Genomic DNA, 56702 nt, shown 5'->3' on the forward strand with positions numbered 1-56702 from the left:
TGCACCCGGCTGGGCACGCCCCGGCCGTCGCCGAAGATGCCGTTGCGGCCGTGCACGTTCTTGAAGTAGTCGTACGTCCTGGCGGCACCGAAGTGGGCGTCCACGGCGGCCGACTGCCGGTTGGAGTTGGCGCCGGTGCCCCAGGTGTTGTCGGCGTCGGTGAGCGTGGTGCACGTCGACGTGCCGTTGTTCATGTCGCAGGTGGAGCCGTTGCCGCGCGCCGGGTCGATCATCTGGTACGTGCTGCCGGAGAGCGTGGTGTCCACGGTGACCGTGCCGGAGTAGACGCTGTTGCCCGTGCCGGCGACGGCCTCGATCTCGTCGTACGAGCCGATGACCTTGCCGGTGGTGGCGTCGGTGATGACGTGGAACCGGGACGGGGTCTGCCCGTCCGGGTGCCAGCCGCTGACGACGGTCTCCCAGGCCAGCCGGCCCTTGCCGGAGCTGGCGTCGACGAAGAGCTCCGGGGCGCCCACGGCGGTGAGCGTGCCGGAGAACTCGGCGCGGGCGGCCTTCTTGGCGGCGGCGGCGGGGACCTTCGCCGCGGTGGGCAGGGTCAGCGGGGCGTCCAGGCCGACGGAGGAGCCGGCGTAGCCGCCGTTCGGCGCGGTGTGGATGACGAAGTCACCGCCGTACACCCGCAGGCCGTGGTAGGTCCGGGTGTAGCGGGTGTGCGCGGCGCCGTTCGCGTCCACCTTGGTGCTGTGCACCTGGTAGGACTCGGCGCCGGTGCCCTGGACGGCGCCGGCGTTGGTCCGCAGGATGCTCGCCGCGGCGGCGGGCCCGCCCGGGGCGGGGGCGGCGGGAGGTGCCGCGAGCGCCGGGGTGGCGACGCCAGCCAGCAGGCCGCTGGTGAGCAGGGCCGTACCGGCGGCGGCAAGGGGTCTTTTCACGTGCCCTCCTGAAAGGGGGTATGCGTGACAGGGATAGTCACGCATGTAGATATAACGATGTGACGACCCAAAAGAGAAGAGGTGATCCGGATTCCGCCCCGGACACTGACCGTTCGGTGGAACCGGGCCGGCGGGAACCGCGCCGCCGCGCCGCACGTCCGAGCGGAATGAGATCAGCTTCGATGACCGGCGTCAAGATCGCACTGGTGGCGACGGTCCTTTCCGGCTGCGCGGCGACCGAGCCGCCGGAGCGGGCCACCCCTTCCGGGACCGGCCGCCCGACGGCCCCCGCGCCGCCCCCGGAGCCGACCGCGCCGCCCTCCCCCGGACCGACGGCCACGGCGGCGCGCGTCGTACTGACCCGGTCGGGCGGGATCGCCGGGCGCGGCGACACCGTGACGGTGGAGCCCGACGGGCGGTGGACCGCCGTCGACCGCGCCGGGTCGCGGCGCACCGGCCGGCTCTCCGTCGCGGACCTGGACCGGCTGCGCCGGCTCGTCGCCGACCCCGCTCTCACCGCCGAAGCCGGTCACCCGTCGGCCCCCACCAACTGCCGGGACGCATTCACCTACCGGCTGAGCGTCGGGGGTTTCGAGACCGGCTACGTGGACTGCCCGACGGACGGCAGCGCGCCGAGGAGGACCCGCGAGGTGGTGGAGCTGCTGGTCGGGGCCACCGGCTGAGCGGGCTGGCTTGCGCCCGACGCAGCCCTGCCGATGGGCGTCCCGGCGAGCCGCAGGCCCTCTTCCCGGGAAAGGCGGGCGATGCGCGGGCCCGGCCGACACCGCAATTGCAACGCAACGTCGCGTTGCGTTAACGTCGAGGCATGACCACCACTGCCCGCCCCTCGCACGCCGACCCGGCGGGCGGCCCGGCCACCGGCAACCCCGCCGCCGCCGGACGCCCCCCGGCGCTGCCCGCCGGCGCCGCCGCGCTCGTCGAGCAGGTGCGCGGCACCGGGCCCACGTTCACCGCCACCTCGCCGCTGACCGGCGAGCGGACGGTGGACGTGACATCGAGCACTCCGGCCGACGTCGACAGTGCCTTCGCCGACGCGCGTGCCGCCCAGCGCCCCTGGGCCGGGCTGCCGGTCGCCCGCCGGGCCGCCGTCCTGCTCCGGCTGCACGACCTGGTGCTCGACCGGCAGGCCGAAGGGCTCGACCTGGTCCAGTTGGAGGCCGGCAAGGCCCGCCGGCACGCGGTCGAGGAGATCCTCGACGTCGCCATCAACGCGCGCCACTACGCCCGCGCCGCCGCCCGGCTCCTGCGGCCCCGCCGCCGGGCCGGGGCGCTGCCGGTGCTCACCCGCACCCGCGAGCTGCGCTTCCCGGTGGGCGTGGTCGGCGTCGTCTCGCCCTGGAACTATCCGCTCTCGCTGGCCGCGTCCGAGGTGCTGCCCGCCCTGGCCGCCGGCAACGCGGCGGTGCACCGGCCCGACCCGGCCACCATGCTCAGCGCGCTGTGGCTGCGCGCCCTCGCCGTCGAGGCGGGCCTGCCCCCGGCGCTCTGGCAGATCGTCGCCGGCGAGGGCTCCGACGTCGGTCCGCTGGTCACCGGCCGGGCCGACCTGGTCTGCTTCACCGGCTCCACCCGGGTCGGCCGGGAGGTCGCCGCCCAGGCAGCCCGCCGGCTGGTCCCGTCATCGCTGGAACTGGGCGGCAAGAACCCGCTGCTCGTCCTCGACGACGCCGACCTGGACCGGGCGGTGGAAGGCGCGATCCGGGCCTGCTTCGCCAGCGCCGGCCAACTCTGCGTCTCCGCCGAACGGGTCTACGTCGCCGACCGCCTGCACGACGAGTTCCTGCGCCGGTTCGTCGCGCGCACCGGGACGCTACGGCTGGGCGTGGGCGGCGACTTCGACGCCGACCTGGGCTCGCTGGCCTCCGCGCGGCAACTCGACACGGTCACCGCGCACGTCACCGACGCCGTCGCGCGGGGCGCCACCCTGCACACCGGCGGCCGGCACCGACCCGACATCGGCCCGTACGTCTTCGAGCCGGCCGTCCTCACCGGCGTCGTCCCCGGCATGCGGATGCACGCCGAAGAGACCTTCGGGCCCGTCGTCGCGGTCCACCGCTTCGACACCGACGACGAGGCGGTGGCCCTCGCCAACGACACCGCGTACGGGCTGAACGCCAGCGTCTTCAGCGGCTCCGGGGCACGCGGCGAGGCGGTCGCGGCGCGGATCGACGCGGGCGCCGTCAACGTCAACGACGGCTACAGCGCCGTCTGGGGCAGCGTCGACGCCCCGATGGGCGGCTGGAAGGACTCCGGGCTGGGCGGCCGGCACGGCGCCGACGGGCTGCTCCGGTTCACCCGGGTCAAGACCGTCGCCCGGCAGCGCGGGCTGGACCTGGCCCCCGCGTACCACGGGCCGGGTGCGCACACCGCCGCCTGGACCCGGCGGATGACCGCGGCGCTGCGCCTGCTGCGCCGCACCGGGCGATGAGCCAGGTGCGCGGCCCGCGCGGCGCCGAGGCCATCCACGCGGCCGTGCTGGACCTGCTGGCCACCGAGGGGTACGCCGCGCTGACCGTCGAGGGGGTGGCCCGGCGCTCCGGGGTCAACAAGACCACCCTCTACCGGTGGTGGCCGTCGAAGCCCGCCCTGGTCGCCGCGACGTTCCGGCACGCCATCGCCCGGGACCTGCCGGTGCCGGACACCGGCACCCTGCGCGGCGACCTGGCCGACCTGCTCCGGTCGAAGGCCGCGTTCTTCGCCGACGGGCCGGGACGGCTCGCCGCCGACGTGCTCGCCCACACCGGTGCCGACGCGGAGCTGGCCCGGCTCGCCGACGAACTGCTCGGCCAGCACTGCGCACACGTCGCGGAGGTGACCGGGCGGGCCCGCACCCGGGGTGAACTGACCGGGCCGGTGGACGACGTGCTCCTGGCCGACCTGCTGCTCGGGCCGGTCTGGCTGCGGGCCGTGGTCACCCACCGCCCGCTGCCACCCGCCGACGCCGACGCCCTGGTCGACACCCTGCTCGCCGGCCTGCCGGCCCACCGGGCACACTCCCCTGGCAGGCCGGCACCAGGTCGATCATGATCAACCGCCGCCAGGTCAGCCCCGGGGGAACATCTGGCCGATGCGGATCTTGTTGCCGAACGGGTCGCGGATGCCGAAGTCGATCCCGTACGGGCGCTCCATCGGCTCGTCGGTGATCTCGACGCCCTTGGCGACCAGGTCCTCGTACGTCTTGTGCGCGTCGTCGGTGGTCATGAAGAGGTACCCGCCCAGCGCCCCCTTGGTGAGCATCTCGCGGACCTGCTCGGCGGTGGCCGGGTCGAGGGCCGGCGGACCGGGCCTCTCCAGCAGGATCTCGCGCTCCGGGTCACCGGGAAGGTTCACCGTGAGCCAGCGCATGAAGCCGAGATCCTGGTCGGTGTTGACCTCCATGCCGAGCTTGCCGACATAGAAGTCGAGGGCCTCGTCCTGGTCGAGGACGTAGATCTGGGAGCGGCTGATCGCGTTCATCGTCATGCCCGGAACGCTACGGGGCGGCCACGACCTGCTGCTTATCCAAAACTGACCTCTGCTCACCCGAAGCTGCTGGGCCGGGTCCATGCCTTGGTGAAGCAGCCCGGCACGGCGGCGGTCGGCGCCTTGCGCCGGCGGTACTCCGACGGCGGCTCCCCGACGATCTGCCGGAACGTGCGGCTGAACGTGCCCAGGCTGGAGAAGCCGACCGCGTAACAGACGTCGGTGACGTCCCGGTCGGTGTGCAGCAGCAGGTACATGGCCCGCTCCACCCTGCGCCGCTGGAGGTAGCGGTGCGGGGTCTCGCCGAAGGTGGCCCGGAAGGTGCGGATGAAGTGCGCCTCGGACACGTACGCGATCCGGGCCAGGGCGGGGATGTCCAGCGGCTGGTCGTACGCGCGGTCCATGGCGTCCCGGGCGCGCAGCATGGCCCGGTTCGACTCCTCGGTCGCCCTGCTCACAGCGCCAGCATAGGCAAGCGCCCCTTAACCTGCCGCATCCTGCCGTCAGCTCCAGCGCCGGTGATCAGGATGCCATGGACCCAAAGACGGCCGGGTAACGTCCATGTCGTCCTGATCACCGGGGCGGCGCCGAGCGGGCGCCGGAACTGCCTGATGGAATTGGAGCCCCCGGCCGGGATCGAACCGGCGACATCTCGCTTACAAGTTCTGGGCGCTGCGTCCGGCGAGGTCCATCCGCGTATGCAGCCTCGGGCAATTGTCCGCTCCGGGCCGCCGGCGGCTGTCTTTGTTCTGGCTCGTTGCTGTCACCGTTGCTGTCGACAGTCCGCCTCGGCCGAAGGTAACAAAATCCCGATCCGCCTGGACGTTCGGGCAGGCGGGCCAACGTCAGCGCTACCGGGGTGATTTGATTCGATCATGATGCAGCCCGTACGCCGTGCCGCCTACCGGCTCTACGCCCTCCGCCTCCGCACGCAGTTGGCCGGTGCGTCGCTGCCACGGCATGTGGCAATGGTGATTGACGGGAACCGCCGGTGGGCCAGGCAGGCGGGCTTCGCTGACCCTCGGGTGGGCCACCGATACGGCGCGGAACACATCCACGAGGTATTGGGCTGGTGCGCCGACATGGGCATCCATCACGTCACGCTGTTCGTCGCCTCCCTCGACAACATGCGTAAGCGGGAATCCGAAGAGGTGGAGAACCTGATGCGGATGATCGAGGAGGTCGTCACGGAGCCGCTCCTCCTTCCCACCAACCGCTGGCAGCTTCACCTGGCCGGCCGTGCGGACGTCCTGCCCGACTCGACGCGTCACGCCCTGAAACTCGCGGAGGACGTAACCCGTGAACGCGGTACCAACTTCCACCTCACGGTCGCCATCGGCTACGACGGCCGCGAGGAGATCGTCAGCGCAGTTCGTTCCCTACTGGAGCAGGAGGCACAAGCGGGCGCCACACTCGATGACGTCGCAGAGCGGCTAAGCGTGGACGCTCTCACGGCGCACCTGTACACCGGCGGACAGCCCGAGCCTGACCTGGTCATCCGTACGAGCGGAGAACGCCGCATGTCGGGGTTCCTGCTCTGGCAAGCCGCTTACTCCGAACTGTACTTCTGCGACGTGTACTGGCCAGGCTTCCGGAAGATCGATTTCCTCCGCGCGCTGCGCTCCTATTCGGCCCGCAGCCGACGATTTGGAGCGTGACAACAACGTTCCGGGCCCTCGCCTCCATGCATAACCAGACAGACCGATGACCGTCAGACGTTGAAGCGGAACTTAGACCGTCTCGTCCGTGACCTGCGGCGGCCTGGTCGGCGCGCTGCTCAGGCTCGCTCCTGGACTCACTCGTTGATGGCTGGTTGCCGACGTTTTACGCTGTCTTGTGTCCCGTGTGTGCCCCGGCAGGCTGCTTGACCCCCAGGCAACCAACACACCTGCCTGACCTGCTCCTCGCTGGCAGGCTAGCCGCGAGAGGAGTCCTCCGGTGTCCACGGTTGTCCACCGCTGTCGGTCCCGGTCGTCACTCAGTTAGTCACCCAGCCAGACAGGTAGCCGGCGTCAGAACGATGCAAGCGCCACTCGCCGCCCCTGGCCATACTCGTCTGCTTCAACATCTGTGACGACAGCGAAGGCCCCAGGTGGAACCCCGTGCAGCTTCGCGACTCGGGAGGCGACAGCCAACAGGGCTGCCTCGTCCGCACCGCTGATGAAGAAGATGTAAACGTCCTCCCACTCTTCGCCGTCGTCGTAAACCTCCACTTCCCCGCGCTCCTCCAGGTCAACGAGGAAGTCTCCGATGTCCTCGATCCAGGGGAACTGGTAGTCGCCATCGGAGAGACCGCTCGATGCCACAAGCGGAACGTGAATCTCGACGAGAGTTTCAGCCACCGCGCGATGATGACCCGGCTCAGGGCGCAAGTCCAGCGGGTCGCGTGACGGTGCCTGGGGCAGCGTGCCGCCGCCCGGTCCGCCACGTCAAGACGGCCTTGACGCACGTACGGACGCTGCCGGAACAGCCTGAGTCGGTGTCGGCTCTCGTGTCACGGACCGTGCCCCCGGCGGACACCGCCACAGTGGCGCAGTTGACCTAACCTTGCCCGGCACGGGCCCGGCTCCCGGGGTCGGAGCCGGCCACCGGCGGCCACCCCTCCCCCTCCCAGGTGAGCGGTTGATCTGACCCGGAGCGGCTGCGGAGCCGGCTCCTGGACGACCGGCATGCCCTCGGCGGGCACCGCCCCCATGCTTGGGGCTTGCCGCGCGGACCCCGGCGCGCCCTTCCTGCGCCGCGCTGCTCGGGCGCGGCGCGGCCGGCTGCCGGCGACGAACCTCCACCACTCTCACACCTGATCCGTCTGCGGCGGCCCCTCCGGGCTTTCCGCTCTCCGCGCCAGCCGCCGGGCGTGTTGCGTGGCCGGAGTCGGAGCGCCAGCGGAGCGACGGACGCGCGCCCAGGCGGCGGCGCGTGCGGCCCGTTGCGGGCCGCCTTGAAGACGTACAGAAATTTTGAACGGGGATTCTGAGGAGGTGTCCCCGCGGCCGGGCCTGACCCGAGTTTGAACCGGCTCCGTGCCCTGAAGTTGACCCGTCGACCCGGCAGGCGGGGACACCGTTCTCGGCGTGTGCACGGGCCGGCGTGGTGACCTGATTAGGAGCTTGGGTTCGTCCCTCATCCCCGTTCTGTCCAGCGTTCCCCTCGTGCTCAGTGGCCGAGCCTTGACCTATCAAACAGGAGGCGGGATGAACGAGGACCTGGGCGTGACCGTCGGGGTCGACACCCACAAAGACGTGCACGTCGCGGCAGTGCTGGATCAGACCGGCAGGCTGTTGGAGACGAGAAGCTTCCCGACGACCATCCGCGGCTACGCGCAGTTGGCGACCTGGGCGGAGTCCTTCGGCACCGTCGTGGCGGTCGGCATGGAAGGCACCGGCAGTCACGGCGCCGGGTTGCTGCGGTTCCTGACCGAGTACGGACTCGCCGTCGTCGAGGTCGACCGCCCCGACCGCTCCACCCGCCGCCGCATCGGCAAAACCGACATCATCGATGCCGAGTCCGCTGCCCGAGCCGTGCTCTCCGGCCGCGCCACCGGCACCCCGAAAAGCCGCGACGCCCAGGTCGAGATGATCCGAACCCTGCGGGTGGCCCGACGCGGGGCGATGAAGGCTCGCATCCAGGCCGGGGGTCAGATCGAGGCTCTCCTCATCTCGGCGCCTGACTCCGTCAGGCAGCTCCTGCGGGGGCTGTCCGGCAAGCGTCGTGTTCGCGCCTGTGCCGCTCTGCGGCCCGACTCGGTGACCAATCCGGCCACCGCCGCCAAGACCGCCCTGCGCAGCCTCGCCCGCCGTTGGCTCGCCCTGCAAGCGGAGATCGACGACCTCGACAGCCACCTGACCACCCTGGTCACCGCCGTGGCTCCAGACCTGGTCGCCCTGCCCGGCGTCGGCATTGACACCGCCGGGCAGCTCCTCGTCACCGTCGGCGACAACCCCCACCGGCTGCGGTCCGAAGCCGCCTTCGCCCGGCTCTGCGGCGTGGCACCCGTTCCGGCGAGCTCAGGACGCACCGACCGCCACCGACTGCACCGTGGCGGCGATCGCGACGCCAACAGCGCCCTGTGGCGCATCACCCTGGTCCGGATGCGCTGCCACCAGCCCACCAAGGACTACGTCGCCCGCCGGGTCAGCGAGGGTAAGACCAAGACCGAGATCATGCGCTGCCTGAAGCGCTACATCGCCCGGGATGCCTTCCGCCTGCTCACAGCTGACCATCCGAATTAAGCGTGCCTGAAGCCATCACAGGGACGATCATGTCCGGGTGCACGACCTGACCTGGAACGATGTCGCCGACTGGTTCGCGCCTGACGGCTCGTTGCTCGACGCCTACGTCCTCGATGCCGACGAGAACGACTGGCAGCGGGTGATCGACCTGGTCCGATCGCAGGGATGGCGGTTCGACTACACGGTCGAAGGCCGGTCCCAGCCACTACCGCAGCAGGCCGCCGACATCTTCGCCCTCCGCCGCTCCGAGGCGGCTGTCACCATGCACATCTGGCCGACGCCCAACATGCTGGTCAACACGCACTTCTTCAGCGATGACGAGGTCGAGTTCGACTTCGACCGCACCGAGCTACAGGGCCAGCACCAGCTGGACCTCCTGTGCCGCTTCATGCGCAGCCTTGGACGCCAGCTCGGAAAGCCAGTGCGCCTGACACCGGAGAACAGCCCGCAACACCCCTTGATCATCTACTCACCGATAGACGATCAGTTCACCACGACCACTTGACGGAAATAGGAGCGTCCACTTCGCCGGCGGCCGGCTGTCGTACTCCGGATGATGGGTTACATGCTGGCTCCACTTGATGGGTTACAGGCGTGCCAGCTTGAGGGCTACGGAGCGCGAACGTCACCTAGTCGAAGCGTCCCTCGTAGATTGGTGCCCGGATCTCGTAGCGGTAAAGCCGTCCCCACTTCCCTGCGAGTGTCTGCTCCGCCGCGCCAAGCCAGTCCAGGTAGAAGTCGGTGAAGCTCGCGTGGGTGCCGTCCGGGTTGCGTAAGGGCACGATGTCATCACACGTGGCGCGTCGGTCGAACCACACGTTGCCGCGTTCGGCGCCGGAGCAGACGAGCAGCGCGTGAAAGCCGCATCCGTCGTCGCTGATGTATAACGCCCCCGCCGTCTGGGCTCGATGGAGAACGTCACCGCGGAGGTCCCAGGCCGTCCACGCTGCCTCGTCTGAACGTGGCGGCTCCACAGCTTCGAGCCCATCCCACAGGTCCTCGTACGAGTCCTGGTCTGGAAACGGCGTCGCCAAGGATGCAAGGTCCGTCTCCCGGTCGTTCTCCCATCCCCAGCCGCCGGGGCCACGCACTAGCCGGCGCAGGGTCGCCGGCCCGACGCCGCCGGAGTCGACATGCCGTAGGAACTGTCGGTATCCGTCGGGCATGACGACGCCAAACTGCTGCTCCGCCTCGCCAAGTTCATATTCGGTCAAGGGAGCCAGTGGGCTTGGAGCACGCAACAAGCCGAAGCGGAAGCGGCCGGCCAACGCGGTACGCACCCGAAGTGTTCGCCTGCGTACCGCATCCCAATCAGTCTCCACGCCGGCAGCCTAAGCCGCACGGCTTGGCACATCAGCCGGCGACTGCGGCCTGACGGCCACCGGCAAGCAGCCGTCACGGAATGTAACCGACAACGCTCAACGGCTGCTCAACTGTCAACCATCAAGCGAACCTGACGTGTAACGCATCAAGTGGAGCTCGACATCCCCCTGGACGCCAAGACCGAGGACTCGGAGGCGGTGCTGCCGCTGCCCGAGGTCACCTGGCTCGCCCTGCTCGAACATCAGGAGCGGCAGCAGACCGAGCGGGCCGCGCTCGCCGAGGTGTGGGAAGACCACGACCTCGTCTTTCCCTCGGAACGGGGCACCCCGATCGAGCCCACCAACCTCAGTCGCTCGTTCGCCCGGCTTCGGGAAGCCGCCGGCCTGCCCGGTGTCCGCCTGCACGACCTGCGGCACACCGTCGTGTCACTGCTGATGGAGCTGGGCGTCCCGCCGCACGTCGTACAGGCCATCGCCCGGCACGCCGACGTCAAGATCACCCTCAAGATCTACGCCCATGCCAACCTCGACGCCATGCGTCAGGCGCTGGGCAAACTCGACGGGCGGCTGTCGTGACCTCGGTTGCTGTCAGCGTTGCTGTCAACCGGCCGACGCGCGACAGTGCCCGGCGAAAAATGCCTGATGGAATTGGAGCCCCCGGCCGGGATCGAACCGGCGACATCTCGCTTACAAGGCGAGTGCTCTGGCCAGCTGAGCTACAGGGGCGTGTGGTGCCGACGTCAGCATAGCGACTGACGTCCGGATTTCCCCCTCGGCAGGCCCCCCGACCACCGGAAACGTCGCTGTCCCCTTGCGGACCACCCCCGGTCGCGGTCGATTGATGCTCGCCCGTGCCCGACTGACCGGAATGTCTATGCCGCCCGTCCCATCCCGTGCTCCCCGCCTTGGCATGTGACGAAAAGCCGTTTACCGTGCAGTGACACGGACGACATCTCGATCATCGAGAGGTCGCCCGTGGGTCGGCGCGTCCCTGTGCCGACCGCTCCTTCCACTCGGATCGTCCGGCACGTTCCTGCCGGTGAAAGGAAGCACCCCACCATGGCTACGGTCACCTACTCCAAGGCGTCCCGGATCTACCCGGGCACGGAGCGTCCCGCCGTCAACCAGCTCGACCTGGAGATCGGCGACGGCGAGTTCCTCGTCCTGGTCGGCCCCTCCGGTTGCGGCAAGTCCACCAGCCTGCGCATGCTCGCCGGCCTGGAAGACGTCGACCAGGGCTCGATCCACATCGACGACCGGGACGTCACCCACCTGCCGCCGAAGGCCCGCGACATCGCGATGGTCTTCCAGAACTACGCCCTCTACCCGCACATGACGGTGTACGAGAACATGGCGTTCGCGCTCAAGCTGCGCAAGACCTCGAAGGCCGAGATCGACCGGCGGGTCAAGGAGGCGGCGGCGCTGCTCCAGCTGGAGGAGTACCTGGGCCGCAAGCCGAAGGCCCTCTCCGGCGGTCAGCGCCAGCGGGTGGCCATGGGCCGGGCGATCGTCCGCGAGCCGCAGGTCTTCCTCATGGACGAGCCGCTGTCGAACCTCGACGCGAAGCTGCGTGTGCAGACCCGTACCCAGATCGCGTCGCTGCAGGCGAAGCTGGGCGTCACCACCGTCTACGTCACCCACGACCAGGTCGAGGCCATGACCATGGGCCACCGGGTGGCGGTCATGCTCGACGGCGAGCTCCAGCAGGTGGACACCCCGCGGGCGCTCTACGACACCCCGGCCAACGTCTTCGTCGCCGGTTTCATGGGCTCCCCCGCCATGAACATCAAGACCGTGCCGCTGGGCGAGCGGGGTGCCACGTTCGCCGACCTGACCATCCCGCTCACCCGTGAGCAGGTCGAGGCGGCCCGCGCCGACGGCGGCAACGACAAGGTGACCGTCGGCTTCCGCCCCGAGGACTGCGACCTGGTCAGCCCGACCGAGGGCGGCATGCCGGTCGTCGTCGAGCTGGTCGAGGACCTCGGCTCGGACGCCAACATCTACGGCCACGCCGCGCTGGAGGGCAACAACGAGCGCTTCGTGGTCCGTACCGACCGGCGCAACATGCCGAACATGGGCGACACCGTGTTCGTCAAGCCGCGTGAGGGCCGCAGCCACGTGTTCAACGCGGGCAGCGGTAACCGGATCTGACGTACGGCCCGAGCTGACGTACAGCGAAAGGGGCGGCCCGCCATCGGCGGACCGCCCCTTTCCGGTTCCGCGGAATCAGCCCTCGGCGGCCCGGCGACGCGCCACCTCGGCGAGGGTGACGGCGGCGGCGACGCTGGCGTTGAGCGACTCGACGTCGGAGATCATCGGGATGCTCACCGTGAGGTCGCAGGTCTCGCCGACCAGCCGGGAGAGCCCCCGCCCCTCCGAGCCGACCACCACGACCAGCGGGCCGACGGCGGCTTCCAGGTCGTAGAGCTCGGTCTCGCCGTCGGCGTCCAGGCCGACCACGAGGAAGCCGGCGTCCTGGCAGGCCTTCAGCGACCGGGTCAGGTTGGTCACCTGGGCGACCGGCACCCGCGCCGCCGCGCCGGCGCTGGTCCGCCAGGCGGTCGCGGTGATCCCGGCCGCCCGCCGCTCCGGTACGAAGACACCCTGCGCGCCGAAGGCGGCGGCGGACCGGATCACCGCGCCGAGGTTGCGCGGGTCGGTCACCCCGTCCAGAGCTACCAGCAGCGGGGCGGTCTGCTCCAGCGCCGCCGCGACGAGGTCCTCGAAGGGCTCGTACGCGAACGGCGGCACCTGGAGACCGACGCCCTGGTGCAGCACGCCACCGGTCATCCGGTCCAGCTCGGCCCGGCTGATCTCCAGGATCGCGATGCCCCGGTCGGCGGCCGTCCGGACGATCTCGTTGACCCGGTCGTCGGCGTCGATGCCCTGGGCGGTGTAGAGCGCGGTCGCCGGCACCTGGGCGCGCAGCGACTCCAGCACCGGGTTGCGCCCGACCAGGAGTTCCGGGGAGTCCTTCGACGGGTTGGACTTGCGGCCCGGAGCGACCCGGGGACCGCCGCGACCGGCGGGTGCACCGCCCCGACCGCCCGTGCCGCGCCCACCGCCGGTGCCGCGGCCACCTGCCGGCGTGCCCCGGCCACCGCCCTTGCCCCAGGTGGTGTCCTTGCTGCCCGGCTGGCCGATCTTGGGGGCGCGTCCTTCCTCGGCCGCCGCCCGACGCTCCTTGTCCTGCTTCCAGGCGGTGCGCTGGGGCAGTTTCTCGGTGCCCGAGTAGGCCTTGTGCCAGGGCCGCTCGTCGGCGGGCAGGGTCCTGCCACGCCCGGCGAGGGCGTCTCTGTTCTTGCCACCGGAGCCCTTCGGGGCTCCCGCCTTCGGCGTCAGTCGCCGGCCACGGCGCTGCGAGTTGCCGGCCATCAGTCCTGCTCTCCAATAGTCCAACGGGGGCCCTGGGGGGTGTCCTCGACCACTACGCCGGCCTGCTTGAGCTGGTCGCGTACGGCGTCGGCGGCGGCCCAGTCCTTGCGACCTCGGGCCTGTGCGCGCTGCTCCAGGGCCAGCGCGACCAGCGAGTCCACCACGCCGCGCAGGTCGTCCGTGCGGCCACCACCGGTCCACGCAGGGTCGAGGGGGTCGACCCCGAGGATATCCAGCATGGCGCGGGCCGCGGCCAGCGCCGTGCGGACGGTCACATCGTCGCCGGCGGTCAGCGCGGTGTTGCCGTCGCGAACCACCTCGTGCAGGACGGCGAACGCGGCGGAGGTGTTCAGGTCGTCGTCCATCGCCGCCGCGAACGCGCCCGGCAGCTCACCGAACTGGCCGGCGCCGACGCGCTCGACGGCCCGCTGCACGAACCCCTCGATCCGGCGGTACGCGACGGCGGCTTCGCGCAGCGCGTCCTCCGAGTAGTCGATCCGGGAGCGGTAGTGCGCGGCGGCGTAGTAGTAGCGCAGCTCCACGGGGCGTACGCCGAGCGAGTCGACGTACGTCAGGTCGAGGGCGTTGCCGAGCGACTTGCCCATCTTGGCGCCGCCGATGCTGAGCAGCCCGTGGTGCACCCAGTAGCGGGCGAACGGCAGCCCGGCGGCGTGCGACTGGGCGATCTCGTTCTCGTGGTGCGGGAAGGTGAGATCCAGCCCTCCGCCGTGGATGTCGAACTCGGCGCCGAGGTAGCGCCAGCACATCGCCGAGCACTCGATGTGCCAGCCCGGCCGGCCCCGCCCCCACGGCGACGGCCAGTAGGCGTCCGCCGGCTCGTCGGGCTTGGCGCCCTTCCAGAGCGCGAAGTCGCGCGGGTCGCGCTTGCCCCGGTCAGGGGCGTCCCCGGCTGACTGCATCGCGTCCGGCGACTGCCCCGACAGCGAGCCGTACGCCGGCCACGAGCAGACGTCGAAGTAGACGTCGCCGGAGCCGTCGGTGGCCGGGTAGGCGTGCCCGTCGGCGATCAGCTTGGCGATCAGCTCGTGCATCTCCGGGATGTGCCCGGTGGCCCGCGGCTCGTACGTCGGGGGGAGCACGTTGAGCGCCCGGTAGGAGGCGGCCAGGATCAGCTCGTTCGCGTACGCGATCGACCAGAACGGTCGGCCCTGCTCCACCGCCTTGACCAGGATCTTGTCGTCGATGTCGGTCACGTTGCGGATGAAGGTGACCTCGTTGCCGGCGGCGAGCAGCCAGCGGCGCAGCACGTCGTAGTTGACGCCGGAGCGAAGGTGACCGATGTGCGGCGGGGCCTGGAGGGTGAGACCACACAGGTAGACCCCCACCTTGCCGGCTTCCCGCGGGACGAAGTCCCGCACCGATCTGGTGGCGGTGTCATACAGGCGTAGCGTCACCGTACAAGGGTAGCCGTCCGTGCTTTCCCGGGTCGTCCGGAGCCGGGTCGTACGCTGCTGGTCGTGGAGACGACGGCGCGGGGCGGGGAGACGGCGCAGACCCTGGATCGGGGGCTGCGGCTGCTGCACCTGGTCGCCGACGCGCCGGGCGGGCTGACCGTCACCGAGGCGGCGAACCGGTTGGGCGTCGGCCGGGCGGCGGTCTACCGACTGGTCGGCGCGCTCGCCGCGCACGGCATGCTGCGCCGCGGCGGCGACGGTCGGCTCCGCCTCGGCGCCGGGGTGCTGCACCTGGCCCGCCGGGCCCAGCCGCTGCTGGCCGAGGGGGCGCTGCCCGCGCTGCGCCGGCTCGCGGAGCAGGCCGGCGCGACCGCCCATCTGACCGTGGTCGAGGGCGGCGAGGGGGTGGCGCTCGCCGTGGTCGAGCCGAGCTGGACGTCGTTCCACGTCGCCTACCGGACGGGGGCGCGGCACCCGCTGGAGCGCGGCGCGGCCGGGCGGGCCATCCTCGCCGGGCGGGCGGGCGCCGCCGGCCCGTTGAGCACCGCCGGGGAGCTCCAGTCCGGGGCGTACGGCGTGGCCGCCCCGGTGCTCGGGGTGCCGGGCCTGGAGGCGAGCGTCGGGGTGGTGGCGTTGGCCCCGCTGGACGCTGACGTGGTCGGCGCGCAGGTCCTCGCCGCTGCCACCGCCATCGCCGACGCGCTCTCCTGAACCCGCCGCCCTAGCACACTTCCGCCCGCCGTGCCGGTTGTCCACAGTCGGCGCCCCACGCGACGGCCCCGGTTGTCCACAGGGGTGTCGGGCGGGACCGGACGGCGGGCACGCTGCCCGTATGCCACCTCCACCACACCGGCCCGGGGTCCTGGCCTGGCAGGTCTTCCGCGGCTCCGACGCGATCCGACAGGGGCTGGTCACCGAGCACCAGTTGCGCGGCTCGGCCTGGCTGCGCCTGCGCCACGACGTCTACGCCGACGCCCGGCTGGACCGGGACCACGCCCTGGCCTGCCGGGCCGCCGCCCTGCGGCTGCCGCCCGAGGCGGTCGTCGCCGGCCCCTCGGCGGCCTACCTGCACGGCGTCGAACACGCCGCCTCCTTCACCGACGACGTGCACGTCCTCGTCCCGAGGGCGGTGCGCCTCAACCCGCAGCGAGGCCTACGCGTGCACTCCATGGGCCCGGCCACGTCGCCGTCGTGCCCGCCCGCGCGGGCCCGAGGGGTGAACGGCGGACCGAGCGTGGCCGTCCGCCCGCCCGTCGGCGGGCTGGGCGGGGCCACCCGCACACCCACCGATCGTCCGGGAGCGACGGTGGGCGGGCTGAGGGTGGCGGATCTCCGGACCGCCGGCGCGCCGGCCAGCACGGATCCGGCCGCGGCGGCGTGGGAGACAGCGGTCTGGTTGGAGCCGCTCCGTGCGGTCGGCATCGTGGACACGCTGCTCCGGCAGGGCCTGACCAGCCGCGACGCTCTCGTCGACGTGGCCGAGCGCAACGCCGACCGGCCCGGCGGTCGGCGGGCGCGCTGGGTGTTCGAGTTGGCGGATCCGGGCACCCGGTCGCCGGCCGAGTCCGAGTTGCGGGTGCGGCTGGTGCTGGGCGGGCTGCCGCGCCCCGTCGCCCGGCTCCCGGTCCGGGCCGCCTCCGGGCTGGTCCTGCACGCCGACCTGGCGTGGCCGGCGTACCGGGTCGCCGTCACCCACGACGGGCAGCACTCAGGGGCCGGCAGCGGGCAGCACGCCGACCTCGGGCATCTCGACCGGATCGCCCAACTGGTCGGTGCGGGCTGGATCGTGCTGCCCGTGACCGGCAGGCGACTGCGTCAGGACTTCCCGGGCGTCCTGCGCGAGGTTCGCGCCGCGCTCACCGCCCAGGGCTGGCGCCCGTGACCGGGGTGCTCCCGCCACTACCCGACGGATCGGCCGCGCCCGGGGCCGGACACGCGAGGGGCCCGGCCGGACGTGCCGGCCGGGCCCCCTGCTGTCCGCCGTTACGGGCGGACGTTGGGCTTGACCGGGGTCTTCACCGCCGCGTACGCGTCGATGATTCCGTACCCGTAGAAGCCGTTGAAGTTCAGCCCTCCGGCGCAGTACGCGTCGAACTCGGCGTCCCGGCCCTCGTTGGCGTACGACTGGAGGCGCGGCTCCGGGCAGGCGCGCTCGGCGGCCGTCCGGTAGAGGTGCTGCTCCACCACCTTCGGCGCCATGCCGAAGCCGCCCTGGCGGTCCTTCTTGCCGTGCTTGCTGACGATCAGCGCGGCGACGCCCGAGGCGTGCGGGGCCGCCATCGAGGTGCCCTGGAGATAGGTGTAGTACCCGCACTCACCGTTGGCCTTGCACTCCTTGAAGACCGTCTCCTCGTACCCGGCGACGATGTTGCCGTTCGCGTCGACCGACCCCTCCTCCTGGAGCACCTTCTTCGGGTACGTCGAGAGGATCATGTTGGCGTCGGTGCGGTAGGTGTCCGTGCCGAAGCCGTCACGGAACCAGCCGCCCGGCGCGGCCACGGAGGTCTGCTCGGTGCCGTAGTTCGAGAAGTCCGACTTCTTGCCGGACGGCCCGACCGCCGACACGCTGATCACGTTCGGGCCCTCGGTGGGCAGGTCCCAGCAGCTGTCGTTGTCGATCTCACGCGGGTAGGGCGCCGTGTCGCCGTAGTTCGGGCTCGACGCGTCGGTGCGCGGGTCGCCCAGGTCCTCGTGGTTGTTGCCGAGCGCGCCGATCAGGGTGACGCCCCGGTTGTGGGCGAAGTTCAGCGCCCGCTTCATGGCCTTGATGGTCGCCCGCTGCTCGGCCTGGTGCTCCGGGGAGTCGGCCGGGTTGGCGGTGCAGTTGAACAGCCACGGGTCGACGTAGAAGGACATGTTGACCACGTCCAGGCCGACCTTCCCGGCGTGCAGCAGGGAGTTGACCACCGGCTCCAGGAAGAAGTAGCCGGCGTCCTGGCCGCCCTTGAGCTCGACCAGGGAGATGTTCGGGGCGACGCCGGAGAGGCCGAAGCCGTTGGCGGCGGCGCCGATGGTGCCGGCCACGTGGGTGCCGTGCCCGCCGTCGTCGGTGCCGACCGGGTCGAGGCAGCTCGCCACCTCGCACTCGCCGTCGATCTCCACGATGTCGGGGGCGAAGTTGCGGGACAGCGCCCAGTTGAAGTTCGGCGCGATGTCCGGGTTGCTGGCGTCGATGCCGGTGTCCAGGACGCCGACGGTGACCCGGCGGTCGCCCGGCTCGACCTTGCGGGCCTGGTCGGCCCGGATCATCTCCAGGCCCCAGAGCTTGTCGTCCAGCGGGTCCATCTTCTTGCCGCGCTGGGCGCCCTTGCCCTTGCCCTTGGCCGCGGCGGTGGCCAGCAGGTGCTCCTGCTCGACCCGGTCCAGCTTGGGCTTACGCCCGATCACCTTCTGCTCGCTGGCGCCGATCAGCGCCGAGGCGGTGGTCGCCTTCGTCGCGAAGTCAGCCCGGTCGCTGGTCACCCGGAACATGCCGACCTCGTCGGACCGGGAGACCACCGTGCCGCCGGCTGCCCGGATCGCGGCGATGGCCGCGTCCGGGGAGACGCCGTCCTCGGCGACGACGGTGAAGGTACGGGCACTGCTCGGCTCGGCACTGGCCGGCACGCTCATGCCCGTCACCGCTAGTGCCAGCACGGTCGCGGACGCGACAGCACCGGCGGTGAAGCGCTTGCTCACCACATCAGATCCTCTCGTTGAGGGACGTGGCAGCCATCAGACAACACCGGAGCGCTTTCCGCCAGAGCAGCGTCGGCTATGGAGCGAATCTCCGCTCCGCCCGCTGTGGACGGAGCGGCGGGGCGGGTCCTCACGGTAGGGCGGGCTCGGTGGCGCGCGGCTCCGGGTGGCCCTCGGCACGGGGAGTGCGCAGCTCGTCGACGCGTACCAGCGCGACACCGGCGACGATCAGGGCACCACCGGACAGTTGCACCACGGTGGGCAGTTCGCCCAGCACCAGCCAGGCGATCAGGACGGCGAACATCACCTCGGTCAACCCGACGAACGACGACAGCCTGGCGCCGAGGATCCGGGTGCCGGCGATCCCCGCCAGGTACGCGACGACGGCGGCGACCAGCGACAACCCGAGCACCGGCACCAGCCAACTGGTGCGCTGCCCGGCGAAGGTGACCTCGCCGAGGGTCGCCCGCAGCGGCAGCGCCCCGACCGCGCCGAGCAGCAGCAGGACGACGGCCCCGACGGCCATGCCGCCGCTGGCCAGGGCCACCGACGGCAGCTTCTCGTCGACCCGCCCCGCGAGCACGAAGTAGCCGGCGAGGCCGATCGCCGCCCCGAGCCCCCAGAGCACGCCCACCGGGTCGAGCCGGCCGGCTCCGGTCAGGTCCAGGACGAGGAACAGGCCGGCGAGAGCCGCCGCCGAGCCGGCGACGGTCAGCCGGCGGGGACGCTGGCCGTGGACCAGCCACATCCAGCCCACCACGAGGACGATGCCGAGGTACTCCAGCAGCAGCGCGACGCCGACCGGCAGGTAGCGGACCGCGTTGAAGAAGCAGACCTGGGCCGTCGCGACCCCGAGCAGCCCGAAGACGCCGATCGCGGCGAGGTTGCGACGCAGCACGCCCCACCTGCCGCGCAGGGAGAACACGGCCGGGATCGCCACCACCAGCGCGGCGATGCCGACCCGCGCGGCCACGGCCGCTTCCGCCGACCAGCCGGCGTCGATGAGGGACCGGGCGAACGTGCCCGACGTGGCGAAGGTGACGGCGGAGAGCAGGGCGAGGCCGAGCCCGAGCCCGGCGGAGGGTGGTTGACGCATGGATCCGCTCCCACTGTCATGAGTAAACTGCCACTATGCTCGTGACGCTAGGCCGGCACCTCGACAGGAGTCAAGTTGCTGTTCACTCATGACACGGAGTGCTCCCTGACCGCCATGTCCGCGCTGGTCAACACCGGCGGCCCCGACGGCGAGGGACTGCCCGACGTCGCCGCCCTGGACGCGTTCTTCGTCGCCCACACCTACAGCGGGCGGCACGAGCACACCGAGGACGAGCTGCGGGCGGTGCGCGACCTCCGGCCCCGGTTGCGCCGGGTCTGGTACGCCGACATCGAGGGGGTCGTCGCCATCGTCAACGAACTGCTCCGCGAGAACGACGCGCTGCCGCAGCTCATCACGCACGACGACGAGCCGTACCACATCCACGCCGTGCCGCGCGACGCGCCGCTGGCGACCCGGATGGCCGTCGAGGCGGCGATGGCGCTGGCGGATCTCGTACGCACCGGGGAACTGGGCCGGCTGCGGATCTGCGACCACCCGGACTGCGAGAACGTGCTGGTCGACCTCTCGAAGAACCGGTCCCGCCGGTTCTGCGACGCGGGCTGCGGCAACCGCGCCGCCGTCACCGCCTACCGCGCCCGCAAGGCCGCCGGCCGGCGTTGACGCCCGCACCCCGCCACCCCGCAGGCGGACAGTCGACCCGGCACCCGGCTGAGCGCTGTGGAGCTGATGTCGCAGACGACTCAGCTGCACAGGCGGACGACACCGTGCCCGCGCCGCCCAGCGTCACCGCCGTTGGCGGGCGCCGGGGGGCCCGGCTCAGGGGTGGGTCATCCGGAGCAGGTCGAGCGCCTCGTCGAGCTGGGTCTCGGTCAGCCTGCCCGAGTCGACGTGCCCCCGGGAGATGACCACCTCGCGGATCGAGACCTGCCTGGCCAGTGCCTCCTTCGCGATCGAGGCGGCCTCGTCGTACCCGAGGTGACGGTTGAGCGGGGTGACGATCGACGGTGAGCCTTCCGCGTACGCCAGGCAGACCTCGGCGTCCGCGACCAGGCCGACCACCAGGCGGTCGGCGAAGAGCCGGCTCGACGCGGCGAGCAGGCGCACCGACTCCAGCAGGTTGCGGCCCATCACCGGGAGCATGACGTTCAGCTCGAAGTCGCCCTGGGAGCCGGCGAAACCGACGGCGGCGTCGTTGCCGATGACCTGGGCGCAGACCTGCCGCATCGCCTCGGCGACCACCGGGTTGACCTTGCCCGGCATGATCGACGAGCCGGGCTGGAGGTCGGGGATGCGCAGCTCGCGCAGCCCGGCGCGAGGGCCCGAACCCATCCAGCGGATGTCGTTGGCGATCTTGAAAAGACCGACGGCGATCGTACGCAGCTGCCCGGAGGTCTCCACCAGCGCGTCGCGGGCGCCCTGCGCCTCGAAGTGGTTGCGCGCCTCGGTCAGCGGCAGCCCGGTCGAGCCGCGCAGCTTCTCGATGACCTTCGCGGCGAAGCCGAGCGGCGTGTTGATGCCGGTGCCCACCGCGGTGCCGCCCAGCGGCAGCTCGGCCAGCCGGGGCAGCGCACCCTCCAGCCGCTCGATGCCGTAGCGGACCTGGGCGGCATACCCGCCGAACTCCTGCCCGAGGGTCACCGGGGTGGCGTCCATCAGGTGGGTACGCCCGGCCTTGACGACGGTCTCGAACTCCGCCGCCTTGCCCTCCAGCGCCTCCGCCAGGTGCGCCAGCGCGGGCAGCAGGTCCCGCGCGACCGCCTCGGTGGCGGCCAGGTGGATCGAGGACGGGAAGACGTCGTTGCTGGACTGCGAGGCGTTCACGTCGTCGTTCGGGTGCACGTCGCGGCCCAGCTCGCGGCCGGCCAGCGTGGCGATGACCTCGTTGGTGTTCATGTTCGACGACGTGCCGGACCCGGTCTGGAACACGTCGATCGGGAACTGGTCGTCGTAGCCGCCGTCGGCCACGTGCGCCGCGGCGGCGGCGATCGACGCCGCCACGTTCGCGTCGATCACGCCCAGCTCGCCGTTGACCTCGGCCGCCGCCCCCTTGATCTGGGCCAGCGCACGGATCTGGGTCGGCTCGATGCCCCGGCCGGAGATCGGGAAGTTCTGCACCGCGCGCTGGGTCTGCGCCCGCCACAGCGCCTCGACGGGCACCTCCACCTCGCCCATCGAGTCGCGTTCGATCCGGTAGCCCGTCGCCTCTGGAGTCGTCACGCGTACCATCCTGCCGCGCCGGAGGCCGACGTGCAGATGATCGCGCCGAGCGGGTCAGCGCAGCTCGGCCAGCACCCGGGCCACCTCGTGCCGCTCCGGCGCCTCCACCTGCCGGAACAGCGCGAGCGCCCGGGTCCAGTACGAGCGCGCCGCAGCCGGATCGTCCGCCCGCAGGCACCGGGCGATCCCGTCCAGCGCCCGGGCCTGCTCGTACCGGGCGTTGAGTGCGGTGGCGTCGCGCAGCACACGGTGGTGCAGGTCCAGCGCGCTGGGCAGATCGCCCTGGTGGAGGAGGGCATGTGCCAGGAGGTTGCGCGAGGCGCACTGGCCGATCCGGTCGCCCGCCTCGCTGATGGCGATCAGCGCCTCCCGATGCAGGGCGGCGGCCTCGTGCGGCCGCCCCGCCCGGCGTTCCATCACGCCGATCTCGTTGAGCACCTCGCCCTCACCGAAGCGGTTGCCGGAACGACGCTTCAGTGCCAGCGCGACCCGCAGCAGCCGGCGGGCCGGTTCGACGTCGCCCATCCGGTGCCGGATCACTCCGATGTGCCCCAACGCGTTCCCCAGGTGACGGGGGTCGTCGACCTGACGCGCCAACAGGAGGTGACGACGGCTCGTACGCAGCGCCTCGTCGTAGCGACCCCAGTTCAGCAGGGTGTAGGAGAGGTTGTTCAGCAGGTTGGCCAACTCGCCGAACCCGCCCGGCCCGCGCATCAGCTCCAGCGCGGCGTCGAAGCACTCCCTGCCCCGCCGGTACTCGCCGACGGCCCCGTACAGGCCCCCGAGGTTCCACAGCGTGTTCCACACCTCGCGCCAGAGCCCGAGCCGCCGCCGCAGGCCGACCGACACCTCCATCAGCCGGATCGCCTCGGGGAACCGTGCCAACCGGTAGAACGCGGAGGAGAGATAGTTCAGCATCGTCGCGACGGCCGCGTCGTCACCCAGCCGCTTCGCGGCCCGCAGCCCGATGGTGTGCGTCTCGATCAGCTCGTCCAGGTGGCCGCCGTCGAAGTAGGAACGCCAGCACGCGCGGGCCAGCTGCCAGCACTGCCGGGGAAGGTCCTCCACCTCGGCCAGCCGGACCAGGGCGGTCAGCGCCGCCCGGTTCTCCTCGAACCAGGCGGCCCCCTGATCGACGGACGCGGCAACCAGCTCGGGCCGGGACGGCTCGGGCAGGGTGAAGAGCCCACGGCTCCCTGCCGCCCCGGAGCGGTCACCGATGGCCGCCGCCACGTACAGGTGGTGGTCGAGCAGGCGTTCCAGGCCGCCGGCCCGTTCCGCGGCCCGATCGGGCTCGACCAGCAGCTGGCGCGCGTACTCACGGACCAGGTCGTGCAGGCTGAACCGGCCCGGCTCGGGTTCTTCGGCCAGGTTGGCGTCGACCAGCTCGTCCAGCAGGTCCTGCGTCTCGAGAAGCGGCAGATCGACCAGCGCGGCGGCGATCTCTCCGCCGAACCGGACACCGGGGTGCAGACCGAGGAGCCGGAACAGCCGCTGCGCGGCCGGCGACACCTGGGCGTACGACAGCGCGAAGGCATCGCCCACCGAGCGTTGCCCCACCGCGAACTCGGCCAACGGGCTGCGGGCGCCGGACAGGCGGTCCGCCAGGTCCGTGATCCGCCAGCGTGGCCGGTGGGCCAGCCGGGCGCCGGCCAGCCGGATGGCCAGCGGCAGGAAGCCGCACCGCCGGACGACCTCGACGGCCGCTTCGGGTTCGTCGGCGACCCGGTTCCCGCCCGCCACCCGGCCGAGCAGCTCGACGGCGTCCTCCACGTCCAGCACCGGCAGCGAGCAGGGTCGCCCCTCGTCCAGGCCGACCAGTCTGCGCCGACTGGTGATGATGGTCAGGCAGCCGGGGCCGTTGGGCAGCAGCGCCGCCGCCTGGTCGGCGTTGGCGGCGTTGTCCAGCAGCACCAGTGCCCGGCGGCCGGCCAGCTCGGTACGCCACAGCGCGAGCCGGTCGTCCAGGTCGAGCGGAATCCGCTCCGCGGGCACGCCGAGCTGGCGCAGCAGGGTGGCCAGAGCGGCGGCAGGAGTCAGCGGCGTCCGCTCGCTGTGCCCGTGCAGGTCGATGAAGAGCTGCCCGTCCGGAAAGCGCTCCGCCAGTCGGGTGGCCAGATGGATGGCGAGGGTGGTCTTGCCGCTGCCCGCCATCCCGTCGATCAGGAGGACCGGGACGTGCTCCTGCTCGATCTCCTTGATCAACCGGGCGATCGTCTGCTGTCGCCCCGTGAAGTCGCTGATCGCCCGGGGCAGGCAGCGGACCGGGACCGCCGGCAACCGGTCGGCCCCGGCCAGCGCCAGGTCTCCGGCGAGGACCCGCTGGTGCAGCGTCTGCAACCCGGGGCCCGGCTCGATGCCCAGCTCCTCGGCGTGGATCCGCCGCCCGTCCCGGTAGACGGCGAGGGCGTCGGCCTGTCGCCCGACGGCGGAGAGGGCGAGCATCAACTGGCCGCGCAGCCGCTCCCGCAGCGGGTTCCGCTCGACGCTCTCGGTCAGCTCGTCGAGCAGTCCGGCGGCGTTGCCGAGACGAAGCTCGACGTCGACGCACTCCTCCAGCGCCGCCAGTCGCTGCTCGTCGAGGGTCTGCGCCCGGCGGCGTACGCTCCGGCTCGCGATCCCGCTCAGCGCCGGGCCACGCCAGAGCGCCAGCGCGGCGCGGAAGTGCCGGCCGGCGTCGGCCAGTTGACCGGCGGCGGCGCAGGCGCGGGCGGCCTCGACCTCGGAAGCGAAGACCTTGACGTCCAGGTCCGCCGTCCCGGCGCGGATTCCGTAGCCGACCGGGTCGGTAACGATGATCTCGGCCGGCAGACCGAGGTCGGCGAGGCGGTGTCGCAGGCGCGAGACGCAGATCTGCAACTGGGTGCGGGCGGTGGCCGGCGGCCGGTCCTCCCAGAGGGCGTCGACCAGCTCGTCGAAGGGCACGACCTGACCGGCCCGCAACAGCAGCATGGCGAGAACGACCCGGTCGCGACCTGCCGTGACGGTGGTGTCCCCACCGCCGACCCGCAGGGGCCCCAGGATCCCGAACCGCATCTGCTCCCTCGCCCGAACCAGCGCAACTTCCACAGGGTAGCCCGACGGTCACGGACCGCCGGACGGAGCCGATAGCGATCCGATAGCGGATCGACAGCCCTCACGTCGACACTCGTCACCGGGTTGCCGCCGAAGGCGACCGACGGGGGCGGTGCGCCCGCCGACTCCTCAGGGCGGGCGCACCGGCGTCACTCGAAAGTCGGGCGCGTACCGCGTGGTCGTCCATCTACGATCGCGTATCTACTCGCACTCCGATCGGGAGGGTCTTCCACCTTGCACGAAGAACGGGGTTCCACCGGCGTGCCCGCCGTACGCCGTCGGCGCGCTCCGCGCCGGTTCCTCATCACCGGGCTCGCCGCCCTGCTCACCGCCACCGGCTCCGTCGTCGTCACCGCTGCGCCCAGCGCCGCCGCACCGGTCCGCTGGGCGGAGGGCCGGTTCACCGTCGACACCACCAGCCCCGCACCCCCGACGGTCAGCTCCACGGACTATCCGGCCGACGACGGCTGGTACGGCGGTCCGGGCATCCCGGGCCAGTTCACCTTCTCGGCCGGCGGCGACACCGACGTCGTGGGGTTCCGGTACGGACTCGCGTCCGGGCCGATGGCCGACGTGGCCGCCGACGCCCCCGGGGGCTCGGCGACCGTCACCGTCACGCCGGACAGGGACGGGCCGAGGACGCTCACGGTCGAGGCGGTGGACCACGCGGGCAACCGCTCCCCGGCCACGAGCTACATGTTCCGGGTGCGCTCCACCAGCCCGACGATCACCGACGGGAACCCGACGGCCGGGTACGGCCAACCGCGCACCCTGACCTTCACGCCCCGGATGGAGGACGTCGTCGAGTACACCTACCGACTCAACGACGGGCCGGAGCAGACCGTGGCCGCGGTCGCCGACGGCACCGCCACCGTCACGATCACGCCCACCAGGCCGGGCTACAACGACGTGTACGTCCGCAGTCGGACTGCCGGTGACCTGCCGTCCGGCGAGGGCACCTACCGGTTCCACCTGGCCACCAAGCCCACGGTCAGCTCCGTCGAGTACCCGATCAACAAGATCCAGGGGGCGGTCGCCGGCACGCCGGGGACGTTCGCCCTCCAGGCGGGGATGCCCGGGGTGACGGAGTTCGTCTACTCCTTCGACGGCCGCCCGACCCAGACGGTCGCGGCGGGCCCCGACGGATCGGCGTCGGTGGGCTACACCCCGGCGACCGCCGGGCTGCACCGGATCACCGTGTACACCCGGACCGGCGACGGGATCGTGTCGGAGACCTTCAGCGGCACGTTCTACGCCAGCAGGGCCAGCTGACCCACGCGACGACGAGGGCGCCGGGCGACTGCCCGGCGCCCTCTCGCGTACGTCCGGGTCAGCGGCGGCCGACCGTCAGCACCGGCTTGGTGACCTCGGCGAAGAAGTCGTTGCCCTTGTCGTCGACCACGATGAAGGCCGGGAAGTCCTCCACCTGGATCTTCCAGACGGCCTCCATGCCCAGCTCCGGGTATTCCAGGACCTCGACGTGCTTGATGCAGTCCTGGGCGAGCCGGGCCGCCGGGCCGCCGATCGAGCCGAGGTAGAAGCCGCCGTGCTGCTGGCAGGAGCGGGTGACCTGGGCGGAGCGGTTGCCCTTGGCAAGCATGACCTGCGAGCCGCCCGCGGCCTGGAACTTCTCCACGTACGCGTCCATCCGGCCGGCCGTGGTCGGGCCGAACGAGCCGGACGCGTAGCCCTCCGGGGTCTTGGCCGGGCCGGCGTAGTAGACCGCGTGGTCGCGCAGGTACTGCGGCATCGACTCACCGGCGTCCAGCCGCTCGGCGATCTTGGCGTGCGCGATGTCGCGGGCCACCACGAGCGGGCCGGTCAGCGACAGCCGGGTCTTCACCGGGTACTTCGACAGCTCGGCACGGATCTCGTCCATGGGCCGGTTGAGGTCGACGCGGACCACCTCGGAGGCGTCGAGCGTCTCGTCGGTGACGTCGGGAAGGTAGCGCGCCGGGTCGGTCTCGAGTCGCTCCAGCCACACGCCCGACGGGGTGATCTTGGCGACCGCCTGCCGGTCGGCCGAGCAGGACACGGCGATCGCCACCGGGCAGGAGGCGCCGTGCCGGGGCAGCCGGACCACCCGCACGTCGTGGCAGAAGTAGCGCCCCCCGAACTGCGCGCCGATGCCGAAGTTGCGGGTCAGCTCCAGCACCTCCGCCTCCAACTCGAGGTCGCGGAAGCCGTGCGCGGTCGGCGAGCCGGAGGTGGGCAGCGCGTCGAGGTACTTGGCGCTGGCGTACTTGGCGGTCTTCAACGCGTACTCGGCGGAGGTGCCGCCGATGACGATGGCGAGGTGGTACGGCGGGCAGGCGGCGGTGCCGATCAGCCGCAGCTTCTCCTCCAGGAACTGCATCATCCGCGTGGGGTTCAGCAGCGCCTTGGTCTCCTGGTAGAGGTACGACTTGTTGGCCGAACCGCCGCCCTTGGCCATGAAGAGGAACTTGTACGCGTCGGGATGCCCGTCCGGGTCCTCCGCGTACAGCTCGACCTGGGCCGGCAGGTTGCTGCCCGTGTTGCGCTCCTCCCACATGGTCAGCGGGGCGAGCTGCGAATAGCGCAGATTGAGCCGGGTGTACGCCTGGTAGACGCCCCGCGAGACGGCCTCGGCGTCGCTGCCGTCGGTCAGCACGTGCCGGCCCCGCTTGCCCATCACGATCGCGGTGCCGGTGTCCTGGCACATCGGCAGTACGCCACCGGCCGCGATGTTGGCGTTGCGCAGCAGGTCGAGCGCGACGAACCGGTCGTTCGGCGAGGCCGCCGGGTCGTCGATGATCGCCCGCAACTGGGCCAGGTGCGCGGGGCGCAGGTAGTGCGCGATGTCATGCATCGCCTCGGCGGTCAACGCGGTGAGCGCGGTCGGCTCCACGGTGAGGAACCGGCGACCCCCCGGACCGTTGACGACGTCGACGCCCTCGTCGGTGACCAGGCGGTATTCCGTCTGGTCCGGACCGGTCGGCAGCAAGGGGGCGTACGAGAACGCGGCGGCACTGCTCATGAGCGGAAAGCCTAGGGCAGAAGGGTCGATCAGTCCCACCCGCCGGGTGGGTCCTGGGACGACGCTCTCACCCTGGGCAGAGCTCCCGCTTCGGGCCGCAGCTCTCCTCGGCCCCGGGAACCCCCGTCCTGCCACCGGGGCCGGGGACGCCGCCGTCGCCCGGCCGGGCCGGAGCAACGGGCGCGCCGCCGAAGCTGACGTACCCGATCTCCCGCCCCTCACCGATCACCATGCCCCTCGGACCGACCGCCAAGGCGTTCGCGGAGGTGCGCAGGCTCACCAGTTCCCGCCCGGTACGCGGGTCCAGCGCCACCAGGCGGGACGGCTTCTCGTCGGCGATCACGACGGCGTACGGGGTGAGCGCGGCGCCGGCCTTCGCCCCGGCGGGACGGGTCCACCGGACGCGCCCGGCGCCCAGCTCCCGGCCGACCACCGCGCCCTTGTCGGCCGACCGGACCAGCGCGTACCGGTCGTCGACGGCGAGCAGCCGCTCCCCGGCGGCGGTGACCAGCAGCAGCCGCCCGTCGTAGCCGTCGAGGACCGCCTCGCGGGCGTCGGGGGCCACCCCGATCAGCACGTTGCGCGCGCCGTACGGGTCCTCCCGCTGTACGCAGCCGGCGCTGTCGGCGGTCCGCAGGTTGATCCCGGCCCGCTGCCACGCCTCCTGACCGGTCGCCGCGTCCCTGCCGGAGATGGCGAAGTAGCAGGTGCCGTCCTGGGAGCGGGCGGTGATCCGCAGCAGTCGGCCGCCGACCACCGACAGCCGCTCGTCCCGGCCGGGCTCGACGTCCTGGAGGATCCGCCCGGTGGCCGTGTCGAGGACGTGCACCCGGCCGTCGATGGGGAAGCCGAGCAGCGGCGGCACGGGCTCCGGGCCGGCCACCTCCTCGTCGATCCGGACGGCGTCGAGCCGGCGGGTGCCGAGCAGCCCGGGGTTGTCGCCGAGCAGGCCGCTGCGCACCCCCGGCACGAAGGCCGTCCAGAGCGGGGCGGTGCCGCGCGGGTCCCAGGCGCTCAGCGTGCAGTCGGTGGCGTCGACGCACCGGGCGTCGAGCAGCATGTTGCGGTACGTCCAGACGGCCACCGCGTCGCCGTTGCGCCGCCGCGTCGCGCCGGTGGTCGGGTCCAGCACCTCGTACCCCTTGACCAGCAGCTTGCCCACGACGACGACCGCGTCCCGGTCACCGCCGGTCACCGCGGACCAGTCGGCCTTGCGCTCCCACAGCTGGGCGCCGGTGGCCAGGCTGCGCGCCTCCACTCGGGTGCGCTGCTCGACCACCACGGTGTCGCCGGCGATGGTCACGCTGCGCGGGGTGCCTCCGACGCGCTGCTGCCAGACCACGTCCGGCTCGGAGATCGGCTCGCTGCGGTCGACCCAGTCCCAGACGCCAGGAAACGGGTTCCACACTCCGGTCGCGGCGAGCGCGACGACCACGATGAGCGCGAGCAGCAGCCCGCCACGCCACCCTCCGAGGCCGCTCGCCTTCGCCACACGCACACGGTAACGACGAGCGCTGCGCTGCCGTGCTCCCACACCCCCGTGTCGCCGCCCTTTCTCGACGCTCCTGGAGGTAAGGAAGGCCCCCCTGTTGTCGCTTTCCGTATGGGAAGGGTCCCTTCCCTACCGCTGGGCGGCGGAGCGGACGAGCGGCAGGGTGCGGTAGGGGATCTGCTCGGCCAGGGCGATGATCGTCGAGGCGCGGCGGATGCCCTCGTACGAGACGATCTGGTCGATCACCCGCTGGAGGTCGGTGTTCGAGCGGGCCACGATCCGGCAGAGCAGGTCGCTGGATCCGGTGATGGTGTGCGCCTCCAGCACCTCCGGGATCGCGGCCAGGTGCGCGGCGACCAGGTCGTGCCCGCGCCGTTGGCTGATCTCCAGGGTGACGAAGCTGGTCACGCCGAACCCGATCGCCGCCGGGGAGATCTCGGGCCCGAACCCCCCGATGACCCGCCGCTCGACGAGCTTGTCCAGCCGGGCCTGCACGGTGCCCCGGGCGACCCCGAGGCGCCGGGAGCACTCCAGCACCCCGATCCGCGGTTCCTCGGCGAGCAGTTCGATCAGTCGCGCATCGAGGGAATCGAGCTGTGCACCTTGACCAGCATTCATGCCAATGCACCCTACTGAATGCGCAACCTGACCAGGCCGGAGCCTGACAGTTGCCCAGTGCACCACCGCACGGCGATCCTCGCCACAGCAGCAGCGAACACGACCAACGGCGGCGGCCACGAGCCGACCGGTTACTTGTAGGGAGACCGCGATGACCCAGGCGATCGACCACCCCCAGGCGACCGACGACGTCGACGTCGACGTGCTCGTCGGCGCCGTCGACCACGACATCAGCCGCGACCCGTTCCCGGTCAAGGGCCTCGACCACGTGCACTTCCTGGTCGGCAACGCCAAGCAGGCCGCGCACTACTACTCCACCGCGTTCGGCATGACCTGCGTGGCGTACCGGGGCCCGGAGCAGGGCCACCGGGACCATGCCCAGTACGTGCTGACCAGCGGCTCGGCCCGGTTCGTGCTGACCGGCACGGTCCGCCCGGACGCCGAGGGCGCCGAGCACGTCGCGAAGCACAGCGACGGCGTCTCCGACATCGCGCTGGAGGTGCCGGACGTCGACGCGGCGTACACGCACGCCGTCGCGCAGGGCGCCACCGGCCTGGTCGAGCCGCACGACGTCAGCGACGAGCACGGCACCGTCCGGCTGGCGGCCATCGCGGCGTACGGCGACACCCGGCACACGCTGGTCGACCGGTCCCGCTACAGCGGGCCGTTCCTGCCGGGCTTCGTGGCCCGCAAGCCGATCGTGGACCGGCAGCCGATGATCGACGCCGGCCTCCAGCCGAAGCGCTTCTTCCAGGCCGTCGACCACGTGGTCGGCAACGTCGAGCTCGGCCGGATGGACGAGTGGGTCGAGTTCTACAAGCGGGTCATGGGCTTCTCGAACATGGCCGAGTTCATCGGTGACGACATCGCCACCGACTACTCGGCGCTGATGAGCAAGGTCGTCGCGAGCGGCACCCGCAAGGTGAAGTTCCCGCTCAACGAGCCGGCGATCGCCCGCAAGAAGTCACAGATCGACGAGTACCTGGAGTTCTACCAGGGCCCGGGCGCCCAGCACATCGCCGTGGCCACCAACGACATCCTGGCCAGCGTCGACGCGATGCGCGCCGCCGGTGTCGACTTCCTGGACACCCCGGACTCGTACTACGACGACCCGGAGCTGCGCGCCCGGATCGGCCAGGTGCGGGTGCCGATCGAGGAGCTGAAGGCCCGCAAGATCCTGGTGGACCGGGACGAGGACGGCTACCTGCTCCAGATCTTCACCAAGCCGGTGCAGGACCGTCCGACGGTCTTCTTCGAACTGATCGAGCGGCACGGCTCGCTCGGCTTCGGCAAGGGCAACTTCAAGGCGCTCTTCGAGGCCATCGAGCGAGAGCAGGAGAAGCGCGGCAACCTGTAACACTGACGAGCGTGACGCAGCCTCCGACGTACCCGCCGCCGGCCGGTGGGCCACCGCCCGCCGCCGGCGGCTTCGCGCCGCCGTCCGGCCCCGCCAGTCAGGGGTACGCGGTGCCACCGCAGCACGTCCCGCCCGGCCAGGTCCCGCCACCGGGCTGGCCGCCCCCACCGCCGCCGGGCTGGGTCGGGCCGCCACCGGGCTGGGCCGGGCCGGCCCGGCCGACCCTCGCGCCGGGCGGCCAGCCGCTCGCCAGCTTCGGTGACCGGCTACTCGCCGCGCTGATCGACGTCGGGCTGAGCACGCTGGTGGCGATGGTCCTCTTCCTGCCACCGTTCCTGATCCTGTTCTGGAACATGATGACCGAGCTGACCCGGACCAACCCGGACGGCACCCTCGTCGAGACGGCTCCCGGGTCGTTCATGACCGACTTCATGCTGCCGCTGCTGCTGCTCGAACTGGGTCTGATGGTGGTGCTGCTCGGGTTCTACTGGCTCTACCACGTGGAGTACATGAAGCGCACCGGGCAGACGTACGGCAAGCGGGTGATGAAGCTGCGCGTCGTGCCGCTCGACCCGGCCGCCACCCTGGACCGGCGGATGGCCGGCAGGCGGTACGCCGTGCAGTACCTGGCCGCCGGCCTCCTGCCCGGTCTCAGCTACCTCGACGGGCTCTGGCAACTGTGGGACAAGCCCTGGCAGCAGTGCCTCCACGACAAGTTCGCCGGCACCGTCGTCGTTAAGGTGTCTGCGTGAGCGAGCGCAGCGAGACCAGGCCATGAGCGTCGGACCAGGCTGGTACGTCGACCCGGCCGATCCGGACACCCGACGCTACTGGGACGGCGAGGGGTGGGTCGGCGCACCGATCCCCGTCGACGCCACCCCGCCGGAGGGACCGCCGCCGGACGAGCCCGCCCCGGCCTCCCCCGCGGCACCGGTCTCCGCGCCGGGGATCCCCGCTGACGCTCAGCCCGCGCCGGCCCAGCCGCAACCGGGGCAACCCCACCCCTGGCAGCAGCAACCCGGCCAGCCCTACCCGTGGCAGCCACCGTCGGGGCACGGCCACCCGCAGGGCCCTCCGCCCGGCTGGCCACCCGGTGCCGGTCCGCCTCCCGGTTGGCCGCCCGGTGGCTGGCCGGGACGCCCGCCGGAGCCACGCCCGCACGGGCTCCCGCTGGCCGGGTTCGGGGCCCGCCTGGTCGCCCGACTGATCGACTTCGCGATCGTCTTCGCGCTGAACGCCGTGGTGAACGGCTGGTTCGTCTGGCGGCTCATCGAGGAGGTCACGCCGTACTGGCGGGAGGTGTTCCGGCGGGCGATGGCGGGCGACAGCTCCACCGACGGTCTGCCGCAGCCCAGCGAGCAGGCGGGCGGCCTCCAGGTCGTCATCCTGCTGATCGCCACCGCGCTCTGGCTCGCGTACGAGGTGCCGACGATGGCCTCGGGCGGGCAGACCTTCGGCAAGCGGCTGGTGGGCGTCAAGGTGCTGCCGATGAGCGCGAACCAGCCGCTCGGCTTCGGCCGGGCGCTGCGCCGGTGGAACACCCTCGGCCTGCCCACCCTGCTCTGGTACTGCTGCGGCCTCGGCCTGCTGCTCCAGCTCGTCGACGCGCTGTCCCCGCTCTTCGACCACCCGTTGCGCCAGGCGTTGCACGACAAGCGGGCGCAGACCGTGGTGGTCCAGCTCCCCCGCGTCCACCGCGACAAGCGCACCACCCCGGACGACCGCACCCCCGACGACCGCACCGACCCCTCGGGAGACACCCCATGACCGACCCCGGACGTCAGCAGCCGGAGCTACGGCTGACCCGCGCCGACCTGGACGCGCTGCCCAACTACGTGCCCGGCCGCAGCCCGGCCGACCTGGCCCGCGAACTCGGCCTCCCCGAGGCGATCAAGTTGGCCAGCAACGAGGTGCCGTACGGGCCGCTGCCCGGCGTGGTGGAGGCCGTCGCCGGAGCCGCCGCCGGGGTGCACCGCTACCCGGACATGGGCGTGCTCGCGCTCCGTGAGGCGCTGGCCGAGCGGTACGGCGTGGACGTCGACCGGATCGCCACCGGCTGCGGGTCGGTGGCGCTGGCCGAGCACCTCGTCCGGGCCACCTGCCTGCCCGGTGACGAGTTCCTCTACGCGTGGCGCTCCTTCGAGGCGTACCCGATCATCGCGGCGACCAGCGGCGCGACCAGCGTGCGGGTGCCCAACGACGCCGGGCACGGGCACGACCTGGCGGCCATGGCTGCGGCGGTGACCGACCGGACCCGGCTGATCGTGGTCTGCAACCCGAACAACCCCACCGGCACGTCGGTACGCCGGGCGGAGCTGGACCGGTTCCTCGACGCGGTCGGCGAGGACGTGCTGGTCGTGATCGACGAGGCGTACCGCGAGTTCGTCACGGACCCGGAGGTGCCGGACGGCCTCACCTACCTCGACCGACCGAACGTGGTCGTGCTGCGGACGCTCTCCAAGGCCTGGGGCCTGGCCGGCCTGCGGATCGGCTTCCTGGTCGCCCAGCCGGCGGTGGCGGCGGCCGTGCGCAAGGTCGTGACGCCGTTCTCCAGCAACATGGCCGCACAGGCGGGCGCGCTCGCCGCGTTGGCGCAGGAGGACGAGGTACGGCGGCGGTGCGCCCTCGTGGTGGCCGAGCGCGACCGGATGACGGAGGCGCTGCGCAAGCTCGTCCCGGACGTGCCGGACAGCCAGGCGAACTTCGTCTGGCTGCCGCTGGGCGACCGGGCCGTGGACTTCGGCAAGGCGTGCGAGGCGCGGGGCGTGATCGTCCGGCCGTTCGCCGGCGACGGGGTACGGGTCACGATCGGCACCCCGGCAGAGAACGACGCCTTCCTGGCGGCGGCGGAGGCCGCGCTGGCCTGAGGCGGGGTCCGGTCCGGTCCGCCATCCCCTCGCGGACCGGACCGGACGTCTCAGGTGGAACGCCACCGTCCGTCGGAGGCGGGGACGGTGATGTCGACTTCCACCGTTCGGCCGGACGGCGCGGCGTCGGCCGGTGATGCGGTGACGAGGATCAGGATCGCGCCCAACAGGGCTGCCAGGAGACGCACAGACGGGACTATAAATAACTTATGTCCGTTTTGTCGAGCAGCCATGCCGGTCCGGCGTTTCACGTCGCGGCGAGGATCACCGGCTCCGACGTCAGGTAGTAGCGCTGGTCGTCCGCCGTCGGGTCGACCGGCTTACGGAGCCGCTCCACGGCCACGAACCCGTCGGCCGCGTACGCCGCACCGGGTGCCCAGCCGGTCCCGTCCGAGCCCGCGTTCAGCGCGAACCAGGACCGCTGCGCCCCCGTCGCCGCGTCCAGCGTCACCAGGTCGTTCGTCTCCGTCAACAGGTGCACCCGGTCGGGCTGGACGGCGAGCAGCCGCACCTGCGGCAGGCCGGGACGGCGCCACAGTTCCGCGCCCGTACGCGCCGAGCGGCCGACCGGCACCCCGTCCACGACCGCCACGGCCGTTCCGCCGACGAGTTCGGCGTCCGGCCGGTCCAGGGCCGGCGCGGCGACCGGCTCACCGGCGCCGAACAACCAGCCCCTACCGGCGTCGTCGCCCGGCGCGGCCGTCCGCAGGCCGGTGCACCCGGTCCGGCCGGTCCCGCACCCCAGCGGGGTCGCCACCAGTTCGTCGCCGACGCCCGCCGGCCGCCAGCGGACGCCCACCGCGCCGGTCACGGCGTCGCGGAACTCCACCACGGCCGGTCCCGCGCAGGAGTCGACGGTGATCAACTGGCCCGACGCGGTCGCGCCGACGGCGTCCCGACAGCCGACGGCCGCGTCGGAGCCGTCGCCGGGTGGCACCGTGACGGTGGTGTAGGACTGCCACAGCTCGCGGCCGTCGGCCAGGTCCACGGCACGCATCCACTGCGCCCCGGCCACCACCACGACCTGCCGGCCGTCGGGCGCCGGGGCCACGACGACGCCCCGAGGGTCCCAGACCGTCGCCGCGCTGGTGCGCCGGGCCGTCCGCTCCCCCACCGGTGCCGGCCCGTCCGTCTGCCAGGAGACCCGGCCGGTCCGCGCGTCCAGCGCCACCAGCCGCCCGTCCGACCAGCGGGTCACCACCGTCGTACCGCTCGCCACCACCCCGTCGAGCGCCGCCGGCCAGCGGCGGTACGACCAGTAGGGGGTCGTCCGGTGCCGGCCGCCGACCGGCCGGTCGGCGTACACCTGGCGGTGGGCCGCGTAGACCCGCAGCCGGCCGTCCACGATCAGCGGGGCGACGGGCAGCCGGCCGACCACGCCGGGGGCGGGCGACGAGGCCGGCGGATATCCGGCCCGCGCGGGCGTGCTGACCTCGGCGGGGGCGAGCACCCGGTAGACCGTCGCCGCCACGGCGGCGGTGACGAGCAGCGCCGCGACCGCCACCGCGATCCGCCGCCGGCCCTTCGGGAACCCCATGCCGCACCTCCGCCCGGCACCCTACCCAGCGGGGCCGGTCACGGCCCTGTCAGGTCGCCGGCGGACGGGTGCCCGGCGTGGCCCGCCGGCGGGGGTGCACAGCGTGCCGGCGGGCGCCTCAGGCGGCCTCGGTGGCGCCGGTGGCCGCCGCGGCGGCCAGGTCGGCGAGATCCTGTCGCAGCGCGCGCTCGACCGCCCGGGCCGCCAGCCCGCCGAGCAGCAGCGCGACCACCCGGCCGTACGGGGCGGTCGGCACCGCCTCCTGCTCGACGGTGACGGCGGTGCAGCCCCGGCGGCGCCGCTCGACCGGGCGCAGCGTCCAGGTGATCCGGTAGTCCACCCCGGCGCCCCGCGAGCCGAGCACCAGCCGTCGGGGCGGCTCGGCCTCGATGACGACGAACTCCTCGACCAGCGCGGTGCCGTCGGGCTGGGAACGGGTCTCCCGCCACGCGGTGCCGGGGCCGAACCTGCCGGGGGTGAGCACCTCCACCGGGCCGGTGAAGCGCCGGGTGCGGGTGGTCAGGTCGGTCAGCAGCCGCCAGAGGTCGACGTCGTGCGCCTCCACGAACTCCGTGACCGCCACCGTCGACATGCCACCTCCCGTGGCGTCGACGGTACGCCGGGTGAGCGCGGATCGGGGCCCCCGGAGCGGAATTTTCACCTCCGGGAGCCCTGATCCGCAGCGGTCGACCCGTCACCGACCGAGTTGGCCGGGGACCGTCGATCGGAACGGCGGGTCAGCGCGCGGCGAGGACCTTGCCGGTCACCTCGCCGAGGGCGATGGTGGTGCCGTCCGGGCCGGGCGCGGTGGCGGTGACGGTGACGGTGTCGCCGTCCTCCAGGAACGTGCGGGTCTCGCCCCCGGCGAACTTCACCGGCTCGCTGCCGCCCCAGGTGAGTTCCAGGAACGAGCCGACCTGCCCCCGCTCCGGCCCGGAGACGGTGCCCGAGGCGTAGAGGTCGCCGGTGCGCAGCGAGGCGCCGTTGACGGTGAGGTGGGCCAGCTGTTGGGCCGGCGTCCAGTACATGGTGGCGAACGGCGGCTCGCTGACCTGCTCGCCGTTCCACTGCACCGACAGGCGCAGGTCGAGCCCGAGGTGCGGCACGTCGCGCAGGTAGTCGGCGACCGGCGGGTCCTGGTCGGGGGCGGGCACGAAGGCGTCCCCCAGCGCGTCCAGCGGGGTCACCCAGGCCGAGACCGAGGTGGCGAAGGACTTGCCCAGGAACGGGCCGAGGGGCTGGTACTCCCAGGCCTGGATGTCGCGGGCCGACCAGTCGTTCACCAGCACGACGCCGAAGACGTGGTCGGCGAAGTCGCCGGCCGGGACGCGGTCGCCCAGCGCGCTGGGCACGCCGACGACGAAGCCGACCTCGGCCTCGATGTCGAGGCGTACGGACGGGCCGGTGACCGGGCCCTGCGGGCTGGCCCGCTGCCCGCTCGGGCGTAACACGGGGGTGCCGGAGACGACCACCGTGCCGGCGCGCCCGTGGTAGCCGATCGGCAGGTGCTTCCAGTTGGGCAGCAGCGGTGGCTGGCCGGGGCGGAAGATCTGGCCCACGTTCGACGCGTGGTGCTCGGAGGAGTAGAAGTCGACGTAGTCGGCGACCTCGAACGGCAGCACCATCCGCACCTCGGCCAGCGGCACCAGCAGCGGCTCCACCGCCGGCCGGTGGGCGGGGTCGGTGAGCAGCTCGGTCACCCGCTGCCGGACCGACGTCCACTGGGGACGACCGAGGGCCATGAAGTCGTTGAGGGTGGGCCGACCCAGCGTCCCGGCGGCCAGCACCAGGCCGGCCTCCTCGGCGCCCGCCAGGTCGAACACGAAGTCGCCGATGCGTACGCCGACGCGCGGCGCCCGCTCGGCGTGGCGGAACACCCCGTACGGCAGGTTGGTCACCCCGTACGGCGAACCGTCGGCACCCGTCACCCAGCTCATGCCGGCCCTCCCTTGCGCTCCAGGCCGCGCTGAGGCACCACCGGCCTGCGAAGATGATTCGCTCGCTGACGCTCGCTCATGCGTCGAAGCCCCCGTTCACCAGCCCCAGCCGGATCAGATCGGTCAGTGGTTCCAGGATGCTGCACGAGCCGAAGCCGATCCACAGCGGGCGTGGGCCGTCCAGCCCGGCCTCGGCGTGCTGCACCAGCGGGCGCGGGTCGGTCGCGGTGAGCAGCACGGCGACCTGCGCGACCGTGGCGCCCCCGGCTGCCGCCAGCGTCGCGGCCAGCACGTTGACGAAGCCGTGGTGGGTGAACCCGGTCTCCGGGTCCAGGTGCCGGACCGCCTGGTGCAGCCCGGCGGTCAGCTTGAACGGCAGGCCCCGGTCCCGGCAGGCGCAGATCACGGCGGCCAACTCGGCCGGGGTGGGGAACAGTTCGGCGGCCAGCCCGCCGGTGCGGAACTTCGCGGCGACCGGCACCCCGTCGGCGCGGGCGGCGGCGAGCGCGTCCAGGGCCCCCATCAGCCCGAACGTGAGGGGCAGTTCGGCGTAGACGGCGTCGAGGGCGGCCGGCCCGGCACCGGCCCGGCGGGCCAGCGTCACCAGCTCGGTCAGGCCGGGCAGCGGGTCCTCGCCGCGCCTGGCGACCGCCGCCTCCACCTGACGGACGCGGATGCGCGGGTCGGCCGTGGCGCGCACCTCGTCGAGCCGGTCGAGCGGCACGTCGCCGATCATGCCGACCGCGATCCGCTCGTCGGCGCCGAGCAGGGCCGCCAGCTCGGGCAGCCTCGTGGCCGGGACCAGGAGCGGGCCGACCAGGTCCGCGTACCAGGCGGTGCGGTGCCGCCGGTGTGCGGCGACGGCGTCGGACAGCGGCGCGCTGCCGGGCGGGAAGACGGCGGCGTCGTCGACGAGGCCGTCGAGAAGGGCGGGCACCTGCGTTGACACGAGACAAGAATGTACGGGACGCTACAAGGAACGGACAACAGTGTCCGATTATCGGACGCCGTTGGATCGGTGAACGGGACGAACCGGGAGGCGACATGCCGTACTACCGCAGCGTCGGCGAGGTGCCGCGCAAGCGCCACACCCAGTTCCGCCAGCCCGACGGCAGCCTCTACGCCGAGGAGCTGATGGGCCAGGAGGGCTTCTCCTCCGACTCGTCGCTGCTCTACCACCGGCACGCGCCGACCGCGATCGTGGCGGCCGAGGAGTTCACCCCGCCGCCGTTCGCCCGGGTGCCGAACCTGCCCCTCAAGCCCCGGCATCTGCGCACCCACAAGCTCGACGGCACCGGCGCCGACCCGGTGCTCGGCCGGCGGTACCTGCTCGCCAACGACGACGTACGGATCGCGTACGTCCTGGCGGACCGCCCGTCCCCGCTGTTCCGGGACGCCACCGGCGACCACTGCCTGTACGTCGAGTCGGGCACCCTGCGGGTGGAGTCGACGTTCGGCGTGCTCGACGCGGTGCCCGGCGACTACGTCGTCATCCCCACCTCGACCATCCACCGGCTGGTACCCACCGGCGACGCGCCGACCCGGCTGCTCGCCGTCGAGGCGGCCGGCCACATCGGCCCGCCCAAGCGCTACCTCTCCGTACGCGGCCAGTTCCTGGAGCACTCCCCCTACTGCGAGCGTGACGTCCGGGGGCCGGACGCGCCCCTGCTGGTCGACGGCGAGGACGTGGAGGTGCTCGTCCGGCACCGGCGCGGATGGACCCGCTACGTCTACGCCCACCACCCGTTCGACGTGGTCGGCTGGGACGGGCACATGTACCCGTGGGCCTTCTCCATCCACGACTTCGAGCCGATCACCGGCCGGATCCACCAGCCGCCACCCGTGCACCAGACCTTCCAGGGCCCCAACTTCGTGATCTGCTCGTTCGTGCCCCGCAAGGTCGACTACCACCCGGACGCGATTCCGGTGCCGTACAACCACCACAACGTCGACTCCGACGAGATGCTCTTCTACACCGGCGGCAACTACGAGGCCCGGCGCGGCTCCGGCATCGAACAGGGCTCGATCTCGCTGCACCCGTCCGGCTTCACCCACGGCCCGCAGCCGGGAGCCGCCGAGCGTTCCATCGGCGCCGACTTCTTCGACGAACTGGCCGTCATGGTCGACACGTTCCGGCCCCTGGACCTCTGCGACGCCGGAGCCGCGTGCGAGGACGACGCCTACGCCTGGACCTGGGCGCGCCGCCCCTAGCCGGGTGGTTCCGACCCCGGTTCGGAGTGGCCGGTGCCGGGGTCCGGCGAGGCGGGCCCCGGCCCTTCGCACGGAGAACGGACAACCGGGCTCCACCGGGCGCACCCGCACCTCGGTCGCGGGAGCGGTCGTCCGTCGTACGCCGTCCGTCAGACGGCCACCGGCGACTGGACACTCGGCCGAATAGTTCGCGGATGGAAGTGGCTAACATCGTGCCCACTGTCCATCTTGTCATCGACAAGCTCCCCTGCTGGTCGATGGCACCCCGCGAAATGGAGTGGATCATGCCGGACATGACTGCCACGCTGGCTGACCTCGAAGACCTCAACCTGGCCGATCTCGAGGTGTCCGACCTGTTGGAGGTGCACGCCGTGCGCGACGCGGTGGCCCTGCCGGAGACCGGTGCCTCGGCGAGCACCTCGGCCGTCTGGCAGTGGCTGGGCTACTCGTCGTGCGCCGCCCAGATCCTTCAGTAGTCGTACCGGGCCGGTGCTGACCGGTGGGGCCGGGAACGCCGACACCACCGACGCGACCGGCCCCACCGGCTCGACCGTGGTCGGTGTCGACGACCGTCTACAGGGGAACCGTGACAACCACCCGCCAGCACCCCGCTCCACCCGTGCCCTCGACACCGTGCGGTCGAGTCGCGCCGGAGGTTCAGGTTGCCCCGTACGTGCTGATCCGCGTGACGGCGGTCGACCTGCCGGCTGCCGGGCCAGCCGGACGGCGGCTGCGTAACCTCCAGGACGAGCTTGTCGGTCGACTGGTCGAGTGCCACACCCTCGGCCCCGGGCTCACCGAGGAGCTGTACCGGCTCGGTGGTCGGGCCCCGGCGGCGTACCGCCGGTCGGTCCTGCTGCCGCTGCGGCGGGACGTCCACAACGGCCGTTCTCCGGCCGACGACCTCCGCGCCCGGCTCGGCGACCTCCCCGACCGGATACCGGCGCTGGGGCGCTGGCTTCGGGCCAGGGCCGAGATCGACCGGCTGACCGGCGCCATCGACGCCGGGTCGGAGGTGACACTGGCCGAGGAGCGCGTCGCGCTCGCCACCCTGTGTGGAAGCGAACCGTTCGGCCGGGCGGTCGCGTTGACCAGTCCCGAGCTGCTGGCAGCGGTGCACCGCACGGCGGCCCTTGGCGGCGAGCCGGACGCCCGCGGTCGCAAGTCCGAACCCACCGTGGTCCGGTACGCCTTGCGGGCGACCACCCGGACCAGCCCGCTCTCCTGGTTCACCATCGTCGGCTGGGGCCCCTGGCCGGACGACCGGTTCATCCCCTTTTCGCCGGCCCAGCCACCGCCCCCACCCGGCCAGGATCTTCCGACCGGTCCGGAACCCGTGGCGGGCCTGGATCTGACGGCGGCCGGAGAGCCGGTGGCGGTGACCCGTCCTCCGGCCGGCCTGGTCGCCAGCCTCTTCCTGGCCGGCAGCAGCCGCCCGGACCAACGGCTGCGCACCCCGCACCGGCTGGCGCCCGGCACCCGCGTGCAGGGCGAGCACGTGGTCTTCTACCGCGAGCACCCGGCGACCAGTGCCGACGGCACGCCGGTGATCCGGGAGGAACGGGTACGGATGCCGCTGCGGCCCGCGCTGGCCGCGATCATCCGGGTGCTCCGCGCGGCACCCGACGGACACCCGCCGGAGGACCTCGTGGCGGCCCTCGGCCGACGCACCGCGCGCCCCGCGACCGACGCCGCCGTGGCCGAGCAACTCGCGCGCCGCCTCGTCACCCAACTCTGCGACGAGCGCCTGCTGGTACCGGTGCCGCCGACCACCGAGCACGACCCGGCGGCGCTGGCGGCGGTCGCCGACTGGCTCGGCGTCACCGAGGCCCCCGCCCTCGCCGACCAGGTACGGCAACTCGACCAGGACATCCGGTCACTGGCGGAGGTCGACGCGGCGCGACGCGGCCGGCTGGTGCGTCGGATCAGCGCCGGCTGGCAACAGGCCCTGCACGATCTCGGCGCCACCGCGCCACCCCAGGCGCCGGTCACCGAGGACGTCGTGCTGCCCAGGCCGGTACGCGTGACCCGGCCGCCCGCGAACACCGCCGACCTGACCGCGCTGACCGGTCTCGCGCTGCTCTTCGACGAGGACCAGGTGCTGCGCCGGCTGCTGCGGCACCGGTTCGTCGAACGCTACGGCCCCGGCGCCCGCTGTGCCGATCTCGGCCAGTTCTTCGCCGAGGTCGGCGCCGGCTTCGGTGACCTGCCCACGGTGACCCCCGACGGGGCCCTGGCCGGCGGTCCGATCGCCCAGGTGCCCGAGCTGGCCCAGTTGGCCACGCTCCGACAGGAGGTGATCGCAGCGGTACGCGCCGACGGCGAGGACGACGGTGTGGAGACCGTCATCGGTGCCGAGCTGGTCGCCGAGGCGGTCGCGGCACTGCCCGGCTGGTTGCGGGCCCGTCCCGTGTCGTACGCCTTCTTCGGCCAACACGGCCCTGACGGCTCGCTGCACCTCAACCACGTCTACGGCGGCTGGGGCCGGTTCACCAGTCGCTTCCTGGACCTCTTCGGGGACACCGGGATGCGCGCGGCGGTCGCCGCCCAGCTCCGCCGGGTGCTGCCCGGCCGGGTGGCCCAGTTCCGGCCGGTACACGGTTTCAACGCGAACCTGCACCCGCTGCTGCTCGGCGAGGACATCGGCGACGACCAGCGGCTGGGCGGGCTCGACCTCTCCGCGACAGAACTCGTGCACGACCTGGCCAGCGACCAGATCCGGCTGCTCGACCCGGCCACCGGCGACCTGCTCGACGTGCTGTACCTCGGCTTCCTCGCGCCGCCGGCGCTGCCGGCCCGGGTGGCCGCGCTGCTCGGCGACCTGGGCACCGGTGAGGTCGGGCTCCGCCATCTGGCCGCGGCCCGGACGATGTCCGGCCCGGGCGGGCAGGCGGTGGTACGCAACAGGCTCCGCTGTGGCCGGGTCGTCGTCGCCCGCCGGAGCTGGCGCTTCGACGACGGCGCCGAGAGGCACCTCCGCGGGCTCGGCTCGCCGTCGGCCGGACCACCGGTCGCCGCCGTCGCCGGGCTGCGAGCGGGCTGGGACCTGCCCGACCAGATCTTCCTCAACCAGGGCAGCCGCGGCAGCGGACACCCGCCGCCCGCACCATCCACCGGGCGTCCGTCCGCTGCGGTCGTCGGGCTCCGCGCGGCGATCACCCGACCCAAGCCGCAGTTCGTCGACCTGGCCAGCCCGCTGCACCTACGCTGTGTGCCCCGATGGCTCGGCCGGATCACCGGCCCGCTGCTCATCGAGGAGGCGCAGCCCCGCCCCGCCGGCCACGACCGGCCGCACCGGGTCGCCGAGCTGGTCGTCGAGACCTACCTGCCGACGGCCCCCAGGGCCGTCCACCGCACCGCCGAGCCGAGCCGAGCTGAGCCATGACCGAGCCGAACACGACCGCGACCGGCCTGACGTCGACCACCGACGTCGTGTGCTACTACCACGAAGAGATCAAGTCGCCGCTGCTGCGCGGCGCCGTCCTGCCCGCCGCCGAGCGGTTGCGGAACGCCGGGCTGGCCGTCCACCTGGAACGGCACTGGTTGCACGGCCCCCACGTACGCCTGCGGCTACGCGGGCCCGACGCGCAGCGGGCCACCGCCGCAGCCGAGGCCGCCGAGCTGGTGCGCGGTCACCTGGCGGTGGCGCCGTCCCGCGCCGGGCTCGACGAGGAACTGCTGCGGCGCCGGTCCGAGGCGGCCGGTCGGGCCGAGCTCGTACCGCCACCGTACGACCCGATCCACCCGGACAACACGGTGCTGGTGACCGAGGGCGACCAACGCGGTCTCGCCGCGCTGCTCGGCACGCCTGGCGCGGTCGAATGCCGGGCCGACGTCCTCGCCGTCGGGCTGGACCCGGTGCGGGTGTCACTCGACCAGCTCGCCCTCGTCGGAGACGCCCCGGCAGTCCGGGTGGGCGTCGTGGTCACCGCCATGGCCGCGCACGCCGACACCTGGCCCGGACGGCTGCTGTCCGGCTATCACACCTTCCTGTCCCACCTGGAGGACTTCCTCTTCGGCGAGCGGGACCGCGTCCTGCGCCCGCGCTTCGCCGCCTTCGCCGACCGGGCCGGCGGGCGCTACCACGACCTGGTCCGCCAGGCGTGCACGCCGGACACCACCGAGCCCGTGGCGGCGGCATGGCGGGCCTGGAGCGCGGCTTCGTGGCGGATCGCCGAGCGGGCGTACGACGCGGGCGCGCTCAACGGGATGCTCTCCGCCGAGTTCCGGCGTCGCTCGACCTCGTTCGACGATGCCACCGCGATCCGTTGGGACCTGAGCCGTCGCGGGGCGAGCGCCTACCACCAGGCGCTGGAGGCGTCGGGCTTCCAACGGATCGCCGCGAGTCGGGAGTTCCAGATCTACCGGTTCTGCACGAACATGCTCTACCAACTGCTGGCGCTCTGCGACGTCGCGCCGCTGGAGCGGTATCTCGGTGCTCACCTGCTCGCCGAGGCGACCCAGGAGATCCACGGCGTGTCGTGGCAGACCGCCCTCTCGGCCCGCAGCGGGTGACCCGGGTGGAGGCGACGTGGGCGAGGTGACCCTGCGACCGGGCAGCCTGGTCCGGACCGTCGAGGGTGGCCTCCTCGTGAGCGGCTGGCAGTCGAGTTCGGTGGTGACCTGCCCGCCGGTCGTCGGTGAGCTGTGGCGACGGCTGGAGCCACTGGTCCGCCGAGGTCTCGACCCGGGGACCGCCACCCTGGGACTGTCCGACGGGACCGCCAGGGCGGTGCGCTGGCTGCTCGGTCTCCTCGCCGACCACGACGTTCTGGTCGACGTTCGGGTGCCGCTGGACGGCCATCCGTTGGCGGCCTGTCTGGCCGGGCTCGCGCGGGATCCGGCCGGTGCTCTGGACGCGCTGTCCCGGTCCACGGTCGCCGTCACCGGCGGTGGTGACGTTCCGTCGGCCGTACGGGCCGCGCTGACCGCGTCCGGCGTGTCCACCGGGGACGGCGTCGACGCGGACCTGGTCGTGTGGGTCCGTACGGAGGGCCCCGGCGAGCGTCGGGATCCGCCCGTTTCCCCCTCGGTGTGGGCACCTCAGCGGCTCGGCGCCTCCCGGCCCGCGGTGTTGCCGGTGACGATCCGGCCGGACGGCGCGCTGGTCGGCCCGCTGACCAGCGCCGGCCAGCCGGCTGCCGAAGACTGGCCGGCCGGGGGCACGTACGACGATGCGGCGTCGGCACGGGCCCGCCGGTTGCTGCCGTTCCTGGTGGCGCACGAGGTGGTCCGTACGGTGAGCGGGCTCGCCGACGGCACGGCGCTGCTGCTGCGCGGTGCGGACGTCCGACGCGTCGGCGTGCCGACCGACCCGGACGGGCGACAACCCCGGCCACCCACGGTACGGTTCGGGCCCCCCGACGGCACCCCGGCTCCCGGCACCGGGGCGGTGCCGACCCACCCACCGGTCGACGACACCGGACCGCCCCTCCCGAGCGACCCGGACGACGGCCCGGTACGGGTGATCGGAAGCAACGGCCGCCTGGTCAGGGCGGTCGCGGTCATCACCTCGACCGGACGGCGACGACCGGATCAGCCCGTGGTGGTCGGCGTCGCGGCGGACTGGCCGGTGGACCGACACCTGGCCGAACAGCGGGCCGCCCACGCGGCCGGCAGGGCGTACCTGCCGGTACGGGCGCGCGGGACGGCGATCGAGATCGGCCCGTTGAGCAGTCCCGGTGTCGGCGGCTGCCTGCGGTGCGCGGACAACCGGCACCAGGCCGTCCTCGGCCCCGGCGACGCCGCCACGCTGCTCGCCGACGGCCGGCCGCTGCCGCTGCCGCCGTACTGGCGGGAACTCGTCGGGGAACTGGTCGCCGGCCAGCTCGCCGACGACGCCGACCCGCGCACGGTCAGCGTGCTGTCGGTCCGCGAGGGCTCGATCAGCCGGCACCTGATCCGGGCGGTGCCGGACTGCCCGGCCTGCGGGGCCCTGCCCGCCGACTCGGCCGGTGCCGCCACGATCGCCCTGCGCCCCCGCCGGCAACCCGCACCGGACCACTTCCGGGCCCGCCCCGCACCGCCGGACCTGGCCATGCTGCGCGCCGAGCTGGTCGACTTCCGGTACGGGCCGGTGACGCACGTCCACTCCGACCGGCAGGGTCCGCTCGCGCTCTCGGCGGCCGAAATGCCGGTACCCGGCCGGTCCGGTCGGCTCGGCGGATACGGTCGCGCCGCCGACCAGCCGACCGCGCAGGTGCTGGCCCTGCTGGAGGCGGTCGAACGGGAGGCCGGTCGCTGCCCACAGGCCCGCCGGACGACCACGCTGGGCAGCTACCGGGAGCTCGCCGGCGAGGCCGTCGACCCGGCCCGGCTGGGCCTTCCGGAGCCGGACGCGGTACGCCATCCCGGGTACCGGCTGACTCCCTTCGCCCCGGACACGGTCACGTCCTGGGTGTGGGCGTACGACCTGGCCGGGGAACGGCCGGTCCTCGTGCCGGAGCACGCCGCCTACTACGGGGTGGACCGTGCCGGGGCCGCCCGCTACCTCTACGAGTCGTCCAGCGGCTGCGCCGTCGGTGGCTGCCTGGAGGAGGCGATCCTCTACGCCTGCCTGGAGACGATCGAGCGGGACGCCTTCCTGCTCACCTGGTACGCCGGCCGTACGCCGCCGGCCCTGGCCCTGCCGCCCGACGTCGATCCGGTGACCCGGCACCTCGCCGACCGGATCGCGGCGGAGGGCTACACGTTGCACCTGCTCGACGTGACCAGCGACATCGGGGTGCCGGCCATCTGGGCGCTCGCGGTCACCGGCCACCCGGACCGGGCCGACCGGGGCGCGACCTTCTCCGCCACCGGGGCGCATCCCGATCCCCGCCGAGCCGCCGCGGCGGCGGTCCTGGAGGTCGGGGTCAACGTGGCGGTCGCGCCGAAGGTGGCCCGCCCGCCCCGGGAGCGGCTGCTCGCCATGCTCGCCGACCCGGATCTGGTGCGGGAGATGGGCGACCATGCCGCCCTGCATCTGCTGCCGCAGACCCTGCCCCGGTTCGACTTCGCGCTCCGGGACGCCGCCGCCGGCCCGGCGCGACCGTTCGACGAGCACTTCGCCGGCTGGCGCGACCGGTGGCCGCACCCCGACCTGACCGAGGTGCTGCGCCGGGTGGTCGACGCGATGGCCGCCGCCGGGACGCCGCCGCTGGTGGTGGACCAGACCGGGCCGGCCGAACGCCGCCTCGGCCTGGCCGCCGTGAAGGTGCTCGCGCCCGGGGCCGTGCCGATGACCTTCGGACACCTCAACCGCCGGGTGGACCTGCCCCGCCTGCGGCAGGCCCGGCTCGCCGCCCCCGACCACCCGATCCTGCCCCACCCGTTCCCCTGAAGGAGGGCTGAGCATGGGTCGCTGGTCCGCGCTGCACGTCCATCTGCACGCCGGCTCCGAATGCACCGAGACGGTGCTGCGGGAGCACATCGTGCCGACCACGACGGAGCTGCTCGCCCGGGGCGAGATCTCCTCCTGGTTCTTCATCCGGTACTGGGAGGGTGGCCCGCACCTGCGCTGGCGGGTCGCCGACGCGACGCCGGAGACGGTACGGCGGATGCGCGCCGGGCTGGTCGAGGCGGTGGCCGCACTTCCGCCACCGGCCCGGGAACTGCGTCCGGCGGACTGGTACGCCCAGTTCGGGGTGGGCGACCCCGGCTCCGCCGACCAGGCCGGCGCGGGGCACGGGGCCGGCGGCGGGCCGGATCTCGGCTGGCAGCCGCACGGCACGGTAGTCGAACAGCCGTACCGGGCGGAGGTCGACCGGTACGGCGGCCCGGACGCGATCGGCGCGGCCGAGGAACTGTTCGCCGCGTCCAGCCGGGTTGCCGCGACGCTGCTCGGCTCACCACCCGCCCGCCGCCGGTCGACCGCCGTGGACCTGCTCTTCGGTTTCCTCGCCGCCAGCGGCCTCACCGCACACGACGCGGTCCGGTTCCTGCGCGGCTACGCCAACGGATGGACGCTGGTGCCGGAGGCGCACGGTCAGGACCTGGGCCTGGCCCAGATGGCGGCGGAACGCGACTTCCACGCCGACGAGTTCGCCTACCCGGCCCGGCAGCGGCTCATCGCCGACATCGTCACCCGACGCAGGGGTGCCCGCACCTCCGTGAACTACTGGGCGGACGAGGTCGCCGCCTACGTCGAGCGGTTACGCACGCTCGACGGTCAGGGCCGCCTGCACGGGACGATCCCCGGCATCCTCGCGTCGCAGCTGCACATGCTGCACAACCGCCTCGGGCTGAGCATCCCGGCCGAGTGCCACCTCGTGTGGTTGGCGTCGTTGGCGTACGGCTCACCGGCCGCCACGCCGGACTTCCACGCCGACGGAATCGACGCCCCGGACCGTGCGTACCACGAGCGGTCGAAATTCGTCCGTACGCGGTGGCCGGGCCAGCGTCCCCGTACGGTCGAGCCGGCACCGGATCGTCCCCACCCCGCCGTCCCGCCCGGTGCCGAAACGTTGACACTGCCCGAGCCGACGCCGGGCGCCCTCGCCGACACCACACTCGCCGAGGTGTTGCTGGCCCGCCGCACGCGGTACGACTTCGGCCGGTGGGAGGCGGACGTGGCGGACCTGGGCCGGCTGCTGCGCTACGCGGCGGGCGACACCGCGCCGCCGGGCAGTGGCCAGCGGCGGCTGGCGTACCCAACCCCGGGCGCCCTGGCGACCACCCGGCTGCTGGTGCTGCCCCGCCGGGTCACCTCGGTACCGGCCGCACTCTACGAGTACCTGCCGGAGCGGCACGCCCTCCAGCGGGTGGCGCCCGATCCGGGCACCGACCGGCTGTCCCGGGTCGCGCCGCAGTTCGCACCCGCCGGCGCCAGCCGGACCACCGGGGCCGACGCCGTCCCCGACTCCGGCGGGCTCGACGTCGACGCGGTGCCGCTCTGGCTGTTCCTGGTCGCGGACCTGCGACGGGCCAGGTCCCGGTACGGGCTGCGCGGATACCGGTTCTCCGCCATGGAGACCGGCCACCTCGCCCAGAACCTGCTGCTCGCCGCGACGGCCATCGGGCTGTCCGCCGCCCCGCTCGGCGGTTTCTTCGACGACGAACTCAACCACCTGCTGCTGCTCGACGGGCTGGACTCCAGCGCCTTCTACGCCCTCGCCCTCGGCTGAGGGACTCCTCCGGCCGGCGGCGGATCAGGCGGTGCCGGCCGGGCGGCCCGGCTCACACCGTGGCGCGGGAGAGGACGGCGAGTTCGGCGGCGGCTGCCGCGGCGATCGCGAGCACCAGCGGCCACGGGGTGCCGACCAGGGCGTAGAGCAGGATCAGCGCCGGTGCGACGGCTGCCGCGTACACGGCCAGCGCCAGGACTCGGTCGGAGCGGAGCAGGCTCGGCAGGATGGTGCGGGACAGGCCGGGCAGCCGGGCGGCGAAGCGCCAGACCACCAGGGCCCCGCCGAGCGCCGCGAACGCCGCCGCGAACCGGGACAGCCCCGCGCTGCCCGGCGCCATGCAGGCGATCAGCACGGCGGTGATCATCGTCCAGCCCGCGCCGTAGACCACGAGCTGACGCAGGCCGATCGAGATGGTCCGGCCGGAGTCGACCCGGCCGGGGGCCATCGCGGCGGCCTCGGCGAGGTGTTCCAGCGCCTCGCTCCAACGCCGCTGCTCCAACCGCAGCACCCCGATGTCGTGCCGCGCCTCGGCGAGCTGCGGGTCCAGCCGGAGCGCCTCCCGGTAGGCGCGCTCGGCCATGTCGAACATCTGCATGTTCGCCGCCACCAGCCCGAGCACCAGGTGCGCCTGGGGGTTCTCGGGGGCCAGCTCGACCCCGCGCCAGGCCGCGTTCAGCGCCGGCTGCCCGTTGCGCGAGCCGGCCAGGATCGCCGCGGCGCTGCTCTGGGCGTACGCGTCGTCGGGCCCCAGCGCCAGGATCCGGTCGGCGGTACGGGCCGCCTCGGCGTACTGCTCCAGATCGCCGAGGGCGAGGGCGCGGGCGACCAGCGCCGGAACGCTGTCCGGGGCGGCGGCGACCGCGGCGTCGGCGGCGGTGAGCGCCTCCGCCGGCCGGCCGGCCGCGAGATGGACCCGGGACAGCATGGTCAGCGCGGAGGCGTCGGCCGGGTCCAGGGCGACGGCGTAGGAGACCTCGGCCGCGGCCTCGTCGTAGCGGCCCAACTCGGCGAGGAGCTGGGCGCGCTGGAGGTAGCCTTCGGCGGCGGACCGGTCGGGGGTGGCGTCGGACATCGCGGCGAGCCTAGGCGGCCGGAGCCTCGTACACCAGGGCCACCGCGATGCCGGTGAGGCCCTCGCCGCGCCCGGTGAAACCGAGGCCGTCGGTGGTGGCCGCCGAGACGGTCACCGGCGCGCCGACCGCCTCGGAGAGCACCCGCTGGGCCTCCTCGCGGCGCGGCCCGATCTTGGGCCGGTTGCCGATCACCTGCACGGACACGTTGCCGATCGCGAAGCCGGCGGCCCGTACCCGCCGGGCGCTCTCGGCGAGCAGGGCCGCGCCAGGTGCGCCGGCCCACTCGGGCTGACCCACCCCGAAGTTCGCGCCCAGGTCCCCGAGGCCGGCCGCCGAGAGCAGCGCGTTGCAGGCGGCGTGGGCGGCCACGTCGGCGTCCGAGTGCCCGGCCAGACCGTCCTGGTCGGGCCAGTGCAGACCGGCCACCCAGCACGGCCGGCCCGCCTCGAAGGCGTGCACGTCGGTGCCGATGGCCACCCGGGGAACGATCATGCAAGGAGGGTACGCGTCAGGCGCCGGTGGCCAGCAGGTGCTCGGCCAGCGCGAGGTCGAACGGGCGGGTGACCTTCAGCGCGTACTCCGAACCGGGGACGCAGGACACCCGGACGCCCTGCTTCTCGACCAGGCCGGCGTCGTCGGTGAGCGGGTCGCCCGCGGCGTTGTGCGCGGCCGTCAACACCGCCCGACGGAAGCCCTGCGGGGTCTGCACCGCCCGCAGGGCGGATCGGTCGACGGTGCCGAGGACGACCTCGTCGGCGTCGACCTCCTTGATCGTGTCGACCACGGGAAGCACCGGGATCACCGCGTCGTGCCCGGCGCGGACGGCCGCGGCGACGGATTCCACCAGGTCGGACGGGGTCAGCGCCCGGGCGGCGTCGTGCACGAGGACGATCTCCGGGCCGGCGGGCACCGCTGCGAGGGCGGCGGCCACCGACGCCTGCCGCTCGGCGCCACCGGAAACCACGGTCACCGGGGCGACCGGGGCGAGCAGTTCGCGCACCGCCGTCACCTCGGCGGCCGGGGCGGCCACGACGATGGTGTGCACCGACGGTGCGGCGGCGAGCCGGCGGACCGCGTGCACCAGCAGGGGCTCCCCGCCGAGCAGTCGCAACGCCTTGGGTCGGCCGGGGCCGAGCCGTACGCCGGCACCGGCCGCAGGCACGAGGACCGCGACGTCACCGCACGGATTGAGCTGCGCGGTCACGTCGCGGTCCTCGGGTTTGTTCGCCACGAATCGGGTACGACGATGCTGTGGGGACTAGGCCTCGGTGAGAACCTTGTCGAGCAGCGTCTCCGCCTCGTCCTTGGTGCTCTTCTCGGCCAGCGCGACCTCGCCGACAAGAATGTCGCGGGCCTTTGCGAGCATGCGCTTCTCGCCTGCGGAAAGACCCCGCTCCCGCTCCCGGCGCCACAGGTCGCGGACGACCTCGGCGACCTTCAGCGGGTTACCGGAGGCCAGCTTCTCCAGATTCGCCTTGTAACGCCGCGACCAGTTGGTCGGCTCCTCGGTGTGCGGTGCACGGAGCACGTCGAAGACCTTGCCGAGGCCCTCTTCGCCGACCACCTCGCGTACACCCACGATCTCGGCGTTCTCGGCGGGCACCCGGACCGTCAGGTCACCCTGTGCGACCTTCAGGACGAGGTATTGCTTAGGCTCGCCCTTGATGACCCGAGTCTCGATTGCCTCGATGAGTGCGGCCCCGTGGTGGGGGTAAACAACGGTCTCGCCGACACTGAAAACCATAGGTTCGAAACCCCTTTCGCTGTGTCTAGGGTAACACGCTCAGGCACCGATGTCTCACCGCTGTCCTGACCGTTGGCGCAGCTCAGGGGCCCTGTGAGAGGTATTTCTTCAGCTTGACAGGCCGCCAAACCGGTGGTTTGACCACGCTCCGTAACGCTTGGATGACGTCCCGGTACGAGTGACGCGAACGTCGAGATCAAGGGCTATGCGCTCCTCCCATGGTAGCCGGCCGGCCGGGTACGCGCCCAGGTGTAGCGGCAGCCCGCCCCGTACGGGACGCTGGAGGTCGAGCCGCTCTCCGCTCGCCGAGACGTCCTGGGAGGGTCCGATGGGCAAGCCCGACGCAGACGGCCCCGGGCTGCCCGACCTGCCACCGGGGTGGGGTCGGGTGGTCGTGCCGGACGACGCCTCCGCCCTGGCGGCCGAGGCAGAGCAGCTCCGCCGCGAACTGCGCGAAACGACCCGCCGCGCCACCCCGCCTCCGTGGTCCCGGTCTCCGCTCGCCCTGCCCCTGCTGATCCTGCTGGTGGCGGTGCTGACCACCCTCGCGGGCCTCGCGGCGGTCACCTGGCCGCGGCCCGCCCGGTCCACCCCGGACCCGGCCCCCACCTCGTACGCGCCGTCGACCGGCCGGCCGTTGCCGGCACTGGACCTGGTCGACGCCGGCCAGTCACCGGTGCCCCTGCGTGGGCTGGTGCCGTCGATGATCCTCCTCGTGGACGGTTGCCCCTGCCCCGACGAGGTGGCCACCGCAGCCGCCCTGGTGCCGGCCGGGGTCACGCTCGTCACCGTCGCCGGCGACCGGCCCGTACGCGCCACGCCGTCCACCGGGGCGGCCGTACGACCGCTCGCCGACCCGGCCGGCGGGCTGCGCGCGTTCCTGCACCTGCCGGCCCGCCCCGGCGCCGCCACCGCCCTGCTGGTGGACCGGGCCGGCGTCCTCGTCAGGGTGGTGCCGGAGGTGCACTCCGCCGAGGACTACCGCGCCGACCTGTCCCGCCTCGCCGGCTGAGAGGAAGGGCACCCTCCTATCGGATCTTGATGTGCAGGGCGCCCTTTTCGAACATCCGGCCGGCCGTCGCCCGCGCGTCAGGGCAGGGCGACCAACTGCGCCGAGACCCGGAGCGACCCGGCGTTGGCGCTCGCCAGCGTGATCTGGAACGGCCCCCCTCTGGCGGTGACACCCGTCGAGTGGACCGAACCGTCGCAGACGCTCCTGACGGGGGCCGCCGCCCGCGCCCGGGCGATCACGACGAGCAGCTCGCCGGCGCCGACACAGCGGTACTGGAGCAGATGGCGGGCTCCCCCCTCGGCGGAGGCATGTCTGACGAGGCTCTCCGTCGGGCTGAGCACGGCCCGGGCGGTCCAGACCGTGCCGGGGAAGCTCTCCAGCCGGCCGTGGCGTGCGGCCCCGTCGAGCCGTTCCGCCAAGAGCCGACGGGGGTCGTCGGGCCCGCCAGGCCCGACGTCGCCCCGGACCGCTTCGCCGCTGCCCGGGTCGACCCGGAAGGCGAGGCCGCCGCCCGGGGTGGCCTCGAAGGTGACGCCGCTGCCCGGGTCGACGGCACCAGTCGCCGGATCGACGATCCAGACGCTGGTCGTCCCCCCGGGCCCCTCCGACACCAGGACCTGGGTCCGGGCCTCCGATGGGGCATCGGGCCGGGCTCCGGCCTCGGCCGCCGGGCTCGGCGTGGCCGCCACGGGGCCGGTGCGGGGCGCCTCGGCCTGCCACCACCAGCCGCCACCGACCAGCACCGCCAGAACCGCCACGACCAGCACGACGGTGCGCAGCCGGTCGTCGGCCCCGACGGGAGTCGCGTGCTCACCGGCGTCCGGCCCGGACTCCGGCCGGCCTGCCGCATCGACATCCATTACCAGAGAGTAACCGCAACACCGGGCGAACGGATCATTCCTGTCGTTCGAGCAGCGCGGCGTAGAGGGTCAGGCCGGGGCCGAACGCCAACATCACCACCCGTCGGGGCGGCGACGCGGCCCGGCGCAGCCGGTCGAGGATCAGCAGCACGGTCGGCGACGAGCAGTTGCCGTGCTCGTCCAGCGTCGCCCGGGACGCCGCCAACCCCTCCGGCGGCAGCGCCAGCTCCCGCTCGACCACGTTGAGGATCCGCGGACCGCCCGGGTGCGCCGCCCAGCCGTCCACCTCGGACAGCGTCGTGCCGTGCCGGGCCAGCAGGCCGTCCACCAGGCCCCGGACGTGTGTGGAGAGCACCTGTGGCACCTTCGGCGACAGCCCCATCCGGAAGCCGGTGTCGGTGACGTCCCAGGTCATGTGGTCGGCCGTCGAGGTGTCCGTGACGGAGGTGACCTCGCGCAGCGCGTACCCCCGGCCACCAGGGACGACCACGGCGGCGACCGCGGCGTCCGAGAAGAGCGCGTGGGAGATGATCTGCTGGGTGTCCACCCGGGCGCTGGAGGGCTGGATGTGCAAGCTGGTCAGCTCCGCGCAGAGCAGCAGCGCCGGCCGGCCCCGGGCGGTGACGAAGTCGCCCGCCGCGCCCAGCCCCGGCAGTGCCGCGTAGCAGCCCATGTGCCCGACGAACATGCGCTGCGTGTCCGGGGCCATGCCCAGGTCCCGGGCGAGCAGGATGTCCAGCCCCGGGGTGGCGTACCCCGTGCACGAGCAGACCACGAAGAGCCCGACGTCCCCGGCGGACAGGCCGGCGGCGGTCAACGCCCGGCCCACCGCCTCCTTGCCCAGCGGCAGCGCTTCGACCAGGTAGCGGCGCATCCGCCGTTCCGTCGGCCAGTCGGAGACGTCCTCCAGCAGCGGGTTCACCGCGGCCTGGCGGCGGGTGACCCCCGAGTGCGCGAAGATCCGCTGCGCCAGCGCCCGCGTGCTGCCGGTGAAGTGCTTCGAGAAGAAGCCCTCCCACAGGTCGTCCTGCGCGGCCGACGGCGGGTGCGCCGTCCCCAGCCCCGCGATCACCGGTACGGCCACCATGCCCACCTCTCGTCCGGCCTTGCGCACCGGGCGGCCGACCCCGCCCCTGGACGGGCCCCCCGCACCGTGGGCCCGCGCGTCCGCCGCCTCGGCGAACTCCCCACGCTCACCAACGAGGGACCGTTCCGTCGCGGTCCGGGTCGCCACCCAGCGCGGCGACGCCCAACCAGTCCGCGCAGACGTCCGACGTCGCCGGGTGCAGCGAACCGCAGCGGGCGTCCCGGTAGAGCCGCTCCAGCGGGTGCCCCCGTCGGGTGGCGGAGGTGCCGGCCGCCTCCAGCACGGACGCCGCCACGTCGGCGGCGGTGGTACCGGCGAGCAGCTTGGCCCGCCAGACCCAGCGGTTGGTCTCCGCGTCGCCCGGTGCCTCGTCCACCCGGCGGGCCGCCTCCGCGACCACCAGTTGGGCCGCCGCCACCGCCGCGTCGGCCCGGCCGAGGCGGGACCGGACCGCCGGCAGCCCGGCGAGGTCGCGGGCGTTCAGGTGCTCGGCCGCCGCGTCGACCGCAGCCCGGGCGACCCCCACGTAGACGGCGGCGTAGCTGGCCACCAGCCAGTGGGGCATGAGCTGGGCGACCACCAGGGCCAGCCCCTCCACACCGCCCAGCAGCCGGTCGGCCGGCACGGTCACGTCCAGGTGCAGGTCGTGCGAGGAGGTCGCGCGCATGCCGAGCGAGTCCCAGGTGGGCTCGACGGTCAGCCCGTCGCCGGCCGGCACCAGGAACTGGGAGACCACCGACTGGTCGGCGGCGCTACGGGCGGCCACGAGGTAGCCGTCCGCGTGCCCGGCCCCGGAACAGAACGTCTTGCTGCCCTTCAGACGCCAACCGCCGTCCACCGGCTCGTAGACGGTGCTGAGCTGGGAGAGCCGGGCACCAGCGCCGCGCTCGCTCATCGCCACCGCGTACCAGGCGCCCTCGGCGGCGGCGGTGAGCAGCCGGTCCCGGGCGGCCAGCGCCTCCTCCGGCACCCCGAGCGCCTCGGCCAGCTCCTCGGTGACCGCGCCGAGCGCCCCGGTGACCGAGGCATGCATGTTGAAGACCAGGGCCGTCGCACCGTTGCCCCGGGCCAGCTCGGTGGCGACCGCGGCGTACTCGGCGAACGTCGCGCCCGCCCCGCCGAGCGCGGTGGGGACCATCAGGCCGAAGAGCCCCGCGTCGCGCAGGTCCCGGAAGTCCTCGGCCGGGAACGAGCCGTCCCGGTCGTGCTCCGCCGCCCTCGCGGCGAGCCTCGGTGCCAGACGGCGAGCCGCCTGGAGCGCGTGCTGCGTCATACAGCCCCCTTCTCGGCCCTCTCCCTACCCCCAGGGACGGGCACCGTTATCCGCTGCGCGTACCACGCCCCTGGTAGAGCACGGCGGTCGACCAGGTCGGCACGATCCGTGGCGCCGGGCCCGTAACCGTCGCGTGCGGACGGTTCCCGGGCGCGTACGGACGGCCGGTGGCGCGCAGCCGGCGGACCAGCCAGCCGAGCAGCCCGGGCACCCCCGGCCGGATGCCCCGCAGCCGCAGGTCGACCCCGTGCCGGGCGCACTCGGCCACCAGCGCGCGGGCGTCCACGAACAACCGTGGGTCGTGGATGCCCTTCGGCACCGTGGGCAGCCGCTCGGCGATCCGCACGGCGAGCAGCCGGCTCAGCGCCGTGTCGTTCAACGTGTCGAGGACGAGCAGGCCACCGGGCCGGAGCAGCCGGCACGCCTCGGCCACCGCGCGCCGCCAGTCCGGCAGGTGCTCCAGCAGCTCGCCCGCGGCGACCACGTCGGCGCAGCCGTCGGCCAGCGGTACGGCGGTGGCGTCGCCGTTGACGACGGCCACCCCGTGCGCGGCGGCCTGTACCAGGGCCGAGCGGGTGAGGTCGACTCCGACGTGCCGATAGCCCTTGCCGGCCAGGTGCGGGGCGAGCAGCCCGGCGCCGCAGCCGAGGTCGACCAGGAGGGCACCGGGGCGGGACGCCGTCGGCACCAGCGCCGCGCGGGCCTCGGCCAGCCAGTGCAGCATCGCGAACGCGCCGTCCGGCCGCCACCACTCGTCGGCCAGGTCGTCGTACTGGCGCGGATCG

At 73.1% G+C, this 56702-nt stretch carries 50 protein-coding genes and 1 tRNA gene (1 of these 51 running past the window's edge); 23 read left to right on the forward strand and 28 right to left on the reverse strand.

What is annotated here, in order from left to right:
- Nucleotides 1–893, reverse strand: an 893-nt coding sequence (locus tag AB0D32_RS28610; protein ID WP_357096878.1) for a PepSY domain-containing protein, incomplete at its 3' end; no start/stop codon positions are given.
- Between the two features lie 182 nt (nucleotides 894–1075).
- Here AB0D32_RS28610 and AB0D32_RS28615 point away from each other — a divergent pair.
- The 3 genes from AB0D32_RS28615 to AB0D32_RS28625 all read left to right on the forward strand — a co-directional run bounded on the left by AB0D32_RS28615 (nucleotide 1076) and on the right by AB0D32_RS28625 (nucleotide 3941).
- Nucleotides 1076–1576: a hypothetical protein gene (locus AB0D32_RS28615; RefSeq protein ID WP_357096880.1), complete on the forward strand. Its 501-nt coding sequence runs from the start codon at nucleotides 1076–1078 to the stop codon at nucleotides 1574–1576.
- 143 nt (nucleotides 1577–1719) lie between these two features.
- Complete coding sequence (locus tag AB0D32_RS28620; RefSeq protein ID WP_357096882.1) at nucleotides 1720–3342, forward strand: succinic semialdehyde dehydrogenase; 1623 nt, start codon at nucleotides 1720–1722, stop codon at nucleotides 3340–3342.
- A complete protein-coding gene (locus AB0D32_RS28625; RefSeq protein ID WP_357096884.1) occupies nucleotides 3339–3941 on the forward strand; it encodes a TetR/AcrR family transcriptional regulator in 603 nt (200 codons plus the stop codon). The genes AB0D32_RS28620 and AB0D32_RS28625 overlap by 4 nt, the downstream gene beginning before the upstream one ends.
- Before the next feature lie 15 nt (nucleotides 3942–3956).
- Here AB0D32_RS28625 and AB0D32_RS28630 read toward each other — a convergent pair whose 3' ends face one another.
- On the reverse strand, nucleotides 3957–4376 hold the full coding sequence (locus AB0D32_RS28630) for a VOC family protein (RefSeq protein WP_357096886.1): 420 nt from the start codon (nucleotides 4374–4376) through the stop codon (nucleotides 3957–3959).
- 56 nt (nucleotides 4377–4432) lie between these two features.
- Nucleotides 4433–4834 (reverse strand): AraC family transcriptional regulator, encoded by a 402-nt coding sequence (locus AB0D32_RS28635; RefSeq protein WP_357096888.1) that lies wholly within the window; start codon nucleotides 4832–4834, stop codon nucleotides 4433–4435.
- Between the two features lie 417 nt (nucleotides 4835–5251).
- On the opposite strand from AB0D32_RS28635, the gene uppS reads away from it, so the two are divergent.
- The gene (gene uppS / locus AB0D32_RS28640; protein ID WP_357096890.1) at nucleotides 5252–6034 is read left to right on the forward strand and encodes a polyprenyl diphosphate synthase; all 783 of its coding nucleotides are present in this window, start codon (nucleotides 5252–5254) and stop codon (nucleotides 6032–6034) included.
- A 354-nt stretch (nucleotides 6035–6388) separates the two neighbouring features.
- On the opposite strand, the gene AB0D32_RS28645 is transcribed toward uppS, so the two are convergent.
- A complete protein-coding gene (locus tag AB0D32_RS28645; protein WP_357096892.1) occupies nucleotides 6389–6718 on the reverse strand; it encodes a hypothetical protein in 330 nt (109 codons plus the stop codon).
- A gap of 849 nt (nucleotides 6719–7567) precedes the next feature.
- Here AB0D32_RS28645 and AB0D32_RS28650 point away from each other — a divergent pair.
- Together AB0D32_RS28650 and AB0D32_RS28655 are read left to right on the forward strand one after the other, a co-directional pair.
- Entirely contained in the window at nucleotides 7568–8605 is a 1038-nt protein-coding gene (locus tag AB0D32_RS28650) for an IS110 family transposase (protein WP_357096894.1), read from the forward strand.
- Nucleotides 8606–8642: 37 nt separating this feature from the next.
- Nucleotides 8643–9110, forward strand: a complete 468-nt coding sequence (locus AB0D32_RS28655) for a hypothetical protein (protein ID WP_357096896.1) — start codon at nucleotides 8643–8645, stop codon at nucleotides 9108–9110.
- Between the two features lie 124 nt (nucleotides 9111–9234).
- On the opposite strand, the gene AB0D32_RS28660 is transcribed toward AB0D32_RS28655, so the two are convergent.
- Nucleotides 9235–9927, reverse strand: coding sequence for an SMI1/KNR4 family protein (locus AB0D32_RS28660; RefSeq protein ID WP_357096898.1), 693 nt, complete (start codon nucleotides 9925–9927; stop codon nucleotides 9235–9237).
- A gap of 150 nt (nucleotides 9928–10077) precedes the next feature.
- Here AB0D32_RS28660 and AB0D32_RS28665 point away from each other — a divergent pair, with 150 nt between their 5' ends.
- Entirely contained in the window at nucleotides 10078–10503 is a 426-nt protein-coding gene (locus AB0D32_RS28665; RefSeq protein WP_357096900.1) for a tyrosine-type recombinase/integrase, read from the forward strand.
- Nucleotides 10504–10576: 73 nt separating this feature from the next.
- Here AB0D32_RS28665 and AB0D32_RS28670 read toward each other — a convergent pair.
- Nucleotides 10577–10653 (reverse strand) — tRNA-Thr (locus AB0D32_RS28670).
- 333 nt (nucleotides 10654–10986) lie between these two features.
- Between AB0D32_RS28670 and ugpC the strand changes: the two genes are divergently transcribed.
- Complete coding sequence (gene ugpC, locus AB0D32_RS28675; protein WP_357096903.1) at nucleotides 10987–12078, forward strand: sn-glycerol-3-phosphate ABC transporter ATP-binding protein UgpC; 1092 nt, start codon at nucleotides 10987–10989, stop codon at nucleotides 12076–12078.
- A gap of 75 nt (nucleotides 12079–12153) precedes the next feature.
- On the opposite strand, the gene rlmB is transcribed toward ugpC, so the two are convergent.
- On the reverse strand, nucleotides 12154–13302 hold the full coding sequence (gene rlmB, locus AB0D32_RS28680; protein ID WP_357096905.1) for a 23S rRNA (guanosine(2251)-2'-O)-methyltransferase RlmB: 1149 nt from the start codon (nucleotides 13300–13302) through the stop codon (nucleotides 12154–12156).
- The gene (cysS, locus tag AB0D32_RS28685) at nucleotides 13302–14717 is read right to left on the reverse strand and encodes a cysteine--tRNA ligase (protein WP_357096907.1); all 1416 of its coding nucleotides are present in this window, start codon (nucleotides 14715–14717) and stop codon (nucleotides 13302–13304) included. The genes rlmB and cysS overlap by 1 nt, the downstream gene beginning before the upstream one ends.
- Nucleotides 14718–14780: 63 nt before the next feature.
- Here cysS and AB0D32_RS28690 point away from each other — a divergent pair, with 63 nt between their 5' ends.
- Entirely contained in the window at nucleotides 14781–15428 is a 648-nt protein-coding gene (locus AB0D32_RS28690; RefSeq protein WP_357096909.1) for a helix-turn-helix domain-containing protein, read from the forward strand.
- Nucleotides 15429–15549: 121 nt separating this feature from the next.
- A complete protein-coding gene (locus AB0D32_RS28695; protein ID WP_357096911.1) occupies nucleotides 15550–16599 on the forward strand; it encodes a hypothetical protein in 1050 nt (349 codons plus the stop codon).
- A gap of 101 nt (nucleotides 16600–16700) precedes the next feature.
- On the opposite strand, the gene AB0D32_RS28700 is transcribed toward AB0D32_RS28695, so the two are convergent.
- On the reverse strand, nucleotides 16701–18395 hold the full coding sequence (locus AB0D32_RS28700) for a S8 family serine peptidase (RefSeq protein ID WP_357096913.1): 1695 nt from the start codon (nucleotides 18393–18395) through the stop codon (nucleotides 16701–16703).
- Between the two features lie 130 nt (nucleotides 18396–18525).
- On the reverse strand, nucleotides 18526–19491 hold the full coding sequence (locus tag AB0D32_RS28705) for an EamA family transporter (RefSeq protein WP_357096915.1): 966 nt from the start codon (nucleotides 19489–19491) through the stop codon (nucleotides 18526–18528).
- Nucleotides 19492–19566: 75 nt separating this feature from the next.
- Here AB0D32_RS28705 and AB0D32_RS28710 point away from each other — a divergent pair, with 75 nt between their 5' ends.
- Entirely contained in the window at nucleotides 19567–20112 is a 546-nt protein-coding gene (locus tag AB0D32_RS28710) for a CGNR zinc finger domain-containing protein (RefSeq protein ID WP_357096917.1), read from the forward strand.
- 156 nt (nucleotides 20113–20268) lie between these two features.
- Here the strand turns inward: AB0D32_RS28710 and AB0D32_RS28715 are convergent, their stop codons facing one another.
- Together AB0D32_RS28715 and AB0D32_RS28720 are read right to left on the reverse strand one after the other, a co-directional pair.
- Complete coding sequence (locus AB0D32_RS28715) at nucleotides 20269–21678, reverse strand: class II fumarate hydratase (RefSeq protein ID WP_357096919.1); 1410 nt, start codon at nucleotides 21676–21678, stop codon at nucleotides 20269–20271.
- 45 nt (nucleotides 21679–21723) lie between these two features.
- Nucleotides 21724–24705, reverse strand: coding sequence for a BTAD domain-containing putative transcriptional regulator (locus AB0D32_RS28720; RefSeq protein ID WP_357096921.1), 2982 nt, complete (start codon nucleotides 24703–24705; stop codon nucleotides 21724–21726).
- A 300-nt stretch (nucleotides 24706–25005) separates the two neighbouring features.
- Between AB0D32_RS28720 and AB0D32_RS28725 the strand changes: the two genes are divergently transcribed.
- The gene (locus AB0D32_RS28725) at nucleotides 25006–26016 is read left to right on the forward strand and encodes a hypothetical protein (RefSeq protein WP_357096923.1); all 1011 of its coding nucleotides are present in this window, start codon (nucleotides 25006–25008) and stop codon (nucleotides 26014–26016) included.
- A gap of 58 nt (nucleotides 26017–26074) precedes the next feature.
- Here AB0D32_RS28725 and AB0D32_RS28730 read toward each other — a convergent pair whose 3' ends face one another.
- The 3 genes from AB0D32_RS28730 to AB0D32_RS28740 all read right to left on the reverse strand — a co-directional run bounded on the left by AB0D32_RS28730 (nucleotide 26075) and on the right by AB0D32_RS28740 (nucleotide 29852).
- Nucleotides 26075–27742 carry a fumarate hydratase gene (locus AB0D32_RS28730; RefSeq protein WP_357096926.1) on the reverse strand — a complete coding sequence of 556 codons (1668 nt, stop codon included), beginning with the start codon at nucleotides 27740–27742 and terminating at the stop codon, nucleotides 26075–26077.
- A gap of 67 nt (nucleotides 27743–27809) precedes the next feature.
- Nucleotides 27810–29234 (reverse strand): PQQ-binding-like beta-propeller repeat protein, encoded by a 1425-nt coding sequence (locus AB0D32_RS28735; RefSeq protein ID WP_357096928.1) that lies wholly within the window; start codon nucleotides 29232–29234, stop codon nucleotides 27810–27812.
- Nucleotides 29235–29363: 129 nt separating this feature from the next.
- Nucleotides 29364–29852, reverse strand: a complete 489-nt coding sequence (locus AB0D32_RS28740; RefSeq protein WP_357096929.1) for an Lrp/AsnC family transcriptional regulator — start codon at nucleotides 29850–29852, stop codon at nucleotides 29364–29366.
- A 151-nt stretch (nucleotides 29853–30003) separates the two neighbouring features.
- Between AB0D32_RS28740 and hppD the strand changes: the two genes are divergently transcribed.
- The 4 genes from hppD to hisC are packed head-to-tail and all read left to right on the forward strand — an operon-like array spanning nucleotide 30004 to nucleotide 34076.
- A complete protein-coding gene (gene hppD / locus AB0D32_RS28745; protein WP_357096931.1) occupies nucleotides 30004–31209 on the forward strand; it encodes a 4-hydroxyphenylpyruvate dioxygenase in 1206 nt (401 codons plus the stop codon).
- Between the two features lie 11 nt (nucleotides 31210–31220).
- The gene (locus tag AB0D32_RS28750; protein ID WP_357096933.1) at nucleotides 31221–31961 is read left to right on the forward strand and encodes an RDD family protein; all 741 of its coding nucleotides are present in this window, start codon (nucleotides 31221–31223) and stop codon (nucleotides 31959–31961) included.
- A gap of 22 nt (nucleotides 31962–31983) precedes the next feature.
- Nucleotides 31984–32976, forward strand: coding sequence for an RDD family protein (locus tag AB0D32_RS28755; protein ID WP_357096935.1), 993 nt, complete (start codon nucleotides 31984–31986; stop codon nucleotides 32974–32976).
- Nucleotides 32973–34076 (forward strand): histidinol-phosphate transaminase, encoded by a 1104-nt coding sequence (gene hisC, locus AB0D32_RS28760; protein WP_357096937.1) that lies wholly within the window; start codon nucleotides 32973–32975, stop codon nucleotides 34074–34076. Before AB0D32_RS28755 ends, hisC begins: the two co-directional genes overlap by 4 nt.
- Nucleotides 34077–34126: 50 nt before the next feature.
- On the opposite strand, the gene AB0D32_RS28765 is transcribed toward hisC, so the two are convergent.
- The 5 genes from AB0D32_RS28765 to AB0D32_RS28785 form a co-directional block, all read right to left on the reverse strand.
- The gene (locus AB0D32_RS28765; RefSeq protein ID WP_357096939.1) at nucleotides 34127–34264 is read right to left on the reverse strand and encodes a hypothetical protein; all 138 of its coding nucleotides are present in this window, start codon (nucleotides 34262–34264) and stop codon (nucleotides 34127–34129) included.
- Between the two features lie 59 nt (nucleotides 34265–34323).
- Nucleotides 34324–35613: a PQQ-binding-like beta-propeller repeat protein gene (locus tag AB0D32_RS28770; protein ID WP_357096941.1), complete on the reverse strand. Its 1290-nt coding sequence runs from the start codon at nucleotides 35611–35613 to the stop codon at nucleotides 34324–34326.
- A gap of 118 nt (nucleotides 35614–35731) precedes the next feature.
- Nucleotides 35732–36205, reverse strand: a complete 474-nt coding sequence (locus tag AB0D32_RS28775) for an SRPBCC family protein (protein ID WP_357096944.1) — start codon at nucleotides 36203–36205, stop codon at nucleotides 35732–35734.
- Nucleotides 36206–36350: 145 nt separating this feature from the next.
- Nucleotides 36351–37550 carry a fumarylacetoacetase gene (fahA, locus tag AB0D32_RS28780; RefSeq protein ID WP_357096946.1) on the reverse strand — a complete coding sequence of 400 codons (1200 nt, stop codon included), beginning with the start codon at nucleotides 37548–37550 and terminating at the stop codon, nucleotides 36351–36353.
- 76 nt (nucleotides 37551–37626) lie between these two features.
- Nucleotides 37627–38499 carry a hypothetical protein gene (locus AB0D32_RS28785; RefSeq protein WP_357096948.1) on the reverse strand — a complete coding sequence of 291 codons (873 nt, stop codon included), beginning with the start codon at nucleotides 38497–38499 and terminating at the stop codon, nucleotides 37627–37629.
- Nucleotides 38500–38594: 95 nt separating this feature from the next.
- Here AB0D32_RS28785 and AB0D32_RS28790 point away from each other — a divergent pair, with 95 nt between their 5' ends.
- From AB0D32_RS28790 to AB0D32_RS28815, 6 genes are all read left to right on the forward strand, one after another.
- Nucleotides 38595–39761, forward strand: coding sequence for a homogentisate 1,2-dioxygenase (locus AB0D32_RS28790; protein ID WP_357096950.1), 1167 nt, complete (start codon nucleotides 38595–38597; stop codon nucleotides 39759–39761).
- A gap of 284 nt (nucleotides 39762–40045) precedes the next feature.
- On the forward strand, nucleotides 40046–40237 hold the full coding sequence (locus tag AB0D32_RS28795; RefSeq protein WP_357096952.1) for a thiopeptide-type bacteriocin: 192 nt from the start codon (nucleotides 40046–40048) through the stop codon (nucleotides 40235–40237).
- Nucleotides 40238–40434: 197 nt separating this feature from the next.
- A complete protein-coding gene (locus tag AB0D32_RS28800) occupies nucleotides 40435–43146 on the forward strand; it encodes a lantibiotic dehydratase (RefSeq protein WP_357096954.1) in 2712 nt (903 codons plus the stop codon).
- Nucleotides 43143–44276, forward strand: a complete 1134-nt coding sequence (locus AB0D32_RS28805; RefSeq protein WP_357096956.1) for a lantibiotic dehydratase C-terminal domain-containing protein — start codon at nucleotides 43143–43145, stop codon at nucleotides 44274–44276. The genes AB0D32_RS28800 and AB0D32_RS28805 overlap by 4 nt, the downstream gene beginning before the upstream one ends.
- Before the next feature lie 16 nt (nucleotides 44277–44292).
- On the forward strand, nucleotides 44293–47082 hold the full coding sequence (locus AB0D32_RS28810) for a TOMM precursor leader peptide-binding protein (RefSeq protein ID WP_357096958.1): 2790 nt from the start codon (nucleotides 44293–44295) through the stop codon (nucleotides 47080–47082).
- A gap of 13 nt (nucleotides 47083–47095) precedes the next feature.
- On the forward strand, nucleotides 47096–48865 hold the full coding sequence (locus AB0D32_RS28815; protein ID WP_357096960.1) for a thiopeptide-type bacteriocin biosynthesis protein: 1770 nt from the start codon (nucleotides 47096–47098) through the stop codon (nucleotides 48863–48865).
- Between the two features lie 52 nt (nucleotides 48866–48917).
- On the opposite strand, the gene AB0D32_RS28820 is transcribed toward AB0D32_RS28815, so the two are convergent.
- Genes AB0D32_RS28820 through AB0D32_RS28835 form a run of 4 tightly spaced genes read right to left on the reverse strand, consistent with a single transcriptional unit; the run spans nucleotide 48918 to nucleotide 51685 of the window.
- Nucleotides 48918–49940 carry a tetratricopeptide repeat protein gene (locus AB0D32_RS28820; RefSeq protein WP_357096962.1) on the reverse strand — a complete coding sequence of 341 codons (1023 nt, stop codon included), beginning with the start codon at nucleotides 49938–49940 and terminating at the stop codon, nucleotides 48918–48920.
- A gap of 10 nt (nucleotides 49941–49950) precedes the next feature.
- Entirely contained in the window at nucleotides 49951–50433 is a 483-nt protein-coding gene (gene ispF / locus AB0D32_RS28825) for a 2-C-methyl-D-erythritol 2,4-cyclodiphosphate synthase (RefSeq protein WP_357096964.1), read from the reverse strand.
- A gap of 16 nt (nucleotides 50434–50449) precedes the next feature.
- Nucleotides 50450–51145: a 2-C-methyl-D-erythritol 4-phosphate cytidylyltransferase gene (gene ispD / locus AB0D32_RS28830; protein ID WP_357096966.1), complete on the reverse strand. Its 696-nt coding sequence runs from the start codon at nucleotides 51143–51145 to the stop codon at nucleotides 50450–50452.
- A gap of 54 nt (nucleotides 51146–51199) precedes the next feature.
- On the reverse strand, nucleotides 51200–51685 hold the full coding sequence (locus AB0D32_RS28835; RefSeq protein WP_091626665.1) for a CarD family transcriptional regulator: 486 nt from the start codon (nucleotides 51683–51685) through the stop codon (nucleotides 51200–51202).
- Between the two features lie 328 nt (nucleotides 51686–52013).
- Between AB0D32_RS28835 and AB0D32_RS28840 the strand changes: the two genes are divergently transcribed.
- Nucleotides 52014–52697, forward strand: coding sequence for a hypothetical protein (locus tag AB0D32_RS28840; RefSeq protein WP_357096968.1), 684 nt, complete (start codon nucleotides 52014–52016; stop codon nucleotides 52695–52697).
- 77 nt (nucleotides 52698–52774) lie between these two features.
- Here the strand turns inward: AB0D32_RS28840 and AB0D32_RS28845 are convergent, their stop codons facing one another.
- The 4 genes from AB0D32_RS28845 to AB0D32_RS28860 all read right to left on the reverse strand — a co-directional run.
- Nucleotides 52775–53557: a hypothetical protein gene (locus AB0D32_RS28845; protein ID WP_357096970.1), complete on the reverse strand. Its 783-nt coding sequence runs from the start codon at nucleotides 53555–53557 to the stop codon at nucleotides 52775–52777.
- Nucleotides 53558–53591: 34 nt separating this feature from the next.
- A complete protein-coding gene (locus AB0D32_RS28850; protein ID WP_357096991.1) occupies nucleotides 53592–54650 on the reverse strand; it encodes a type III polyketide synthase in 1059 nt (352 codons plus the stop codon).
- Nucleotides 54651–54750: 100 nt separating this feature from the next.
- On the reverse strand, nucleotides 54751–55917 hold the full coding sequence (locus AB0D32_RS28855; protein WP_357096972.1) for an acyl-CoA dehydrogenase family protein: 1167 nt from the start codon (nucleotides 55915–55917) through the stop codon (nucleotides 54751–54753).
- A gap of 46 nt (nucleotides 55918–55963) precedes the next feature.
- Nucleotides 55964–56702: the 3' portion of a methyltransferase domain-containing protein gene (locus AB0D32_RS28860; protein ID WP_357096974.1), read on the reverse strand. It continues 32 nt past the right edge of the window; 739 of the gene's 771 nt are visible here — the last part of the coding sequence; the start codon falls outside the window, past its right edge — the gene reads right to left on this strand; its stop codon occupies nucleotides 55964–55966.

It is taken from the genome of Micromonospora sp. NPDC048170 (assembly GCF_040652795.1).
Lineage (GTDB): Bacteria > Actinomycetota > Actinomycetes > Mycobacteriales > Micromonosporaceae > Micromonospora.

Bases quoted from the DNA above. Each gene is read 5' to 3' on its own strand.
- AB0D32_RS28740 (WP_357096929.1), bottom strand. From the start codon at position 29,852: ATGAATGCTGGTCAAGGTGCACAGCTCGATTCCCTCGATGCGCGACTG.
- AB0D32_RS28720 (WP_357096921.1), bottom strand. From the start codon at position 24,705: ATGCGGTTCGGGATCCTGGGGCCCCTGCGGGTCGGCGGTGGGGACACC.
- AB0D32_RS28695 (WP_357096911.1), top strand. From the start codon at position 15,550: ATGCCACCTCCACCACACCGGCCCGGGGTCCTGGCCTGGCAGGTCTTC.
- AB0D32_RS28775 (WP_357096944.1), bottom strand. From the start codon at position 36,205: ATGTCGACGGTGGCGGTCACGGAGTTCGTGGAGGCGCACGACGTCGAC.
- uppS (WP_357096890.1), top strand. From the start codon at position 5,252: ATGATGCAGCCCGTACGCCGTGCCGCCTACCGGCTCTACGCCCTCCGC.
- AB0D32_RS28855 (WP_357096972.1), bottom strand. From the start codon at position 55,917: ATGACGCAGCACGCGCTCCAGGCGGCTCGCCGTCTGGCACCGAGGCTC.
- AB0D32_RS28755 (WP_357096935.1), top strand. From the start codon at position 31,984: ATGAGCGTCGGACCAGGCTGGTACGTCGACCCGGCCGATCCGGACACC.
- AB0D32_RS28815 (WP_357096960.1), top strand. From the start codon at position 47,096: ATGGGTCGCTGGTCCGCGCTGCACGTCCATCTGCACGCCGGCTCCGAA.
- ispF (WP_357096964.1), bottom strand. From the start codon at position 50,433: ATGATCGTTCCCCGGGTGGCCATCGGCACCGACGTGCACGCCTTCGAG.
- AB0D32_RS28795 (WP_357096952.1), top strand. From the start codon at position 40,046: ATGCCGGACATGACTGCCACGCTGGCTGACCTCGAAGACCTCAACCTG.
- AB0D32_RS28620 (WP_357096882.1), top strand. From the start codon at position 1,720: ATGACCACCACTGCCCGCCCCTCGCACGCCGACCCGGCGGGCGGCCCG.
- AB0D32_RS28820 (WP_357096962.1), bottom strand. From the start codon at position 49,940: ATGTCCGACGCCACCCCCGACCGGTCCGCCGCCGAAGGCTACCTCCAG.
- AB0D32_RS28705 (WP_357096915.1), bottom strand. From the start codon at position 19,491: ATGCGTCAACCACCCTCCGCCGGGCTCGGGCTCGGCCTCGCCCTGCTC.
- fahA (WP_357096946.1), bottom strand. From the start codon at position 37,550: ATGAGCTGGGTGACGGGTGCCGACGGTTCGCCGTACGGGGTGACCAAC.
- ugpC (WP_357096903.1), top strand. From the start codon at position 10,987: ATGGCTACGGTCACCTACTCCAAGGCGTCCCGGATCTACCCGGGCACG.
- AB0D32_RS28615 (WP_357096880.1), top strand. From the start codon at position 1,076: ATGACCGGCGTCAAGATCGCACTGGTGGCGACGGTCCTTTCCGGCTGC.
- AB0D32_RS28650 (WP_357096894.1), top strand. From the start codon at position 7,568: ATGAACGAGGACCTGGGCGTGACCGTCGGGGTCGACACCCACAAAGAC.
- AB0D32_RS28715 (WP_357096919.1), bottom strand. From the start codon at position 21,678: ATGGTACGCGTGACGACTCCAGAGGCGACGGGCTACCGGATCGAACGC.
- AB0D32_RS28845 (WP_357096970.1), bottom strand. From the start codon at position 53,557: ATGGATGTCGATGCGGCAGGCCGGCCGGAGTCCGGGCCGGACGCCGGT.
- AB0D32_RS28840 (WP_357096968.1), top strand. From the start codon at position 52,014: ATGGGCAAGCCCGACGCAGACGGCCCCGGGCTGCCCGACCTGCCACCG.
- rlmB (WP_357096905.1), bottom strand. From the start codon at position 13,302: ATGGCCGGCAACTCGCAGCGCCGTGGCCGGCGACTGACGCCGAAGGCG.
- AB0D32_RS28630 (WP_357096886.1), bottom strand. From the start codon at position 4,376: ATGACGATGAACGCGATCAGCCGCTCCCAGATCTACGTCCTCGACCAG.
- hppD (WP_357096931.1), top strand. From the start codon at position 30,004: ATGACCCAGGCGATCGACCACCCCCAGGCGACCGACGACGTCGACGTC.
- AB0D32_RS28730 (WP_357096926.1), bottom strand. From the start codon at position 27,742: ATGAGCAGTGCCGCCGCGTTCTCGTACGCCCCCTTGCTGCCGACCGGT.
- hisC (WP_357096937.1), top strand. From the start codon at position 32,973: ATGACCGACCCCGGACGTCAGCAGCCGGAGCTACGGCTGACCCGCGCC.
- AB0D32_RS28770 (WP_357096941.1), bottom strand. From the start codon at position 35,613: ATGGGGTTCCCGAAGGGCCGGCGGCGGATCGCGGTGGCGGTCGCGGCG.
- AB0D32_RS28625 (WP_357096884.1), top strand. From the start codon at position 3,339: ATGAGCCAGGTGCGCGGCCCGCGCGGCGCCGAGGCCATCCACGCGGCC.
- AB0D32_RS28805 (WP_357096956.1), top strand. From the start codon at position 43,143: ATGACCGAGCCGAACACGACCGCGACCGGCCTGACGTCGACCACCGAC.
- AB0D32_RS28835 (WP_091626665.1), bottom strand. From the start codon at position 51,685: ATGGTTTTCAGTGTCGGCGAGACCGTTGTTTACCCCCACCACGGGGCC.
- AB0D32_RS28790 (WP_357096950.1), top strand. From the start codon at position 38,595: ATGCCGTACTACCGCAGCGTCGGCGAGGTGCCGCGCAAGCGCCACACC.